General features: G+C 65.8%; 63 protein-coding genes and 1 pseudogene (1 of these 64 running past the window's edge). 13 read left to right on the forward strand and 51 right to left on the reverse strand.

The genetic code is table 11. The features are described 5' to 3' along the window. Positions 1–19, forward strand: partial view of a 1,4-dihydroxy-2-naphthoate polyprenyltransferase gene (locus QM615_RS21090; protein WP_121873440.1) — the final stretch only. 851 nt of this gene lie to the left of the window's left edge; only the last 19 of its 870 coding nucleotides appear in the window; its start codon lies off the left edge, out of view; the stop codon is at positions 17–19. On the opposite strand, the gene QM615_RS21095 is transcribed toward QM615_RS21090, so the two are convergent. From QM615_RS21095 to QM615_RS21115, 5 genes are all read right to left on the reverse strand, one after another. Further along, on the reverse strand, positions 16–396 hold the full coding sequence (locus QM615_RS21095) for a phage holin family protein (RefSeq protein ID WP_121873441.1): 381 nt from the start codon (positions 394–396) through the stop codon (positions 16–18). The genes QM615_RS21090 and QM615_RS21095 overlap by 4 nt on opposite strands. A gap of 32 nt (positions 397–428) precedes the next feature. Continuing rightward, on the reverse strand, positions 429–941 hold the full coding sequence (locus tag QM615_RS21100) for a Clp protease N-terminal domain-containing protein (RefSeq protein WP_149406675.1): 513 nt from the start codon (positions 939–941) through the stop codon (positions 429–431). 6 nt (positions 942–947) lie between these two features. After that, a complete protein-coding gene (locus tag QM615_RS21105; protein WP_121873443.1) occupies positions 948–1163 on the reverse strand; it encodes a helix-turn-helix domain-containing protein in 216 nt (71 codons plus the stop codon). A gap of 65 nt (positions 1164–1228) precedes the next feature. Next, the gene (locus tag QM615_RS21110; protein ID WP_262498464.1) at positions 1229–1654 is read right to left on the reverse strand and encodes a nitroreductase/quinone reductase family protein; all 426 of its coding nucleotides are present in this window, start codon (positions 1652–1654) and stop codon (positions 1229–1231) included. After that, positions 1638–2138, reverse strand: coding sequence for a MarR family winged helix-turn-helix transcriptional regulator (locus QM615_RS21115; RefSeq protein WP_149406674.1), 501 nt, complete (start codon positions 2136–2138; stop codon positions 1638–1640). Before QM615_RS21115 ends, QM615_RS21110 begins: the two co-directional genes overlap by 17 nt. Before the next feature lie 77 nt (positions 2139–2215). Between QM615_RS21115 and QM615_RS21120 the strand changes: the two genes are divergently transcribed. From QM615_RS21120 to QM615_RS21135, 4 genes are all read left to right on the forward strand, one after another. Further along, positions 2216–3124, forward strand: coding sequence for an NAD(P)/FAD-dependent oxidoreductase (locus tag QM615_RS21120; RefSeq protein WP_149406673.1), 909 nt, complete (start codon positions 2216–2218; stop codon positions 3122–3124). Positions 3125–3246: 122 nt separating this feature from the next. Next, positions 3247–4569, forward strand: a complete 1323-nt coding sequence (locus QM615_RS21125; RefSeq protein ID WP_149406672.1) for an HNH endonuclease signature motif containing protein — start codon at positions 3247–3249, stop codon at positions 4567–4569. A gap of 26 nt (positions 4570–4595) precedes the next feature. Further along, positions 4596–7055, forward strand: a complete 2460-nt coding sequence (gene pepN, locus QM615_RS21130; protein WP_149406671.1) for an aminopeptidase N — start codon at positions 4596–4598, stop codon at positions 7053–7055. Positions 7056–7060: 5 nt separating this feature from the next. Next, the gene (locus QM615_RS21135) at positions 7061–7372 is read left to right on the forward strand and encodes a hypothetical protein (RefSeq protein ID WP_149406670.1); all 312 of its coding nucleotides are present in this window, start codon (positions 7061–7063) and stop codon (positions 7370–7372) included. A 6-nt stretch (positions 7373–7378) separates the two neighbouring features. Here the strand turns inward: QM615_RS21135 and cds1 are convergent, their stop codons facing one another. Together cds1 and QM615_RS21145 are read right to left on the reverse strand one after the other, a co-directional pair. After that, positions 7379–8461 (reverse strand): L-cysteine desulfhydrase Cds1, encoded by a 1083-nt coding sequence (gene cds1 / locus QM615_RS21140; protein WP_121873447.1) that lies wholly within the window; start codon positions 8459–8461, stop codon positions 7379–7381. Next, a complete protein-coding gene (locus tag QM615_RS21145; RefSeq protein ID WP_121873448.1) occupies positions 8458–8811 on the reverse strand; it encodes a DUF4229 domain-containing protein in 354 nt (117 codons plus the stop codon). The genes cds1 and QM615_RS21145 overlap by 4 nt, the downstream gene beginning before the upstream one ends. A gap of 198 nt (positions 8812–9009) precedes the next feature. Here QM615_RS21145 and QM615_RS21150 point away from each other — a divergent pair, with 198 nt between their 5' ends. Together QM615_RS21150 and QM615_RS21155 are read left to right on the forward strand one after the other, a co-directional pair. Then, positions 9010–9225, forward strand: a complete 216-nt coding sequence (locus QM615_RS21150) for a BldC family transcriptional regulator (protein WP_121873449.1) — start codon at positions 9010–9012, stop codon at positions 9223–9225. A gap of 136 nt (positions 9226–9361) precedes the next feature. Then, positions 9362–9559 carry a hypothetical protein gene (locus QM615_RS21155; RefSeq protein ID WP_032393904.1) on the forward strand — a complete coding sequence of 66 codons (198 nt, stop codon included), beginning with the start codon at positions 9362–9364 and terminating at the stop codon, positions 9557–9559. A gap of 13 nt (positions 9560–9572) precedes the next feature. Here the strand turns inward: QM615_RS21155 and QM615_RS21160 are convergent, their stop codons facing one another. From QM615_RS21160 to QM615_RS21195, 8 genes are all read right to left on the reverse strand, one after another. After that, positions 9573–10907, reverse strand: coding sequence for a MinD/ParA family ATP-binding protein (locus QM615_RS21160; RefSeq protein WP_283347887.1), 1335 nt, complete (start codon positions 10905–10907; stop codon positions 9573–9575). Between the two features lie 565 nt (positions 10908–11472). After that, complete coding sequence (gene ccsB, locus QM615_RS21165; protein ID WP_149406669.1) at positions 11473–12438, reverse strand: c-type cytochrome biogenesis protein CcsB; 966 nt, start codon at positions 12436–12438, stop codon at positions 11473–11475. Positions 12439–12441: 3 nt separating this feature from the next. Continuing rightward, positions 12442–14055 (reverse strand): cytochrome c biogenesis protein ResB, encoded by a 1614-nt coding sequence (resB, locus tag QM615_RS21170; protein ID WP_149406668.1) that lies wholly within the window; start codon positions 14053–14055, stop codon positions 12442–12444. Then, positions 14052–14870, reverse strand: coding sequence for a cytochrome c biogenesis CcdA family protein (locus tag QM615_RS21175; protein ID WP_410482244.1), 819 nt, complete (start codon positions 14868–14870; stop codon positions 14052–14054). Before QM615_RS21175 ends, resB begins: the two co-directional genes overlap by 4 nt. Further along, entirely contained in the window at positions 14867–15463 is a 597-nt protein-coding gene (locus QM615_RS21180; RefSeq protein WP_149406667.1) for a TlpA disulfide reductase family protein, read from the reverse strand. The genes QM615_RS21175 and QM615_RS21180 overlap by 4 nt, the downstream gene beginning before the upstream one ends. After that, positions 15456–16118 carry a histidine phosphatase family protein gene (locus QM615_RS21185; RefSeq protein ID WP_149406666.1) on the reverse strand — a complete coding sequence of 221 codons (663 nt, stop codon included), beginning with the start codon at positions 16116–16118 and terminating at the stop codon, positions 15456–15458. The genes QM615_RS21180 and QM615_RS21185 overlap by 8 nt, the downstream gene beginning before the upstream one ends. A gap of 34 nt (positions 16119–16152) precedes the next feature. Next, the gene (hemL, locus tag QM615_RS21190) at positions 16153–17472 is read right to left on the reverse strand and encodes a glutamate-1-semialdehyde 2,1-aminomutase (protein ID WP_149406665.1); all 1320 of its coding nucleotides are present in this window, start codon (positions 17470–17472) and stop codon (positions 16153–16155) included. Positions 17473–17540: 68 nt separating this feature from the next. Further along, on the reverse strand, positions 17541–17975 hold the full coding sequence (locus tag QM615_RS21195; protein ID WP_149406664.1) for a DUF1707 SHOCT-like domain-containing protein: 435 nt from the start codon (positions 17973–17975) through the stop codon (positions 17541–17543). Between the two features lie 76 nt (positions 17976–18051). Between QM615_RS21195 and QM615_RS21200 the strand changes: the two genes are divergently transcribed. Then, positions 18052–18585, forward strand: a complete 534-nt coding sequence (locus tag QM615_RS21200) for a pyridoxamine 5'-phosphate oxidase family protein (RefSeq protein WP_149406663.1) — start codon at positions 18052–18054, stop codon at positions 18583–18585. A gap of 39 nt (positions 18586–18624) precedes the next feature. On the opposite strand, the gene QM615_RS21205 is transcribed toward QM615_RS21200, so the two are convergent. Genes QM615_RS21205 through QM615_RS21220 form a run of 4 tightly spaced genes read right to left on the reverse strand, consistent with a single transcriptional unit; the run spans position 18625 to position 22395 of the window. Next, positions 18625–19209 carry a cell envelope integrity protein TolA gene (locus tag QM615_RS21205; protein WP_149406662.1) on the reverse strand — a complete coding sequence of 195 codons (585 nt, stop codon included), beginning with the start codon at positions 19207–19209 and terminating at the stop codon, positions 18625–18627. 42 nt (positions 19210–19251) lie between these two features. Beyond that, on the reverse strand, positions 19252–19950 hold the full coding sequence (gene bioD / locus QM615_RS21210) for a dethiobiotin synthase (protein WP_149406661.1): 699 nt from the start codon (positions 19948–19950) through the stop codon (positions 19252–19254). Continuing rightward, positions 19947–21095: an 8-amino-7-oxononanoate synthase gene (locus QM615_RS21215; RefSeq protein WP_410482243.1), complete on the reverse strand. Its 1149-nt coding sequence runs from the start codon at positions 21093–21095 to the stop codon at positions 19947–19949. Before QM615_RS21215 ends, bioD begins: the two co-directional genes overlap by 4 nt. A gap of 25 nt (positions 21096–21120) precedes the next feature. Continuing rightward, positions 21121–22395 carry an adenosylmethionine--8-amino-7-oxononanoate transaminase gene (locus QM615_RS21220; protein WP_397485722.1) on the reverse strand — a complete coding sequence of 425 codons (1275 nt, stop codon included), beginning with the start codon at positions 22393–22395 and terminating at the stop codon, positions 21121–21123. 84 nt (positions 22396–22479) lie between these two features. Here QM615_RS21220 and QM615_RS21225 point away from each other — a divergent pair, with 84 nt between their 5' ends. The 3 genes from QM615_RS21225 to QM615_RS21235 are packed head-to-tail and all read left to right on the forward strand — an operon-like array spanning position 22480 to position 26087. Further along, positions 22480–23823, forward strand: a complete 1344-nt coding sequence (locus QM615_RS21225; protein WP_121873455.1) for a serine hydrolase — start codon at positions 22480–22482, stop codon at positions 23821–23823. 46 nt (positions 23824–23869) lie between these two features. Further along, on the forward strand, positions 23870–24076 hold the full coding sequence (locus QM615_RS21230; RefSeq protein WP_121873456.1) for an inositol 2-dehydrogenase: 207 nt from the start codon (positions 23870–23872) through the stop codon (positions 24074–24076). Positions 24077–24119: 43 nt separating this feature from the next. Beyond that, positions 24120–26087 carry an acyl-CoA dehydrogenase family protein gene (locus QM615_RS21235; RefSeq protein ID WP_149406659.1) on the forward strand — a complete coding sequence of 656 codons (1968 nt, stop codon included), beginning with the start codon at positions 24120–24122 and terminating at the stop codon, positions 26085–26087. A 13-nt stretch (positions 26088–26100) separates the two neighbouring features. Here the strand turns inward: QM615_RS21235 and QM615_RS21240 are convergent, their stop codons facing one another. From QM615_RS21240 to QM615_RS21320, 17 genes are all read right to left on the reverse strand, one after another. Continuing rightward, on the reverse strand, positions 26101–26898 hold the full coding sequence (locus tag QM615_RS21240; protein ID WP_149406658.1) for a cyclase family protein: 798 nt from the start codon (positions 26896–26898) through the stop codon (positions 26101–26103). After that, positions 26898–28073 (reverse strand): PQQ-dependent sugar dehydrogenase, encoded by a 1176-nt coding sequence (locus QM615_RS21245; RefSeq protein WP_149406657.1) that lies wholly within the window; start codon positions 28071–28073, stop codon positions 26898–26900. Before QM615_RS21245 ends, QM615_RS21240 begins: the two co-directional genes overlap by 1 nt. Before the next feature lie 111 nt (positions 28074–28184). Next, on the reverse strand, positions 28185–29402 hold the full coding sequence (locus tag QM615_RS21250) for a PQQ-dependent sugar dehydrogenase (protein WP_262498463.1): 1218 nt from the start codon (positions 29400–29402) through the stop codon (positions 28185–28187). Positions 29403–29490: 88 nt separating this feature from the next. Next, positions 29491–29694, reverse strand: a complete 204-nt coding sequence (locus QM615_RS21255) for a heavy-metal-associated domain-containing protein (RefSeq protein ID WP_149406656.1) — start codon at positions 29692–29694, stop codon at positions 29491–29493. A gap of 20 nt (positions 29695–29714) precedes the next feature. Next, positions 29715–29996: a metal-sensitive transcriptional regulator gene (locus tag QM615_RS21260; protein ID WP_032393890.1), complete on the reverse strand. Its 282-nt coding sequence runs from the start codon at positions 29994–29996 to the stop codon at positions 29715–29717. 16 nt (positions 29997–30012) lie between these two features. Then, positions 30013–30264: a hypothetical protein gene (locus QM615_RS21265; RefSeq protein ID WP_262498462.1), complete on the reverse strand. Its 252-nt coding sequence runs from the start codon at positions 30262–30264 to the stop codon at positions 30013–30015. Further along, positions 30261–30749: a transport-regulating membrane protein Mce1N gene (mce1N, locus tag QM615_RS21270; protein WP_149406654.1), complete on the reverse strand. Its 489-nt coding sequence runs from the start codon at positions 30747–30749 to the stop codon at positions 30261–30263. Before mce1N ends, QM615_RS21265 begins: the two co-directional genes overlap by 4 nt. Before the next feature lies 1 nt (position 30750). After that, positions 30751–31191: a hypothetical protein gene (locus QM615_RS21275; RefSeq protein ID WP_082323454.1), complete on the reverse strand. Its 441-nt coding sequence runs from the start codon at positions 31189–31191 to the stop codon at positions 30751–30753. A 69-nt stretch (positions 31192–31260) separates the two neighbouring features. Next, a complete protein-coding gene (locus QM615_RS21280) occupies positions 31261–31434 on the reverse strand; it encodes a hypothetical protein (protein ID WP_155290783.1) in 174 nt (57 codons plus the stop codon). 80 nt (positions 31435–31514) lie between these two features. After that, the gene (locus QM615_RS21285; RefSeq protein ID WP_149406653.1) at positions 31515–32153 is read right to left on the reverse strand and encodes a hypothetical protein; all 639 of its coding nucleotides are present in this window, start codon (positions 32151–32153) and stop codon (positions 31515–31517) included. Then, complete coding sequence (hemB, locus tag QM615_RS21290; RefSeq protein ID WP_121873464.1) at positions 32150–33124, reverse strand: porphobilinogen synthase; 975 nt, start codon at positions 33122–33124, stop codon at positions 32150–32152. The genes QM615_RS21285 and hemB overlap by 4 nt, the downstream gene beginning before the upstream one ends. Positions 33125–33173: 49 nt before the next feature. Next, positions 33174–34736: a bifunctional uroporphyrinogen-III C-methyltransferase/uroporphyrinogen-III synthase gene (locus tag QM615_RS21295; protein WP_068046447.1), complete on the reverse strand. Its 1563-nt coding sequence runs from the start codon at positions 34734–34736 to the stop codon at positions 33174–33176. Further along, positions 34733–34903, reverse strand: coding sequence for a hypothetical protein (locus tag QM615_RS21300; protein ID WP_156516050.1), 171 nt, complete (start codon positions 34901–34903; stop codon positions 34733–34735). The genes QM615_RS21295 and QM615_RS21300 overlap by 4 nt, the downstream gene beginning before the upstream one ends. Beyond that, positions 34896–35864, reverse strand: a complete 969-nt coding sequence (gene hemC / locus QM615_RS21305) for a hydroxymethylbilane synthase (protein ID WP_121873624.1) — start codon at positions 35862–35864, stop codon at positions 34896–34898. The genes QM615_RS21300 and hemC overlap by 8 nt, the downstream gene beginning before the upstream one ends. Positions 35865–35869: 5 nt before the next feature. Next, positions 35870–37282, reverse strand: coding sequence for a glutamyl-tRNA reductase (locus tag QM615_RS21310; RefSeq protein ID WP_149406652.1), 1413 nt, complete (start codon positions 37280–37282; stop codon positions 35870–35872). Beyond that, entirely contained in the window at positions 37279–38124 is an 846-nt protein-coding gene (locus QM615_RS21315) for a redox-sensing transcriptional repressor Rex (RefSeq protein WP_121873466.1), read from the reverse strand. The genes QM615_RS21310 and QM615_RS21315 overlap by 4 nt, the downstream gene beginning before the upstream one ends. Before the next feature lie 157 nt (positions 38125–38281). Further along, positions 38282–38563, reverse strand: a complete 282-nt coding sequence (locus QM615_RS21320; protein ID WP_283347888.1) for a glutaredoxin family protein — start codon at positions 38561–38563, stop codon at positions 38282–38284. A gap of 206 nt (positions 38564–38769) precedes the next feature. Between QM615_RS21320 and QM615_RS21325 the strand changes: the two genes are divergently transcribed. Further along, positions 38770–39705: an HAD family hydrolase gene (locus QM615_RS21325; protein WP_068046474.1), complete on the forward strand. Its 936-nt coding sequence runs from the start codon at positions 38770–38772 to the stop codon at positions 39703–39705. A 19-nt stretch (positions 39706–39724) separates the two neighbouring features. Here the strand turns inward: QM615_RS21325 and QM615_RS21330 are convergent, their stop codons facing one another. The 10 genes and pseudogenes from QM615_RS21330 to QM615_RS21375 form a co-directional block, all read right to left on the reverse strand. Next, entirely contained in the window at positions 39725–40246 is a 522-nt protein-coding gene (locus QM615_RS21330; RefSeq protein WP_283347889.1) for a GNAT family N-acetyltransferase, read from the reverse strand. 22 nt (positions 40247–40268) lie between these two features. Further along, the gene (locus QM615_RS21335; RefSeq protein ID WP_094670491.1) at positions 40269–41318 is read right to left on the reverse strand and encodes a lysophospholipid acyltransferase family protein; all 1050 of its coding nucleotides are present in this window, start codon (positions 41316–41318) and stop codon (positions 40269–40271) included. Continuing rightward, complete coding sequence (locus tag QM615_RS21340) at positions 41315–42442, reverse strand: NAD-dependent epimerase/dehydratase family protein (RefSeq protein ID WP_283347890.1); 1128 nt, start codon at positions 42440–42442, stop codon at positions 41315–41317. The genes QM615_RS21335 and QM615_RS21340 overlap by 4 nt, the downstream gene beginning before the upstream one ends. A gap of 144 nt (positions 42443–42586) precedes the next feature. Then, the gene (locus QM615_RS21345; RefSeq protein WP_003402602.1) at positions 42587–42688 is read right to left on the reverse strand and encodes a 30S ribosomal protein bS22; all 102 of its coding nucleotides are present in this window, start codon (positions 42686–42688) and stop codon (positions 42587–42589) included. Between the two features lie 219 nt (positions 42689–42907). Further along, positions 42908–43144, reverse strand: a complete 237-nt coding sequence (locus QM615_RS21350) for a helix-turn-helix domain-containing protein (RefSeq protein ID WP_008713658.1) — start codon at positions 43142–43144, stop codon at positions 42908–42910. Between the two features lie 127 nt (positions 43145–43271). Beyond that, entirely contained in the window at positions 43272–44087 is an 816-nt protein-coding gene (proC, locus tag QM615_RS21355) for a pyrroline-5-carboxylate reductase (protein WP_283347891.1), read from the reverse strand. A gap of 18 nt (positions 44088–44105) precedes the next feature. Next, entirely contained in the window at positions 44106–44963 is an 858-nt protein-coding gene (locus tag QM615_RS21360) for a thioesterase family protein (RefSeq protein WP_283347892.1), read from the reverse strand. 22 nt (positions 44964–44985) lie between these two features. After that, positions 44986–45828 carry a sugar phosphate isomerase/epimerase family protein gene (locus tag QM615_RS21365; RefSeq protein ID WP_283347893.1) on the reverse strand — a complete coding sequence of 281 codons (843 nt, stop codon included), beginning with the start codon at positions 45826–45828 and terminating at the stop codon, positions 44986–44988. A 12-nt stretch (positions 45829–45840) separates the two neighbouring features. Beyond that, positions 45841–47004, reverse strand: a complete 1164-nt coding sequence (locus tag QM615_RS21370) for an Rv0497 family membrane protein (RefSeq protein ID WP_283347894.1) — start codon at positions 47002–47004, stop codon at positions 45841–45843. Beyond that, positions 47001–47240: pseudogene (locus QM615_RS21375) on the reverse strand (Ppx/GppA phosphatase family protein); the annotation flags it as partial. The pseudogene QM615_RS21375 and the gene QM615_RS21370, both read right to left, overlap by 4 nt. Before the next feature lie 114 nt (positions 47241–47354). Here QM615_RS21375 and QM615_RS21380 point away from each other — a divergent pair. Beyond that, positions 47355–48107: a DUF3109 family protein gene (locus QM615_RS21380; protein ID WP_179276371.1), complete on the forward strand. Its 753-nt coding sequence runs from the start codon at positions 47355–47357 to the stop codon at positions 48105–48107. A gap of 68 nt (positions 48108–48175) precedes the next feature. Here QM615_RS21380 and QM615_RS21385 read toward each other — a convergent pair whose 3' ends face one another. From QM615_RS21385 to QM615_RS21405, 5 genes are all read right to left on the reverse strand, one after another. Next, complete coding sequence (locus QM615_RS21385) at positions 48176–48865, reverse strand: winged helix-turn-helix domain-containing protein (protein ID WP_032380369.1); 690 nt, start codon at positions 48863–48865, stop codon at positions 48176–48178. Further along, a complete protein-coding gene (locus QM615_RS21390; protein WP_283347895.1) occupies positions 48862–50034 on the reverse strand; it encodes a sensor histidine kinase in 1173 nt (390 codons plus the stop codon). The genes QM615_RS21385 and QM615_RS21390 overlap by 4 nt, the downstream gene beginning before the upstream one ends. A 137-nt stretch (positions 50035–50171) precedes the next feature. Then, positions 50172–50927, reverse strand: coding sequence for a phosphoglyceromutase (locus QM615_RS21395; protein ID WP_068046501.1), 756 nt, complete (start codon positions 50925–50927; stop codon positions 50172–50174). After that, the gene (locus QM615_RS21400; RefSeq protein WP_269595726.1) at positions 50924–51064 is read right to left on the reverse strand and encodes a hypothetical protein; all 141 of its coding nucleotides are present in this window, start codon (positions 51062–51064) and stop codon (positions 50924–50926) included. Before QM615_RS21400 ends, QM615_RS21395 begins: the two co-directional genes overlap by 4 nt. 188 nt (positions 51065–51252) lie before the next feature. Further along, positions 51253–51576, reverse strand: a complete 324-nt coding sequence (locus QM615_RS21405) for a hypothetical protein (protein ID WP_269595725.1) — start codon at positions 51574–51576, stop codon at positions 51253–51255. Positions 51577–52102 lie beyond the last annotated feature (526 nt).

Genomic DNA, 52102 nt, shown 5'->3' on the forward strand with positions numbered 1-52102 from the left:
TGCGTTGGCCTTCGCCTAACGCTTGTCGGGCACGAACGCGCCCAACAGGAAGTTCACGATCGAGATGATGATCGCGCCCCAGAACGCGGCGGCGAAACCGACGATCTCGAGACCGTAGCCGGTCTGCGACGACAGCCAGCCCGTCAACAACAGCATCAACGCGTTGATCACGAGAGTGAACAGCCCGAGAGTCAGAATCAGCAACGGCAGCGACATGAGCTGCACCAGCGGCTTGATGAACGCATTGACGATCGTCAACACGGCCGCGATACCCAGCAGCACCACGATGTCCCACCCGTCGCCGCGCCCCGAGCTGGTGACAGTGATGCCGTCCACGAATTCTTTGGCAACCCAGATGGCAACGGCGTTGATCACGAGCCGAATCAAGAAGTTCATGGCGCCATCGTAGAGTCGCAAACGGCCGAGAGCTACGCCGTCCGCACGAGCGAGACAACCGATCGCAACTGCTCGAGTGAGCATTGCTGCTGCACCAGTTCGGTGAACGACGGATCGGCACCACGAACCAAACCGAGAAGAATATGTTCGACGCCGATCTCGCGGTCCCGTCGTTCGACGGCTTCCTTCAGCGACAGCTTCAGCACTTCCTTGGCCGATGCGGCGAACGGGAGGTGATGCGGTACTGAAGTCTGCGCGCCCTCCAGTGCGCCCGGGCCGAGAGTGGAGTCGATCGTCGAGACGATGGCGTCCAGATCGATTCCGAGAGACTTCAGCGCACGCGCATCCTGAGACTGCGCGTCCGCGAGAACTCCGTCGACTGTGAATCCGGCTGCCCCCAGTGCCTTCTTCAGAGGTTCGTCGGCATGATCGAGGGCACCGAGAAACAGGTGTACGGGCTCGATCCGGTGCGAATGCAACGCCCGCGCGTGGCCCTGCGCGCCGACGACGACAGCTCTGGCCGACTTGGTGAATCGCTCGAACATGATTGTCTACCTTCCCTTTCCGCCGTGCTTCTTGTGGACGGCCTGCCTGCTGACTCCCAGCGAGTCGGCAATCGCCTGCCAGGCCCAGCCGTTGCGTCGTGCATTGGCGACCTGAACGGCCTCCAGGCGCTCGAGCAACCGCCGAAGAGCGGCTACCGCACGCAGCCCCTCCCCCGGATCGGAGCTGGCGGCTGCGGCAGCAAGTGCAGTGGCTTCGGTCATGATGTCAATATAAGTTGACAAGAGGTAGCTGTCAACTTCGGTTGACGCAATGACCTACGGCGCATTCAGCGATCCAGGTCGATGTCGACAGTCACCCGCCCACGGTCGTCACGAGTCGCCACGGCAAGGCCGGAGTGATGGACGCCGGCGAGGTCGACATCGACCCGACCGCCGTCGCTCTCGAAGTTTCGCCACCAGCTCTTCTTGTCCGGCACGGCCACCGCAACTTTCACGTGATTGCCCGTTCGCTTGTAGGCCACTGGCAGTGAGAACTCCTTGCCGGATTTCCGGCCGGTATAGGTCAGGATCCCCATCGACCGTCCGAGCACTCTGTCGAGCACCGGCGCCTTCATGACGACCACGAAAACCTTGTTGAACGCTGCTGCCGATTTCTGGAAGGTGTTCACTGTGCCGCCTCCGGGGTTGCCCTGCACGTGATGCCGAGCGTAGCGGCGTTGCCGCTCGACGGAGTCGTCACTGCGAGGACACACCGTCTTCCATCGACTCGGCCAATATGTTCAGGGCTTCGAGGACTCGCTCCCGTCGCGCACCCAATGCGTCGAACAATCGGCCGTGAGCCGCAAGCTCGCGCGGAAAGACCTCGTCCACAACATCTTTGCCCGCGTCGGTCAACGTGATCGACGCGGACCTCCGATCCTCGGCGTTCTGCACGCGTTCGAGGAATCCGCGGCGCTCGAGTTTCCCCAACGCCTTGCCGACTCCGGCGCGAGTCATACCGAGCAGTTCGGCCAACCGAACTGCCGTCACGGGTTCCGTGCCGTAGCGCAGCGGCACCATCAGTTCGACCTCGGCCACGGTGACGTCGGCGGCGTCGTAGATCGGTTCGACGGCCAACTCGAGGAGCGCGACGATGCGCTTGATCTGGGCAACCACCTGCATCGGCGAGGCGTCGAGGCCGGGGTTGGATTCGGCCCACCGTGTGCAGGTCAGTTCACGAAGCGATGCGTCGGTCATCGTCACCACCAATATTGTTAACCAGTTGACAGTCCTGCTACGTTCAGACTCTAGCCCATCGACTTCGAGGAGCCCTCTTGACGTACGACACCGTGGTGGTCGGCGGCGGACCCGCCGGGCTCAGTGCCGCAACACTGTTGGCCCGCGCTCGCCGGCGAGTGGTCCTGGTCGACGCCGGGCATCCACGCAATGCGCCTGCCGATCATGTTCACGGTTTCCTGTCGCGTGATGGCGCATCGCCGCACGAGCTACGCCAGGAGGGAATCCGGGAAGTGCTCCGCTACGGCGGGGAGCTAGTGCAGGACAATGTCACTCGCATCGACGACGGATTCACGGTTCACCTCGAGAGTGGCTCGGTTCTGGATTCTCGATCGATACTGGTGGCCACCGGTCTCCGCGACGAGCTGCCCGACATTCCGGGCGTACGGGAGCATTGGGGCTCAGGGGTCTTGCATTGTCCGTACTGCCACGGCTACGAGGTGCGAGATCAACCCATTGCCGTGATCGGCGGATCGAATCGACCGTTCACCGTCCATCAGGCCTCGCTGATTCGCCAATGGTCCTCGGACGTCATCTTCTTCACCAACGGGATCGAGCTGACCGAAGACGAACGGATCGGACTCGACGCCCGATCGGTCGGAATCGTGGACGTCCCCGTCTCTCGGCTCGTCACGGAAGACGGCATCGTCGCCGGCGTCGAACTCACCGACGGCAGCGTCGTTCCCAGAGCGGTCGTCTTCGTCGGCCCGACATTCGTCCCCAACGACGGTCTGCTGACCCGGATCGGTTGCGCGCGACTGGAGAACGGGTGGGTAGCAACCGACCCGACCGGCCGCACCAGCGTGGACGGACTGTGGGCCGCGGGCAACGTCTCGGATTCGCCTGCACAATTGATCAATTCGGCGGCAGCAGGCTCTCGGGCAGCGATCGACATCAATCACTACCTGCTGGCTCTCGATGTCGCCTTGGCCGTTCGCTCGCGCTGAGCGCCTCGACCAGGGCGGCAGAACTTGTCGGTGGTCGGTTCTACACTTCTCGGCAACGGGTCGAATACGTGTTCGGCCCTTCGTCGCTGGGGGGTGACATGGGGCTACGCGAGTCGACATGGATGGCTGACGATCACTCTGCACTCGCCGACGTTCTCGGTGCGCGCAGAACGATCAACGCTGCTGCCGCATCGGAACTGGCGCTCATGGACGACTACGTTCGCGGCCGAACCGCATTCGCCTCGCCGTGGGACACAGGAGTGACCGAAAAGGATCTCTACAGCTCGGCGATCTGCGAGCTGGCGGCGGCACTGTCGTCCACCTTCGCGTCGGTCAACAACAAGGTGCAGATGTGGCGCCGATTGCAGCCATCGGTGAAACGTCGATTCGTCGACGGTTCACTCGACATGGAGCGGGTCAGGACGATTCACGATCACTTGCTCCACGCTCGACCGAACACGGTGGTCGACATCGAAGCCGAGGTCCTCAAGGCCGCCAGAGAGATGGCACCGGGCGCTCTGGGGCGCGAGATCGATCGACTGCTCACCGAAGCCGATCCGGATTGGGACCGCGAAGTGCGCAAGCGTGCTGCGCGCACGGAGAAGCGAATCCGGTTGCGGAGACGAGCACGAGGAATGTCCAGCCTCACCACGGTGATGACCGATGGCGAAGCCGACGAACAGATTTCACGGATCGACGGCGAGATCGCGCGCCTGCACCCGGAGGATCCTCGATCCCCCGATCAACGACGAGGCGAAGCACACAATGCGTTGATGCGTGGCGAGGCACTTATGTGCCAGTGCGCATCGTGCCTGACCTCCCGCGGTGACGTCGCGATTCCCGAGGCCGACGAGCCGCAGCCAGCTGGCGCGACCGACGCTTCGACCAGCGACACAGCCGGATCCGACGAGACATCCACTGCGAGTTCGGAATCCGCGCCACAGGGGCCGGTGCGGCCGATCAGGCAACCGCCACCGGCCACAGCGCCACCCGGGGACACAGCACCACCCGACAAGGCACAGCGATCGCGACCAGGAGGAGGGACGCTGATCGAGCGTTGGCGGGCCGTCGTCGAGAGCAATCCCCTCGGCGTGCACGCGTTGTACCCCGACGGTCACGGAGGCATGACGGTTCCGCCACCGGGGGCACTGTCCTACAAGCCGAGCAGGGCACTCGCGGCGCGAGTTCGCGCCGACCATCCGTACTGCCTGCATCCTGGATGCGACGTGCCTTCGGACCGGTGCGACCTCGACCACGTCGTCGAGTTCGATCGGCAGAATCCGGAGCGAGGGGGGTGGACGATCTCGACGAACATCGGCCCGCGCTGTCGACTCCACCACAACCTGAAAACGCGCAAACTCTGGCACACGGAACTACTACCGGAAGGGGTGCTGCACATCGTCGACCCACTCGGACGCCACTACTTCACTGCGCCGACCCTGTGAAGATTCGATCACCTAGGGTTGGTTCGGTGAGCACCGCGAATCTGACTCGGACCGAAACTCGCAGGCGATCGCGCCACATCGGCGGGGTGAACTATCGCGTTCACCTGGATCTTCTGCGCGCAGAGGACGCAGACCTCGACACCTTCGAGACAGTGACGACGATCGAATTCGACGCGACCACAGCGGCGACATGGGTCGATTTCATCGGTGCCTCGGTCGACGAGGTCACTGTCAACGGCATCGACGCGGCGGTCGATTACGACGGTTCACGGATTCAACTGGTGGGGCTCGCCGAGCACAACATCGTCCGGATTCGCGCGCGCGGACGGTACAGCCGGTCGGGTGAAGGACTGCATCGGTTCGTCGATCCTGTCGACGACAACGTCTATCTCTACACGCAGTACGAACCTGCCGATGCACGCCGGGTGTTCGCGAACTTCGAGCAACCGGACCTCAAAGCGCCCTTCACTCTGACGGTGACGGCTCCACCGACGTGGACCGTGCTGTCGAACCGTGAGGGAGTCACTGCCGACACTGTCACCACCTTCGCTCCCACCCTGCCGATATCGACCTACATCACCGCGATTGCGGCCGGTCCGTATCACCGCGTCCAATCGTCCTGGACAAGAGGTGAACTCACCGTCCCTCTCGGCGCGTATTGCCGGGCGTCGCTCGCCGAATACTTCGATGCCGAGGACATCTTCGACATCACGAAGCAGGGCCTGGACTTCTTTCACGACAAGTTCGACTACCCGTACCCGTTCGGAAAGTACGACCAGATCTTCGTCCCCGAATACAACCTCGGCGCGATGGAGAACCCAGGCCTCGTCACGTTCACCGAATCGTATGTATTCCGTTCTGCGGCAACCGAAGCCCAGTACGAGGCCCGAGCAAACACGATTCTGCACGAGATGGCGCACATGTGGTTCGGTGACCTCGTCACGATGCAGTGGTGGGACGACCTGTGGCTCAAGGAATCCTTCGCGGACTTCATGGGTGCGTACGCGTCGGCCGAGGCGACCCGATTCACCGATGCCTGGGTCAGCTTCGCCAACCGACGAAAAGCGTGGGCATACCTGCAGGACCAGCTCCCGACCACTCACCCGATCGTCGCCGACATCACCGACCTCGAGGCCGCGAAGCTCAACTTCGACGGCATCACCTACGCCAAGGGGGCGAGCGTCCTCAAACAACTCGGGGCGTTCGTGGGTGCAGATGCCTTCTTCGCCGCGTCCCGCAACTACTTTCGCACCCATGCTTTCGGTAACACCACACTGACGGATCTGCTGAGCGAGATGTCCGCAGCGAGCGGACGCGACCTCGACACCTGGGCTGCAGCATGGCTGCAGACCACCGGCGTCTCCACGCTCAGCTACACCGGCGATGCCGTCGAGCAGACAGATCCGCGGCCTCACCGAATCGCCGTCGGGCTCTACGATCTCGACGACGCGGGGAATCTGACGAGAACCCACCGCCGAGAACTCGACATCACCGATGCACGAACGCCGGTCGACTTTCCCGATGCCGCACTGGTGCTGCTCAACGACGACGACCTGACGTATGCCAAGATCCGATTCGACGAGCGCTCGACTACCACCGTGCGGAACCACCTCGATCGCATCGTCGATCCCCTCGCCCGAGGCCTGGTGTGGTCAGCGCTGTGGAACTCCACCCGCGATGCCGAGATGTCTGCGCTCGAGTACATCGACATCGCAACCGAATTCGCGCCAAACGAGCCCAAGATCGGCCTGCTGTCGGCGGTCACGGCCAACGTGGCGTACGCCCTCGAGCATTACCTCCCGGAGGACCGACGGGGCGAACCCACCCGGCAGTGGCTCGAGGCGTCGTGGACGCAACTGCATGCGAGCGAGCCAGGGAGCGATAGCCAGTTGGTGTGGGCGCGAGCCACTGCGGCCGCGGCCCAACTCGACGGTTCCCGCGCGCCCGACCTGCGCGCACTTCTCGACGGCGCGGCGACGGTGCCAGGACTGCGTCTCGATCCCGATCAGCGCTGGTCGTTCTGGCTGGCCCTGGCCGCAACCGGGAACGCGACCTCGGCCGAGCTCGACGCCGAGCTGGCCTCCGACGACACCTCGTCGGGGCGCACCTCACACACCGCGGCGTCGACGGCGATACCCGATGCCGAGGTCAAGGCGCGGGCGTGGACTGCCATCACCGAGCGCGACGATGCGTCCAACGATGTTCTCGACGCCTTCATCACCGGCTTCGGGGCCGGGCACCGACCGGACCTGACGCAGGAGTATCACGACCGGTACTTCGAGGCCATCTCGTCGTTGTGGACCTCGCGCAGCATCGAGATCGCGAGGCGAATCGTCGTCCGCCTGTTCCCGCAGCAGTCGTCGACGGAGGCCGCGGACAGCTGGCTCGCCGAGCACGAGTGGGCACCGGCTGCCCTGCGGCGCTTGGTGATCGAGCAACGAGACCACCTTGCGAGGAGCCTGCGGGTGCAGGCGCGGCTAGGGTGATAATCATGCCCACCAACGCCACTCGCCGCTCGCTCGCCACGTCCGCGCTCGCTGCCGGCGGTCTGCTCGGCGGCTTCGCCGTTGCCCGGCAGTCACACAATCGTCAGCTCGGCGGAGCGGTGCTCGCAGCCGTCGGCGTGGCATGCACGACCCGCTGGCAGAAATCCTCGGGCTCGGCCCGTGCCGGTGCCTTGCTCGGGACCTATCTCGTCGCGTTCGGTGCCTCGCACCCGCTGGCCAAGAAGATCGGTGCCTGGCCGGCGGTCGCCGCGGTGTCCGCTGCAACTGCAGCGGCATCGATGGCGGTGGGCAAGTAGGTCGCCTCAGAGCACTCCGGTACGAATGAACTGTTCGAGCACTGCGGTCGGTTCATCGAGATCCATTCCCTGGTTCGAAACCCAGGCGTCGTCGAAATAGGTCTGCGAATACCGATCTCCGCCGTCGCACAGCAGTGTCACTACGCTCCCGCTGCGGCCTGCGGCAATCATTTCCGCGATCAATCCGAAGGCACCCCAGATGTTGGTGCCCGTCGATCCGCCCACTCGTTTGCCGAGTGCGTCCGAGGTGAATCGTGCGGCGGCCACGGAGGCGGCGTCGGGCACTGCAATCATTCGATCGATCACCTGGCCGACGAACGAGGGTTCGACGCGCGGTCGGCCGATGCCCTCGATGCGGGAGGACAGCCCTGTCTCGTAGCCCGCGTCTCCGGACTCGTAACCGCCGATGAACGCCGAATTCTCGGGGTCCACCACTGCCAATTGCGTTGCGTGCCTGCGATATCGGATGTAGCGGCCGATGGTGGCGCTGGTTCCACCGGTCCCTGCACCGACGACCACCCAGTCGGGAATGGGACATTCCTCGAGCCGCAGCTGGTCGAAGATGGACTCGGCGATGTTGTTGTTTCCGCGCCAGTCGGTGGCTCGTTCGGCGTGCGTGAACTGGTCCATGTAATGACTGTCGGGCTCGGCCGCGAGTCGATGCGCTTCGGTGTACATCTCGCCGGGTTGATCGACGAAGTGACATCTCCCGCCGTGGGACTCGATGAGAGCAATCTTGGCCGGGCTGGTGCTCCGTGGCATCACGGCGACGAATTTCAATCCGAGCAATCCGGCGAAATACGCTTCACTGACGGCAGTGGAGCCCGACGAGGCCTCGATCACCGTGGTGCGTTCGGTGACCCAGCCGTTGCAGATTGCGTACAAGAAGAGCGACCGAGCCAGCCGGTGCTTCAGGCTGCCGGTGATGTGCGTCGACTCGTCTTTGAGGTACAGCGAGATTCCCCAGGCAGCGGGGAGCGGGTATCGCAGCAAGTGCGTGTCGGCGCTGCGTTGGGAATCGGCCTCGATCAACCGGACCGCATTGTCGACCCATGCCCGGGATCCCGAGTGATCGACCGACCTGGTCATTTCTTGCCGTCTTCACCGCGCAGCTTCGACTGCAGGTCCGCGCGCGCGGCGCGCCTGTCCTCGTCGACAGCTGCGATGGACTCGTTGACGCGAATACGCATGTTCTTGAACAGGAGCAGCGACAGCGGTAGCGAGATCAGCACCGAGAAAATCGCGGCCACGAGTACCGGGACCTCGACACCGAAGAGTAAACCGACGCCGACGATGACGGCCGCGATCACGACGACGAGCGCCAATCGCGCGAAGGTGTAGACACCGAGGTTGACGGCGAGGGACTTCTTCGCCGACCTACCTGGCGCGGCGTTTTCGCTGGTGGGATCGTTGCTCTCTGCATTCGTCGCGTCGCTCACGGGTCCCAATCTACCGGGCTCGGCGGGCACTTCGACCCACCCCCAGCATGACCGATTTGTCCATTACCTCCCCTTTACCAACCTTGTATCAGTCGAGTACCTAGGGGTTCGAGTGCAACCATGGGGATCGAACGCAGTAGACCGATATCTCCGGTTCGACGCACATGCGCCCAACCGCATCGTAGGAGGACACGACAGATGAGCGCACCCACATTCCACAAGGCTCAGGACTCACTTCTCACACCGGGTCAGGTAGCCGCGCTTTTTCACGTCGACCCCAAGACAGTGACACGCTGGGCACACGCCGGCCGCCTCGGATCGCTCCGCACTCCGGGCGGGCACCGTCGATTCCGCGAGACCGAGGTCATGCAACTGCTGACCTCTCTGACGACGGAAGCCGGCGCACACCGCTGATTCGCGAGTCCCCGAGAGCAATCCATCCGCAGTATCCGCACCCGTACGAACTCATCGAACATTCTCAGGAATCTTCGTCGCTCGACGGGTGCGGAGGCGGTTGCATCACGGCTACCCTCGTAGTAGGAGGTGCGTCGTGATCTATCTATTGGCGTTGATCGGCTTGGTGGCAGTCATCGTGCTGTTCTGGAAGGCATTCGGACCCAGCACGCAGGCTCCACCCACCCGCACTGTCGGACCCGATGACGATCCCGATTTTCTGTGGCGAATCAACCGTGAAGCTCGCCGCGGAGGGAAAGACGGGACCGAGGCCGGTACCGAACCCAGCGAATAGGGTCCGGTAGTTCTCAGTTGCGGTGGGCAGCGGTGGGTGCGTCAGGGAATCCTGCCGCTACCGCCGCCGCGACTTCCAACAGTGCCTTTCGCGTGCGCCCACGAAGACGATCGAGTTCGATTTCCGCCCCCTCCTCGAGATGCGGGTCGAACGGGATGGTCCGAACACGGGCGCACCGTTGCTCGAAGTGTTCGACAACTTTCTGCAGGTCGACCTTTCCGGCTCGGGGCCGAACCCCGTTGACCACCGCAACCGATGTGGCGACCAGCTCGCGGTAGCCGTGTGCATCGAGCCAATCCAAGGTTGCCGACGCGCTCCGCACGCCGTCCACCGACCCCGAACTGACTACCACCAGCGTGTCGGCTCCCTCGAGAATGCTCTCCATGGCCGAGTGCATCAGACCGGTGCCGCAGTCCGTGATGACGATGCTGTAGAACTTCTCCAACAGCGATACCGCGCGATCGTAATCCTCACCGCTGAATGCCTCCGACGCCGCCGGATCCGAATCGGATGCCAACACCTCCAGTCGATGCGCGTTCTGCGACGTGTAGGCCCTGACGTCGCTGTAGCGGTCCAGAGACTCTATGTCGCGCAACAAATTACGAACGGTGGCAGTCGTCTCGGGCGGCACCTTCTGCCCCAGCGTTCCGCGATCGGGGTTGGCATCGATCGCGATCACCCGATCACCTCGAATCTCGGCGAACGTCGAGCCGAGGGTGGCCGTCGTCGTGGTCTTGCCGACGCCCCCCTTCAGCGACAGCACTGCGACGCGATGGCACCCGACGAGAGGACGGTCCACCTGCGCGGTCAAAACCAGGCGGCGCTGCTGGGCGGCACTGTTACCGACATCCACACGACCGCCCGACATCAGATACAGCGCCCGACGCCACCCTGCCACCGGCGGCACATTCCCTGATCGGACGAGCAACGAACTGCCGAGATCGAGCGACGACACCGGCTGCTCCCCCGACCGACTCGGGTCAATGGCCGGTACCGCTCCCGGCGCGACAACCAACGCGTCCACAGCGCCTTGCCTGAGCTGCTGGGGCTGACTGGGATGCGGCAGATTCTGATGCGGCTGAGTCTGATGCTGCGGCTGGGGCCATTGGCCGGGCTGAGGCCCCCACTGATTCTGGGCGTTACACTGATTCTGGGGATTCCATTGGCCCTCCGGCGCCAACTGCCCATGCGGGCCGCCTTGATTCTGCGGAGCCCAATAGTTCTGCTGCCCAGCCTGATTCTGCGGCCCACCGAAATTCTGCGGAGCCCAGTGGTTCTGCGGGGCCCAGTCGTTCTGCGGGGCCCAGTTCTGAGGCACCGGATTCTGAGGCACCGGATTCTGAGGCACTTGGTTCCGAGGCGGGGGCGGTCCCGATGCGACGGGCGGCGTGTGTGAAGGAGTTGGCTTCACGGTCGACGCCACAGGAGGCTTCGGCGGTTCGACGGGTTTCGCCGTTGCGGTCTTGTCCACCGCGGCCGGGGTCGCGGCGACCACGGCATTTCCACCTTCTACCGGTCCAGACCCGTCCTTCGGTTGGGTAGGGCGCGGCGCAGAAACCGGTGGCGGTGTGGGCGCGGCCTCGGGCTGCGTCACGGGCGCGTCCGAGATGCTTTCGGGCGGCATGGTGATGGGGGTCGATCGAAAGGGCTCCCGCGGCGGTGCGGGTGTGGCCTCGGTCGCCGCTGCGACAACGACCGGCCCGGATTCAGTGGGCGGCGCTACGTGTTCTTCCGGCACGTCGTCGTCCAGTGGCCGGACGGGTTGCCAGTTGTTCTCGTGCCGATCGGCCATGACCGATTCCCCCCAGTTTGCGTCCCACATCGAAGATCCGAGCTCGGATGTGTCCCCCATCGAGCCGGATCGGACGCTACCAGCTGGACGTCCAGCGTGGAGCTTGTGGAACGACCGACGGTCAGTTCAGTCCCGCGTAGCTGTGCAGTCCCGAGACCACCATGTTGATGATGAAGAGGTTGAAGAGCATGGCGGTGAATCCGGCGATGTTGATCCAGGCGGCGCGGGTGTTGCGCCATCCGGAGGTGGCGCGGGCGTGCAGGTAGGCGGCGTAGATGATCCAGGTGATGAACGACATCGTCTCTTTGGGGTCCCAGCCCCAGAAACGTCCCCAGGCGGCTTCGGCCCAGATTGCGCCGAGGATGACGCCGGCTCCGAAGAGCGGGAAGGCGACGATGGTCGTCTTGTAGGCGAGTCGGTCGAGGGCCTGGGCGTCGGGCAGCTTGGAGGCGAATTTGCCCCAGAAACCGACGCTTTCCTCTCCCAGGGGCTGCTTGATGCGCAGCAGGAACAGCAGGGACGCGACACCGGAGACCAGCAGGATGCCGCTGCCGACACTGACGATGGTGACGTGGATGGGCAGCCAGTACGAGCGCAGCGCGGGGACGACCGGTGCGGCGTCGGCGTAGAGCTTGGTGGCGGCGAAGAACATCAGCACGATGATCGGCGCGAGGACGAACACGAGCATCGGGCGCATCGTCTTCTTGCGCAGCACGATCACCGAGGTGAGGGCTGCGGCTGCGGTGGCCATGGTGACGAACTCGTACATGTTGCCGAGCGGGAATCGGTGGGTGGCGAAGCCGCGGAGCACCACCGAGGCGACGTGCAGTGCGAGAGCCGGGGCGAGCAACGCGAAGCCCATGCCTGCGAGTCGATCGGAGAGCGGTCGCTTCGGCGTTTCGGCGACGCGACCCGGTCGGCTGTCGGCAACGGGGGCACCGGCACCGACGAGTTCCTTGGCCTGGACGGCCGTCGCCTTGGCGGAGGCGTACTGGGCGATGAGCAGGACGAATGCGAGCACGTAGATGGTGAACGCTGATTCGAAGGACCAGTCGCTGTACTGCGAGAGGGTCTCGTTGATCGGCATCGGTCAGTTCTCCTGTTTCGAGGTATCGCCGAGCAGGCGGGTGCACAGGCGGTCGAACTCTTCGCCCCACCCCGCCTGATCGGTGCGTGCAAGTCCGCCGAGGTCTACTACAGTACGTCGTGACTGCGCGTCTGCGGTGAGCCGGACCCAGATTCTGCGACGCTTGATCACCAGTGAGACGAGCAGTCCGCCCATCATCGTCAGTGCGAAGACGAGCACCCAGGTCTGAGCCGGGTCGTGCGAGACCTGAAGGTTGACGAATTCTTCCGCTCCGTCGAACTTGACGACCGTTCCGTCGCTGAGCGTCGCGGACTCTCCCGGCATCAGGTTGACGCGGTCCTGTTTGACCAACCTGCCCTGGGCGATCATTTCCTGATCGAGCGAGAAGATCGACTGCGGCAGTCCGGTGTCGAGTCCGGTGTCGCCCTTGTAGATGTCGATGGCGACGGCGGGGTCGTTCATGGCCGGGAAGCTCGACGACAGCAGGCTGCCGTGGAACGACGCCGTCGGCGCGAACAGTCCCTCGATGGCGATCTGGTTCTTCCGCCGATCCAGGGGGTCGGGATACAGGCCGCCGGGCGGGTCGACGCGTAGCACTCCGCTGGAGAGGAAGGTCGTGGCGTCCGTCGGCTGCCATTGGATGGTGTCGGTGCGGGTTTCCCCGTTCGGGAACGTCACGGTGAAGGTGGGTGCGTAGCCGTGGCCCTGCAGGTAGACGCGATCTCCTGCGACGCGCAACGGGTGGTTGACCTGCAGTTGGTCGTCGCGCCAGACGTTGCTCGCGAGGTCCTGGCCTGCCTGGTACTCGATGTTGGAGGTGAACATCTCGGCCTGGCCGGTGTCGAGGTAGTCGGCTGTGAAGTCCTTGACGCGCACGCACAGTGGTTCGAGGTCGGTGCCGTCGACGAGGTTGCCTGCACGGAACGAGTCGTAGTTGGCCGGGGTCGAGGTGCAGAACCCTGGGCCGTCGTCGGCGATCACGATGCGATTGCCCTCGTAGCCGAGCAGCTTGCCCATGGCGATGGCGGCGAGCAGCCCGACGAGCGAGAGGTGGAAGACGAGGTTGCCGAGTTCGCGAACGTAGCCCTTCTCCGCCGACAGCGTCACTGCTCCGCCGTCCTCGGTTCGCTGGGCGACGCGCCAGCCACGCAACTGGGTGCGCACCTGCGCCGCCATCTCCTCCGGCGTTCCGTCGACCTCGTAGCGGCTGTGGTGCGGCAAGCGGGAGAGGTTGCGGGGCGCGCGAACGGGCTTGGTGCGCAACTGCTTCGCGTGCTCGATGCAGCGCGGCAGGATGCAGCCGATCAGCGAGACGAACAGCAGCGCGTAGATCGCGGTGAACCAGAAGCTGCCGAAGACGTCGAACAGTTCGAGCCTGTCCATGATCGGGCCGAGGGTCGGGCGGTTGGCGATGTACTCGTCGACTTTGCCCGCGTTGAGGCTGCGCTGCGGCACCAGGGCACCGGGCACAGCGGCGAAGGCCAGCAGGAACAGCAGCACCAGCGCGGTTCGCATGCTGGTCAGGCCGCGCCAGGTGTTGCGGACCAGGGCCGCTGCCCGGCCGAGCGGAGACTGCTTGCGAGGAGCCCCGGTGCGCTCTTCGAGGTCGGCGGTCATATCGGCAACACCACATCGGAGACGAAGGCGTCGCGCACCCAACCGACGAACTGATCCCAGGCACCGGTGACCAGTGCGATTCCTACTGCTATCAACATGATTCCGCCGAACACCTGTATCTGTCGTGCATGTGTACGTAGCCAGCCGACGCCGCGCAGCGCGCTGACCGAACCGAACGCGAGGATCACGAACGGTAAGCCGAGACCGAGGCAGTACGCCACGATGAGGACGACGCCGCGCGCTGCCGTCGTACCGTCGGTACCTGCGGCCAAAGAGATGACGCCTGCGAGCGTCGGCCCAAGGCACGGAGTCCATCCGAGTGCGAAGACGCCGCCGAGCAGCGGAGCTCCGGCCAGTGAACCGATCTGCCTCGGCTCGAAGCGCACATCGCGCTGCAGGGCCGGGATCAGTCCGACGAACACCAGGCCCATGGCGATGGTGACGACGCCGCCGATCCGCATGAGCAGTTCGCGGTTGATCGCCAGCACGGAGATCGCTCCGAACACCGATGCGGTGGCGAGAACGAACACGACGGTGAATCCGAGGACGAACAGTCCCGCCGCTCCGGCCACGCGCAACCGGCCGCTGCGCACCTTCGTCTTCACAGCCGCTTCGTCGGCGCTGACGGCCGGGGCGTCGGCCCCGACGACTCCGGCGAGGTACGAGAGGTATCCGGGCACCAGGGGCACCACGCACGGCGACGCGAAGGAGACGAGCCCGGCCAGCAAGCAGGCTCCGAGGGCCAGGATCAGTGGCCCGGAGGCCGCGGCCTCCTGGAAACTCGCGCCGATCCCGGCCAGGTGGGTCACGTTCACTGCTGCACTGGCTCCTCGGCTGCCACGCGTTCGACGACGGGCTGCAGGTCCTCGGCGAGCAGCTCACGCAAGAACACTGCCGCGACGCGATGCTGCCTGTCGAGCACGACGGTCGTCGGAATGACGGAGGTGGGGACGCCGCCGAGCGCGTTCAGGGTGCGCATCGGTGGGTCGTAGATCGAGGCGTAGCTCACGTTGTTGCTGACGACGAAGTCCTGTGCGGCGGTCTGCGACTCGTCGCGCACGTTGATGCCGAGGAACTCGACGCCGAGGGACTTGGTGGCCTCGTAGACGTCTTCCAGGTCGTCGGCCTCACCGCGGCACGGACCGCACCACTGACCCCAGACGTTGAGAACGACGACGTCACCGTCGTAGTCGGACAACGAGGTCGTCTTGCCCTCGGTCATCAGATCCGGCCCGGACAGTTCGCCGATGGTGCCGCGCTCGCTGGGCTCGTAGAAGATGTCGGTCTTGCCGCCGGGTGAGACGAACTGAAAGGTGCCACCCTGCGCCACTGCGTCGGTGCCGGTCGAGCAGCCTGCGACAAGAGCGATCGCAGACGCTGCACAGACGGCGAAGAAGAATCTACGCACCGGAGATCCTCGGATCGGATGCTCCTGCGGGCTCGGAGTAGACGAGGTCCACGAGCTGATCCCCCTCGTAGACGAGCGAGGTCAGCGACGCGAGTCCGCATTGACGATTCCGCGGGTCGTGCCAGAGCCGGTCGCCCTGCAGGAATCGGCGCAGTGTCCACACCGGGAGCTGGTGGCTGACGCAGACGGCCTCGTGCCCGACGGCTTCGACGCGGGCCGCGTTGACGGCGGCGAGCATGCGGTGTGCGATCTGCAGATACGGCTCGCCCCACGACGGGGTGAAGGGATCGCGCAGCTTCCACCAGTGCCTAGGTCGGCGCAGGGCACCGTCGCCGACGGCCACGCGCAGTCCCTCGAACTCGTTGCCTGCTTCGATGAGGTTCTCGTCCTCGGCGATCGTCAGGCCGTGGGCCGCTGCGATCGGCGCCGCGGTCTCCTGCGCACGCAACAACGGCGATGCCACGACGTGGGTGATGTCGTGGCCGGCGAGCGCGTCGGCCACTGCCTTGGCCTGCGACTGACCGGTCACCGAGAGCTTGAAGCCCGGCAACCGCCCGTAGAGGATGCCCTTGGGGTTGTGCACCTCGCCGTGCCGGAGGACGTGCACGATGGTGCGCGTCGTCGAGTGCGGATGTGTTGCGGGGGCCTCGGTCACGTCGGGGTCCTGTTTCTCGCTAGTGGGGAGGAAATCAGTTCGGGGCTGCTGCTGTGGCGGCGGCCTTGGCGGCAGCCGGAGCCGCGTCGGCAATGATCTCGAAGGCTCGGTCGTCGAGGGCAGCGGAGACGAACCAGGCCTCGAATGCGCTCGGCGGCGGGTACACGCCGCGAGAGAGGAAGGCGTGGAAGAACGCCGGGTATCGCCACGTCTGCGCGGCCTTGGCCTGCGCGTAGTCGGTGACGGGTCCATCGGCGAAGAACACACTCACCATAGTGCCCGCGAACTGCACGTGATGGGTGACGCCTTCGGCGGTGAGGGCATCGCCGAGCAGTGTTCCGAGTCGCTGAGAGTTGGTCTGCAGCTTCTCGTAGACGGCTGCGTCGGCCAGTTGCAGGCTCGTCAGTCCGGCAGCGACGGCGACGGGGTTACCGCTGAGCGTCCCCGCCTGGTACACCGGTCCGGCGGGCGCGAGGTAGGCCATCACGTCCGCTCGACCGCCGAATGCGGCGGCCGGCAATCCGCCGGACATGACCTTGCCGAAGGTGTAGAGGTCTCCTGCGATTCCGTCGATGCCGTACCAACCGGAGGCACTGACACGGAATCCGGTCATCACCTCGTCCATGATCAGCAGTGCGCCGTGCTCGGTCGCGAGGCGGCGCAGTCCCTCGTTGAAGCCGGTGACCGGCGGAATCGCTCCCATGTTGCCTGCGGCTGCCTCGGTGATGATGCACGCGATCTGGCCCGGGTTGGCCTCGAAGGCCGCGGTGACGGCGGCGAGGTCGTTGTAGGGAACGACGATGGTGTCCGACGCCTGTGCGCCGGTGACGCCGGGGGAGGTCGGCAGTCCGAGAGTGGCGAGCCCGGAGCCCGCGTCGGCCAGTAGGGCGTCGACGTGGCCGTGGTAGCAACCGGAGAACTTGACGATCTTGGTGCGGCCGGTGAAGCCGCGGGCCAGGCGCACCGCGCTCATGGTGGCCTCTGTGCCCGAATTCACAAGACGAACCTGGTCGACGGGGCCGACGCGACGCACGATTTCCTCGGCGAGTTCGATTTCGCGGAGCGTGGGTGCACCGAACGACAGCCCGGTCGAGGCTGCCTTCTGGACGGCCTCGACGATGGCCGGGTGGGCGTGTCCGTGGATCATCGGGCCCCAGGACGAGATGAGGTCGACGTACGACTTTCCGTCGGCGTCGGTCATCGTGTATCCGCTGGCCTGCGTGATGAAGCGGGGCGTTCCGCCGACCGACGCGAATGCACGTACCGGCGAGTTGACGCCGCCGGGAATGACCGCGCTCGCGCGGGCAAAGAGTTGGGCCGATACGGGGGCGTCGTTGCCGGGGGAAACAGTCACGTCTTCCAGTGTCCCAGGTTCGGCGAAATCACCAACTACAGGGCGTAATAATGCGGTCGACGCCGGCCTCAGTCGTCGTCGGTTTTCTTGTCCTCGGGCATGAACACCATCGCGACCAGGATGATGCCCCAGATGCCGAGGGGCCACAGAGGCCAGTAGGAGGTCGGCTCGCCGTCGGAGATCCATTGAACGGCCCAGATTCCGTTCATGACGATGGCACCACCGAACCACCAGCGCCACTCGTCCAGATACTCACGCCACTCGCTCGTCGTACGATCGACATCCGTTGCCGTCGATTCATCGGGGGCCGGCAAGTCGCGCACGACCTCGGCCAAGTCACTGCGAGTCGTCGACGCCCACACCGCGTCGAGCCTTTGTTCGTACTCGACCAACGTCAAGCGGCCCTCGCTCATCGCCAGGCCGAGTGTGGTCACGACGGCCTCACGTTCGTCGTTGCTCACGCGCAGGTCGGGCTGATTGTTCTTGTCGAGGTTCTTTCCCATGCGCAGCCTCCCGGTACCCGTGTCCGTTTTGTCACCTTAACGGTTGAGCGAGCTACACACCGGGTAGTTGGTTTCGATGACGAACACCGATAGAACGAACACCGACAGCCCCGGGGACGGCGTCACCAAAGTCGCCGAACTGATGTCCCAAGCCGGACTCTGCATGTTCACCACAGTCGGCCGAGACGGCCACCTCATCTCGCGCCCGATGGCATTGCAGGAAGCCGAGTTCGACGGCGACCTGTGGTTCTTCGCCGCCCAGGACTCCCGCAAGGTGCGCGACATCGCCGCGAACCCGACGGTCAACGTCTCGTTCCAGTCCGGTGAGGGCTGGGTGTCGCTGTCCGGTACGGCCGCCGTGGTCGAGAACACCACCAAGGCCGAGGAACTGTGGAACACCCGGGCGGCCGCGTGGTTCGAGAAGAACCCCGATTCGCGCGAGGTCGCCTTGATCCACGTGGCCGCCGAGGGAGCCGAGTTCTGGTCCACCCCCGGGTCGAAGGTGTCGAACCTGTTGGCCTACGCCAAAGCGAAGATCACCAACGAGCGACCGGACCTCGGCGAGCACGAGGTCGTCGAACTGGAGCTACCGCACAATTCGACCGACTAGTTCTGCTGGAGCCGGGCCGCCGGCAGCAGCTTCTCGTTGTCAGTTCGTGCGGTGGTGTCCGTTGTCCCTGCGTGGGTCGACAGTGTCGCGAACCTTTTCCCCGGTGCTACGCGGGTCGGTGCTCGTGTGTGCGGCGGCATCATGAGCAGCGGCGTTTCGTGTCCCGGAGTTGTGCTGGCCCGGGTAGGTCTCGTCGATGTCTGCCCCGCTGTGGTGCGCCTGCTCGTGATCGTCGAGCCGGCCGTTGTTGTCCGTGTGTGCGGCCTTGGCACCCGACCGATGATCGACGTCCGGATCGAGTTCGTTCGCGCGAGCGAACTCGGCGTCCAGCTCATCGCGTGACTGCGCCGCAACACCCTGATGAGAGTGAGCCTGCTGCGCAAGCTTGTCGGCCTCGGCCGCTTTGACATCTGCTTCGGCCTGGGCCCGGCGCGCCTTGGCCTCGCTCTCCCTGGCCAGCAGTTCGCGCTCTTCGACGATTGCGGCCTCGTCGGCCGCCTTTTCGCGAATCTCGTTCGCTTCCAGCCTCTTGCGTTCCTTGCCCTTACGCGCCACGACGACGGCGAGGGCAACAACCACGAGTACGACGACTACTGCAACGATGATCCATACGGTGGTGCTCATTGGCGGACTCCCATGTTCTCTACTACCGGACCGGCAGTAGATCTATGCCGGGTACCCGAGTAAAGAGTCGACAAACTCACCGAAGGCACCGACGGCCAGGGCTTCGAAGTCACGTGATTCGAGCAAGCCCGCTCCTTCCGGGATGCACGCGGTCAGCCCGATCCCCGTCACGAGTGGCAACTCGTTGCGGTTGACCCGAGCGGCCAGGCTCGGTGCGGCGGGCCACGACCCGATCACCAGACCTGCGCAGTCGACGCCGGCCACCCGCGCTGCCGCAATGGTCAGGACGCTGTGGTTGAGCGTTCCCAGCTCCGCACCGGCCACGACCACGATCGGCGCAGACACGGCCCCGGCGATGTCGAGCACGGTGAACCCTTCTGCGCCCAGACGCACCGCGACGCCGCCAGCACCTTCGACCAGCACGAGGTCGTGGGCCGCGTCGAGCGCGCGCACAGCGTCGACCACAGCGTCGAGTTCGAGCATCGGCCTGCCAGATCGGCGGGCCGCGACGTCCGGGGCCAGCGGCTCGGGGTACCGAGCCAGCTCCACTCCCCGGACACCCGAAAGTCGTTGCACCACATCGACATCGGCTTCGTCCGGGTAGTCGCCTCCGACGCCGGTCTGCGCCGGCTTGCACACTGCGACGGACCGCCCGCCTGCCCGTGCTGCCGCCGCGAGTGCGGCGGTGATCACGGTCTTACCGACGCCGGTCGACGTTCCGGTCACGAGCAGAACCGTCACCACAGAACCGCCGCATTCAACACCGCGCTATTCAACACCGCCGCGAGGACCGACGCGGCCCGGTCGACATCGGCGTCGGTGAGATCGGCGCGCGCGGTCAGTCGGAGTCGAGATCCGTCGGCCGGAACCGACGGTGGCCGGAAGCATCCGACGCGAACACCGAGCTCGAGGCAGTCCCCCGCCGCGCGCACTGCCCGCTGTGCGTCGCCCAGGACCACCGGAACCACCGCCGATTCGGTCGGTTCGACGCCCGCTGCGGCGGCCAGTTGTGTTGCTCGCACGCCGATGGAATGCACCCGGTCGGGTTCGGCGCGCAGGACGGTCAGCGCGGCCGATGCCGCGCCGACGGAGGCAGGAGCGAGGCCGGTGTCGAACACGAACGTGCGCGCACCGTGCAGCACCTGCGTGCGAACCGCTGCCGGCCCGAGCACCACTCCACCCTGTGATCCGAGGGCCTTGGACAGCGTTGCGGTGATCACCAGGTCGGGCGCTCCGGCGAGGCCTGCTTCGTGGACGGCTCCGCGGCCGCCGTGCCCGCGTACGCCCAGTCCGTGCGCTTCGTCGACCACGAGCACCGCGTTCCGTCTCCGGCACACCGCGTACAGCTCGGTCAGTGGCGCGAGATCGCCGTCGGCGCTGAACACCGAGTCGGTCACCACGAGGGCCCGCTGTTCGGCACGCTCCCGCAACAGCTCGTCGACGTGGTCGGTGTCGCAATGCCGAGCGACGGCCACCCGTGCCCGCGACAGGCGGCAGGCATCGATGAGCGAGGCGTGCGACGCGGCGTCGGAGATCACCAGCGCGTCTCGGCCCGCCAGCGCCGTCACGATTCCGAGGTTGGCGGTGTAGCCGGAGGAGAACACCAGTCCGGCCTCTGCTCCGACGAACTCCGCGAGTTCGTCCTCGAGGCGCTCGTGTGCCGTCGTCGTGCCGGTGACCAGCCGCGATCCCGTGGATCCGCCACCCCACCGGCGCGCAGCAGCGCAGGCTCCGTCGATGACGGCCGGATGCCTGGACAGGCCGAGGTAGTCGTTCGACGCCAGATCGAGGATCGCGTCCTCGGCGGTGCGGGCGATCACGTTGCGCTCGAGGCCGGCCGCGCGTCGAGCGTGCGCGGTGGCGTCGAGCCAATCCAGAGCGGTCATGGCAGCGACCATACTTGAACGCCGTTCAAGTATGGTCGCGCGCCACCGCCACCATGGCGTCGGCGATGGCCGTCACCTCCGCATCGGTGCAGATGAACGGCGGCATCGCGTACACCAGACGGCCGAACGGCCGCAGCCACACTCCCGCGTCGACGGCCGCTGCCGTGGCCCGGGCCATGTCCACCGGACGGTGCATCTCGACCACGCCGATGCCGCCGAGAACGCGAACGTCGGCGACTCCGGGCAGGGACCGGGCCGGCGCGAGGCCGTCGGCCAACCCCGCTGCCAGGGCGGCGACCTCGGTGCGCCAGTCACGCGAGAGCAACAGTTCCACCGAGGCCACCGCGATCGCGCAGGCCAGTGGATTCCCCATGAACGTCGGCCCGTGCATCAGACCTCCGGCCTCGCCGCCCGAGACCGTTTCGGCCACCTCGGTGGTGCACAGCGTGGCCGCCAGGGTCACATATCCGCCGGTCAATGCCTTGCCGATACACATGATGTCGGGCGCGACACCTGCGTGATCGGCTGCGAACAACTCCCCGGTTCGACCGAAGCCGGTTGCGATCTCGTCGAAGATCAGCAGGACGCCGTACTCGTCGGCCAAGCGGCGTAGTTCCAGCAGGTAGCGCGCGTCGTGGAACCGCATCCCGCCGGCGCCCTGCACGATCGGCTCGACGATGATCGCCGCCAGTTCGCTCGCGTGTTCGCTCAGTACCCGCTCGAATTCGGCCACGTAGCCGGCTTCGAACTCCGCGGGCGGAGCCGGAGCGAACACCTGCTTCGCCAGCACATCGGTCCACAGCGTGTGCATCCCGCCATCCGGGTCGCACACGCTCATCGGAGCGAACGTGTCTCCGTGGTATCCGCCGCGCCAGGTCAACAGCCGAGTGCGACCGTTCTCGCCGCGCCCACGCCAGTACTGCAGCGCCATCTTCACCGCGACCTCCACCGAGACCGATCCGGAATCGGCGAGGAACACCTTGTCGAGCCCCGCGGGGGTGATGTCGACCAACAACTCGGCCAACCTGGCCGCCGGAGCGTGCGTCAGTCCACCGAACATGACGTGGCTCATCCGGCCCAGCTGATCGTGCGCGGCGGCGTCGAGCACCGGGTGGCGGTAGCCGTGCACCGCCGCCCACCACGAGCTCATGCCGTCGATGAGTTGCCTGCCGTCGGCCAACGTCAGCCGCACTCCCGACGCACTGTCGACCACCAGTGTCGTCGTAGTCGCCGGAAACCGGCTGTACGGGTGCCAGAGGTGATCGGAGTCGATTCGACGAACGTCTTCGGAAGTCAGCACGCCAGAGCACACTGCCACAGCGCCCGACCAGCCGTCCCGAGACTGGAGGGGTGGCGAAATGTCCGAATCCATTAGCATCGCAGCATGACGACGCGCACCGTGACGAGACTCGTAGGGGTGGTCGTGGCCGCAACTCTGACCCTTACCGCCTGCGGGGGCACGTCCGCAGCGCCCGCGCCCACCACGACCGCTCCGGACTTCGCCGTCGACACCTCCACTCCCGTCGGCGCACTCAACGACCGCATCCTGCGGTGGATCAACGCCGAGGAGGCGCCCGACCCCGCCGAGGTCGACGCCGTCACCGGCCCCGAGCTGGCCGAGGCCGTCGCACCGCTGGGTGGGCTCGCCGGACCACTCGAGCAGTTGCGCGCCGGTGCGCCGAACGTCGCCACGGGCTTCGAGCCCGGACCGAACTCCGGCGTCCTGCGCTTCACCACCGCGGGCATCCCGGCCACGATCACGACGTCGATCGGTGCGGACGGCAAGCTCGACGGCTTCCTGGCCCGGCCGGACACCCCTACGATCTCGTCGTTCGACGATCTCGACGAGGCACTGTCGAAGGTGGCTCCGAACTATTCCTACAGCGCGTCACGGCTCAACGGCGATGACTGCGAGTCGATCTACTCCGCCAATGCGGACTCGGTGCTTCCCCTCGGATCGGTGTTCAAGCTGTACGTCCTCGGCGCGCTCACCGACGAGATCGAGGCAGGCACCGTCCGCTGGGACGAGCAGCTCACCGTTCGTGATGCCACCAAGAGCGCGCCGTCCGGCGAACTGCAGAATCTGCCCGACGGCACGACAGTGTCGGTCCGCGACGCGGCCGAGAAGATGATCTCGTTGTCCGACAACACCGCAACGGATCTGTTGATGGATCACCTCGGCCGCGAGCGGGTCGAACGCCAGCTCTCCATCATGGGCCACCACGATCCGTCGGTGATGACACCGATGATGGACACTCGGCAGTTCTTCGTCATCGGATTCGGGGATCCCGACATGCGTGCCGAGTGGGCCGAGGCCGACCCCGATACCCGGGCCGAGCTGCTCGAGCAGGCGGACGCGAGGCCGCTCGAGATCGACTTCGAAAACTTCCTGGACAACCCGGCGTCGGCCGACGGGGTCGAGTGGTTCGCCAACGCGCAGGACGTCTGTGCCGCGATGGGTTACCTGGCGACGAGCGATTCGGCCGAGGAGAACCGTCGCATCCTGGCGATCACCCCGGGTGTGCAGCTCGACCCGGCACTGTGGCCGTACTCGGGGTTCAAGGGCGGCAGCGCGCCCGGCGATCTGGCGGGCGCGTTCCTGGCCACCGATGCCTCCGGTCAGGACTGGATCGTGACCGAGCAGTTCCGGGCCGACGGCGCGATCGATCTGATCCCGTCCAGCTACGCGTTTCTCGTTGCCCAGCAGGCTTTCGCGCTGATGAAGTGAGTGGGATTTGTAACATCGGTGTTACTGCTGCATTACACTCGCGGTCGTGGAGGCACAACACGAACCAGCCCGGTACGCGTGGCCGGAGGGCTTCAAGGAGTTCCTGGTCGGTGAGTTCACCGACTTCAGTCCCCTGGTGAACAGGGCTCTCGAGGACAACTGTGCGGCTCTGTTCCACGACGGTCCGTACGCGAAATCGGGCTTCTGGCGGACCTGCCGGGCAGTGTTCCGAGAATTCGTCTGGCCGGTCTGACTTTCCGGCCTTCACGGGCCGCCACAAAAGGTTACCGTCGAGTATGGCAACCACAACGGATCACCTTCGGAACACTCTGGACGGCCGCTGGCGAGATGTGAAGAACCAGGCGCGTCAGCAACTTGCACGCGACGAGTTCCGTCCGCACTACACCCCGAACACCGTCATCGCCCGCACCAAGGCAATGGAGCAGCTCAAGTTGCTCGCCGCGGCCGGTGCAGCCGACAACGGCTTCAAGAAGGAACACGGCGGCACCGGCGACGTCGGCGCAGCGGTGACGATGATCGAGATGCTCGCGATGAGTGATCTCTCGCTGATGGTCAAGGCCGGCGTCCAGTGGGGGCTGTTCGGCGGTGCCATCGAGAATCTCGGCACCGAACGCCACCACGAGGCGTACGTCCCCAAGATCATCGGTCTCGATCTGCTCGGCTGCTTCGCCATGACCGAGACCGGACACGGCAGCGACGTGCAGTCGCTCGAGACCACGGCCACGTACGACCCGAAGACGGACGAGTTCGTCATCAACTCTCCGACGCCGTCCTCGCGTAAGGACTACATCGGCGGTGCCGCCGAAACCGCGACCGTCGCCGCCGTGTTCGCCCAGCTCATCACCGCAGGTCCGGGCGAGGAGCCCGAAGGCCACGGCGTGCACTGCTTCTTCGTTCCGCTCCGCGACGAGAACGGTGACGATCTGCCCGGCGTCACCACCTCGGACTGTCAGTACAAGGGTGGCCTCCCCGGAGTCGACAACGGCCGCCTCATGTTCGATCACGTCCGCATCCCACGAGACAACTTGCTCAACAAGTACGCCGACGTGTCCGACGACGGTACGTACTCCTCCCCCATCGAGAACAAGTCTCGACGGTTCTTCACGATGCTCGGCACGTTGATCCGCGGTCGCGTCACGGTCGGCGGCAGTGCCGCTGCGGCGGCCCGCGTCGCTCTCGACATCGCCACGCGATACGCATTGCAGCGCAGGCAGTTCGCCGCGCCCGATTCCGATCAGGAGGTCCTGATCATGGACTACCTGGTGCATCAGCGTCGACTGTTCCCGCTCATCGCGAAGTCCTACGCCCTGCAGTTCGCGCAGAACGAGCTCGTGTCGAAGATGCACGAGCTGCAGACCGCGGACAACCCGGACGCCGAGGAGCAGCGCGAGCTCGAGTCCAGGGCCGCGGGCCTCAAGGCCGCGAACACCTGGCATGCGACCGCCGCGATCCAGGAGGCCCGCGAAGCATGTGGCGGCGCAGGGTATCTCGCCGAGAACCGGCTGATCTCGCTCAAAGCCGACACGGATGTGTTCACCACGTTCGAGGGCGACAACCATGTGCTGACACAGCTGGTCGCCAAGGAGCTGCTCACCGCGTACGCCGACGACGTCAAGTCCATGAGCCCGGTCGAGTGGGTCAAGTTCGCCGCCGACATGGTGGGCGACCGCGTCGTCAAACGCACTGCGGCCCAAGCGATCATGCAGACCATCCTCGATCGGCGCCAGGACAACGAGGAGGAGGGCTCGCTGTTCAACCGCGGCACCCAGGTCAAGATGTTCGAAGATCGTGAGGAGTACCTGCTCTCCACCGTCGCCCGCCGGCTGCAGTCCAAGTCCAAGGAGACAAGCCCGTTCGAGGCGTTCAACGCGGTGCAGGATCACGTTCTGCATGCCGCGAGCGCACACATCGATCGGATCATCTTCGAGGCATTCATCGCCGGCATCGAATCCTGCGAGGACCCCACCACCAAGGATCTGCTCGACGAGGTCTGCGACCTCTACGCGCTGTCGGTGATCGAGGCGGACAAGGCGTGGTACATCGAGCACCGCTACCTGTCCACCGAGCGATCCAAGGCGGTCACCCGTGCCATCAACGAGCGGTGCCGCACACTGCGTCCGCACGCCGAACTGCTCGTCGACGGCTTCGGAATACCCGACGAGTTGGTCGGTGCCGCGATGCTCGGTGAGCCGGGTGCGGGAACCGAGGAAGAGCCGGCCGCGAACCCCAGCCACGCGCACTGACGCGTAGCGGGGTTCAGCCGGGAACTATCGCGAAAACCCGGCAGGGACCGCCGGTCGCGCCCGCGTGCTTCGGTGCGCCGACGACGACCGTCGCCCCTGCCGGGGGCACCGCATCCAGATTCGCCAGTGCCTCGACTCCGTATCGACCTGCCCCGAGAACTGCTGTGTGCGCCGGGTATTCGCGGTCGTTCATCCGGTCGAGGCTCAGTGTGTCGACCCCGATTCCGACGATGTTGCGCTCGCGCACCAGCATCTGCGCCGCGTCACCGCCGAAGCCGGGTGCCGCTCGCTCGGCCAGCCTGTTCTGCCACCGGCTGTGCATCACCACCAAGGCGCGGTCGGGTATTCGGCCGTGCTCGCGCTCCCACTGCGCGATGTCCTCGGTCCTCACCACGGCCTCGGGGTCCGACGCGGCCCGTGCCGAGATGTCCACCACGACCAGCGGGGCGATCAAATCCTCCAGGGGCAGGATGTCGGCCGTCGCGCCGCCGCGAATGCGGTGCGCCGGGGCATCGATGTGAGTGCCCGTGTGCTCCCAGTACGAGAGCTTGTTCACCAGGAAGCCGCCCAACTCGTAGGCGGCGACCGGCCGCATCGCAAACGGTTCGCTGCCCGGCCACACCGGGAACGTCGGGCTCAGGGTGTGGGTCAGGTCGATCAGTCGCCCCGCCGGAAGCGCCGACGCCACGACAGGTTCGGCGCGCACCGCTCCGGCCGTCGCAACGGTCAACGCAGCGGCCCCCAACGACCCGAACAGTGCCCTACGTCCGATTCTGCGGTGAACCGTCTCGATGACCTCGGGGCCGCACATCAGTCGGCAGCGGGGGTGACGAGCAGAACCTTGTCGTCCGATCCGTTGTCGGTGGTCAGCAGGAATGCGCCGTCGTCGCCGAAGCTGGTGAGCGAGCGCAGTCGACCGTACGTACCCACCAGGGCGTCGGCCTCGTCGACGTACTCCGTGCCGTCCTCGGAGAGCTTGAGAAACAGGAGCTTCTCGTCCTGTTGACTCGAGATCACCGCGGCCCCGTTCCAGGAACCCCATCCCGGTCCGTTCGCAAAGGTCAGACCGGGCGTCGCGATGGCGGGGCTACCCGAGCTCCACACTGCAGCGAGTGCTCCGGGCACGCGGGTGGGATCGGTCATCGGTACCGATTCGTCGTAGATGAACGGGAGTCGATCGGGACGGTATCCGTAGTTGCCGCCGGGCACCAGCATGTTCAGCTCGTCGTCTCGGGAGGTGCCCTGCTCCACCTCGTAGATCTGACCGGTGCCGGGCCGAATCGCCAACCCCTGTACGTTCCGATGCCCCAGGGTGAAGATGCGATCCGGTGAACCCGCCGCGGCGGAACCGTCGGCGTTGATGTGCAGAACCTTGCCGCCCAACGAGTTCCGATCCTGCGGAACCGTCGGCGACGCCGTGTCTCCGGTGCCGACGTACAGGGTGCCGTCGGGGTGAGCCAGAATTCGGCAGCCACCGTGGCGACCGCCGTCGGCGACGGGAATATCGTCGACGAGGGTGCCGGTGCGCGTCAGAGCCGTCCACCCCGGGTCCACGGTCCACGAGAGCACGGCGATGTGGTTGTCGCTGCCACCGCCCGCACTTCCGGTTCCGGCGCTACCGGTGCCGCCACCGCCGCCCTGAACGCCCTGGCACGTGTAGATCGTTCTGGAGGCGGCGAAATCCGTCGCGAGAGCGATGCCCATGAGGCCCGTCTCGCCGGACGCGTACAGGTCGTCGAGGTCCGCGGCGAGCTCGCGGGTGGCACCGCCGACGTCGCGGATCACGAACCGCCCCGAGCGCTCTCCCGTCAGAACCGTTCCGTCCGGCGCGACGACTGCATCCCACGGCTTCGCGAGTCCGTCGAGCACGGTGGTGACCGTCAGATCGGGGAGCGGATCGGCCTGCGCCGTCGCGGTAGTCGTACCGGCAAGCGTCAGGAAGACGCTGGCAGCTATTACTCCGGAACTGGACACCAGCTTGTTCATCCACACTCCTGACGACGATCCGCGACCGGCCCGATATGACCGGTATCACATGATCTTAAACACACTCTTCAGGCGGCTCGCCGACTCACGACGCAATTCGTTGCCCGGGGTTCAGCCGACCTCGGGCGTGACGAGCAGTACCTGATCGTCGGATCCGTTGTCGGTGGTGAGCAGGAAGCCGCCGTCGCTTCCGAAGGGGGTGAGCGAACGCAGCCTGCCGTAGGTGCCTTCCAGCGCCTCCGCTTCCGCGACGTACTCGGTTCCGTCCTCCGACAAAGCCAGGAAGACGAGCTTCTCGCCCTGCTGACTCGAGATCACCGCGGCACCGTTCCAGGACCCCCACTGCTCCCCGTCGGCGAACGTGACGTCGGGGGTGGCGATGGTCGGATCACCCGAACTCCACACTGCGGGCAGGGCACCGGGAACCCGATCGGGGTCGGTCATGGGAACCGACTCGTCGTAGACCGACGACCGTCGATCGGGGCGATAGCCGTAGTTGCCGCCCGGCACCAACAGGTTCAGCTCGTCGTCGCGGCTCGTCCCCTGCTCGACCTCGAAGATCTGATCGGTTCCGGGACGGATCGCCAGTCCCTGCACATTGCGATGACCGAGAGTGAAGATGCGATCCGGTGCATCAGCTGCGGCGGTGCCGTCTGCGTTGACGTGTAACACCTTGCCGCCCAGCGAGTTTCGATCCTGAGGAACACTGGGGCTGGCAGTGTCCCCGGTGCCGATGTACAGCGTGCCGTCGGGATGAGCCAGGATGCGGCAGCCACCGTGACGCCCGCCGTCTGCGACGGGAATGTCGTCGACGAGGGTTCCGGTGCGCGTCAGAGCCGTCCACTCCGGGTCCACGGTCCACGACATCACGCCGATGTTGTTACCTGCGTCGCCGCGCACACCCTGACAGGTGTAGATCGTTCGCGACGCGGCGAAATCGGTAGCCAGTGCGATTCCCATGAGTCCGGTCTCACCGGCGGCGTAGAGGTCGTCGAGGTCCGCGTTCAGTTCGCGCTGGACTCCCGCGGAGTCGCGGATGACGAACCGGCCGGAGCGCTCTCCGGTCAGCACCGTGCCATCGGGAGCGACCACCACGTCCCACGGTTTGTCGAGGCCGTCGAGCACGGTGGTGACCGACAGGTTCGGCAGCGGTTCGGTAGGTGCGGCCGAGGAGGGAGCAGAGTCGGAAACAGAGCCCTGCGACGACGAGGTCGCGGACGACTCGGTGGGCTCTGCGCCCCCGCCCTCTTCGGTGGCGTCCGCCGAACAGGCCGCTACCAGGGCGACGCTCATGGCGATGACCGCTGCGCCGGTGACCGGTTTCTTCACGAGCGCTCCTGACGAATTTCGGTGAGTCCCATTTTTCCGTTATTACCGTTTTCGCGACTTCCGAACCACCGACCGAGCGGGGTCGTGTTCAGGACACCAGTCGATACCCGGCTTCGGCGACAGCGGCGTCCACCGTCGCGGTATCGAGCGCCGAATCACTGCTCACCACGACCGCACCGGAATCCACATCGACGTCGACGCCGGTGACTCCCGAGATCTCCGATACTTCTTCTCGCACCGACGCTGCGCAATGCCCGCACGTCATGCCCTCGACCGAATATGTCGTCTGCATCTGGCTTTTCTCCTCTTCCGTCAGGAACGAACCAGGCGCGCGATGGCCTCGGAGGCCTCTTTCACTTTCGCGTCCGCCTCGGGTCCGCCGTGTTTCGCGGCCTCCACGACGCATCCCGCGAGGTGGGCGTCGAGCAGCTTCAACGAGACCGACTGCAGCGCCTTGGTCACCGCGGACACCTGGGTGAGGACGTCGATGCAATAGCGGTCGTCTGCGACCATTCTCGATATCCCGGCCACTTGACCCTCGATACGGCGCAATCGCTTCAGCAGATCGTCCTGCTCGGCACTGTAGCTGCTCATAACGCCCAGCATACCCCTACCCGGTAGGGGGTGCACCTCTCGACAGGAGTCGACGCACGCCGTCGACCACGAGCAGTGCGGCCACGGTGACGATCAGGGCGGCGAGCGCGATCCAGGACCCCGAGTAGAACGTTCCCGAATACGCCGGGGACACATCGGGAACCGCGGGAAACTCGGTGGTGCGCACCCCTGCGTTCCAGCACGCCACAGCTCCGATCACCGCGAGCAGAGCCAACACCAGCTCCGCCCACCCGAGGGACTTCCTCACAGGTACTCCCGCTTCGCCGTTTCCAGCGCCGCACGCAACCCGTCGTCGTCCTTCGCCCACGCCTGCACCAGTCCGCCGCCCACCAGACGCAGGCCGATGCCGTGTCGCTTGCGCGGGACACCCGACAGCTCCCCGAGTACCCGCGCGGTCTCCCACCTCTTCGGCTCGTAGTCACCGTCGGCGTACTCGGCCGGGGGCAGTATGTCGTCTATCTCGACCAGGTCGACGGTCTCGGTTCCCTGACGCAGCCGTCGCGTGGTGAGTTCGACGCTGACGTGCATCCGCGCGGCGCGGAGCTGGACGTACGTGAGACCGACGAGGATCAGCGAGAACAGCGCGAGGGCGAACCAGTGGATCACCGGTCCGGATGCGAGTTCGACCGCGAGCACCACCAGGCAGAACACCGGTCCCCACGCCAGCATGCGCCATCGCCCACCGGGCTCGTGGAAGAGCACGGGGTCGTCGGTGGGGGTCTCGCCACTCATCTCACTGCTCACGGACGAACCACTCCCGCGCCGACGGCCGGTAGACCAGAACTGCTGCGACCACCAACGCGACGGTGATCACCAGCAGCACGAACGGAAACACCAGCGCGGCGAACGTCAGCAGCAGCGCAACGGCTCCGGACAGCGCTACCAGGGCGCGTCGGAACCTGCGGTCGCCGCCGCGGACCGGGCCCGACATCAGACCGACGGCCAGCCCGACCACGCCGAAGATCACGCCGAGGCCACGAAAGACCGTCAGGAAGGAATCGATCTGCTCGTCCGTCGCACCGCCGGTGGTGAACGATGCGCGGATCTGGTCGGCGGGAAGCGTCAGGGCGATCATGCACACGACGATGAGCAGCACCGCCGAGGCCAACCACAGCCAGTAGGCGGCGGAAACCACTCGGGGCCGGGCGATCGGTGCGTCGGTGTCTGCGCTCACGCCAGACATCCTGCCACCGCGGGCGAGCTGCGCGTTCGGCCGGCAGAGATTCTTTCGCCGACGCGGCACTCAGCCTGCAGAAATTCCCAGCGCCATGATCGCGATGGCGGCCGAGACGGCGAGCAGCAACCCGAGCAGGGCCCAGCCGGGGCGACCGCTCTCGGCGGGACAGGGCTCGCGATCGACGGCCGGTGCTGCGGTCGGCTGCGTGATACTCGCTGCTGCAGGGGTGTGCTCTGCCATGTCGGTTCCGATCACTCGAGAAGATATCGAGAGTGATGCTAGTCACACAGCTGGTGCCGCAGCCTCGAACACGCCCGAAACTAGCGTTTTCCCGAAGCGACGAAGTATTCGTTGGATTCCCGACGGTGCATCAGGTAGATCGCCCCGGCGGCCAACACTCCCTGGCCGATGCCGAGCACACTCATCACGATGTTCATCGCGCCTGCGCTCGACGCAATGGCGAACAGTTCGAGGATCATGGTGAACACGGTGAACGATCCGATGATGGTGAGCAGCATGCGCGCCCACATCTTGCCCGCGCGCATCCGCTTGACCCAGAACAGGAACAACGCTCCGAAACCGAGTACGACGAACACCGTGACGACGAGCATCACCGTCACCATCGACTGCGTGGACTCCACCGTCATGTCGGCGGCCGCGTCCTGCGCTGCGAGGTCGTCGAGCAGGGACTGCGCGAATTCCTCGCGCGCCCCGAACAGCGTCCACACCGAGAACAGCGCCGAGAGCGCCCCGATCAGCGCCACTCCCCACCACAGGTGGCGTGCGGTCTCGACGTCGACGGGGGCCGGACGTGGGGTCGGCGGGGGTTCCGGTCCTGACTGCGGGAACCCGTGCTCGAGCTCCCAGCGCTGCCAATCCGGCTGCGGCGGTGGGTTGCCCGGCGTGTTGCTGTCGGGGTTGTTGCCGTCCGGGTTGTTGTTCGGAGGAAATTCGTTCACAACCAGCCCGCCACTTCGGTAGCCCAATAGGTCAGTACGACATCGGCACCGGCGCGCCGGATACCGACGAGCGATTCCAGTACTGCTGCGTCGCGGTCGATCCACCCGTTCTGAGCGGCGGCGGTGATCATGGCATATTCCCCGGAGATCTGATACGCCGCAACCGGAACCGGTGACATCTCGGCGACGTCGCGAAGAATATCGAGATACGACATCGCCGGCTTGACCATCACCATGTCGGCACCCTCGGCGAGATCGAGCTCCACCTCGTGGGTGGCCTCGCGGCGGTTCGCTGCGTCCTGCTGGTACGTCCGGCGATCACCCTGCAACGAGGACCCCACTGCTTCGCGGAACGGGCCGTAGAAGGCCGACGCGTATTTTGCCGAGTACGCCAGCTGACCGACCTCGACGTGGCCGGCAGCGTCGAGTCCGGCGCGGATGGCTCCGACCTGACCGTCCATCATTCCGCTCGGTCCGAGCAGGTGCGCACCCGACTCCGCCTGCGCGACGGCCATGTCCACGTAGCGCAGCAGGGTGGCGTCGTTGTCGATGGAACCGTTCTCCCCCAGGACTCCGCAGTGCCCGTGCGAGGTGAACTCGTCCAGGCAGGTATCGGCCATGATGACCGTCGAATCCCCGAGGTCGCCCTTCAGCCGCGCCAGCCCCCGATTGAGAATTCCGTCCGGGTCGGTTGCACCCGAGCCGGTCTCGTCCTTGTCCTCGGGCCTCGGTACTCCGAACAGCATGACGCCGCCGACGCCTGCCGTAACGGCCTCGGCGGCCGCAGCGCTCAGCGAATCCAACGTGTGTTGGTACACCCCGGGCATCGAGCTGATCGCCCGAGGCTCGGTGATGCCGTCGGCCACGAACATCGGCAGCACCAGATGCCGTGCCTCGAGCGATGTCTCGGCCACGAGCCGACGCAGTGCCGGGGTACGGCGCAGGCGTCGGGGACGGTCGGTGGGGAACAAGCGAACTCCTTACGGACCGGGTGTGCCGATCGTGAGATCCGCAGCCGAGTTACCGGCGGCGCGACTTCTTGCGCGGTGGTGGCAGTGCGCCCTCGGCCCGCAGGCGAGCCGCGTGCTCGGCGAGAGCCTCGACCAGCGGTCCGACCTGTGCCGATTCGGGCTGCACGTCCACGCGCAGACCGAACTCGACGGCCGTCTCGGCGGTCTTGGGGCCGATGCACGCCACCAGTGTGCGCGCGTGCGGCTTTCCGGCGATGCCGACCAGGTTCCGGACGGTGGAACTCGACGTGAAGCACACTGCGTCGAACCCGCCGGTCTTGATCATCTCGCGGGTCTCGGCGGGGGGCGGTGCTGCCCGGACGGTGCGGTACGCGGTGACGTCGTCGATCTCCCAGCCCCGCTCGCGCAGGCCCTCGGCGAGAGTCTCGGTGGCGATGTCGGCGCGCGGCAGAAGAACTCGGTTGACCGGATCGAAGACCTCGTCGTACGGCGGGAAGTCCTCGAGCAGTCCGAGCGAGCTCTGCTCACCCGACGGCACCAGTTCGGGGTTGATGCCGAACGAACGCACCTTCGCCGCGGTTGCCTCGCCGACACAGGCGATCTTGACGCCGGAGAACGCACGAGCGTCCAGACCGAACTCCTCGAACTTCTCCCACACGGCGCGAACGGCGTTGGTGGAGGTGAAGACGACCCACTGGTAGCGGCCGTCGACCAGGCCCTTGACGGACCGTTCCATCTGGGCCGGGCTGCGCGGGGGCTCGACGGCAATGGTCGGGACCTCGATGGGGATGGCTCCGTGGGTGACGAGTCGATCGCTCATCTCCCCTGCCTGATCCTTGGTGCGCGGCACCAGCACGGTCCAGCCGTACAGTGCGCGAGATTCCCACCAGGACATCTTGTTTCGGCCCGAGACGACCTTGCCGACGGTGACGACGAGCGATCCGACGAGCTCGGATCCGGCGTCGTTGAGGGTGGCGAGGGTGGCCTCGACGGTGCGCTGCTGACGGGTGGTGCCGCGGACGGTGATGGCCGCGGGCGTCTGCGGTGCCAGGCCGTGTTCGACGAGGGCACTGGCGGTTTCGGCCAGGTGGCCCGAAGTTGCGTGCAGTACCAGCGGGCCCGGAGCAGCAGCGAGTGCTGCCCAGTCGACCTCGCCCCGGACGTCGGCCTCGGTGTGACCCGAGCCGAGTGCCATGCCGGCGTAGCTGGGGACGGCCGATCCCGACGGCAGGCCGGGGAGCACCTCGAACGGCACGTGCGTGCGAGCGACGGCGCTGACCTCGGCGATCACCGAGTCGGTCGTGAGCGGATCACCGGAGACAAGGCGAACCACGTCGTGGCCGTTCTTGGCTTCGGCCAGAAGGGTTTTGGCGACCTCGGCCGGTTCGCCGAGTGCCGGACGAACCTCGACACCGTTCTCGCCCGTCTCCGGGTCACGCGGAACGTCGGCACCGACCAGGGCGGTGACTCCCTTGTCGACGTCGGGATCGGTGAATGCGAGCTCGGCCGCTCCGAGCACTTCCCGTGCCCGGACCGTGAGCAGAGCCGGGTCACCCGGCCCGGATCCCACGAACAGGATCCGTCCGTTGGTGTTCTTGCGGACTGGGCTCATCGGTTGTTCTCCAGTGCTGTCTTGTGTGGGTACTGCAGTTCTATCGGGGTTGCGGTGCCCCGTTTCGGAATCAGTCGAGCGGTGGCGATCGACTCTCTTCGCACCACCGGACGGGTCGCCTTGCGTTTGGCGCGTCCGCGGACGGGTGCCGTTATGGCCCTAGACATGAGATCCACCCTGTACCTGAGAACCGGCCTGTGCTGGTTCGGTGACTGAAACGAGTTCGCGCGCACCGAGATCGAGCAGTTCGCGGGCCAATTCCCGGCCCAGCTCCTCGGCTCGGTCGGGTGATCCGACGATCGACGCGCGGATGGTGTCACTGCCGTCGATGGCGGCGACGCAGCCCCGCAAGGACAGTTCGTCGAAGATGCGGCCGTCCTCGTCGATGGATTCGACGACCTCTGCGATCGCGCCGACCGGAGCGGTGCAGCCGGCTTCGAGTTCTGCGAGCAGCCCGCGTTCGGCTGCCACCGCGGCGCGTGAGTGGGCGTCGTCGAGGGTGGCGATGGCGGTCGCGAGATCGGTGTCCTCGACGCGACATTCGACTGCGAGCGCACCCTGGGCGGGTGCCGGGAGCAACTGAACCGGGTCGAGTGCTTCGGTGACGACGTCGAGTCGGCCGATGCGGGACAGTCCGGCGCGGGCGACGATGACGGCGTCGAGCTCTCCCGACGCGACCTTTCCGATCCGCGTGTCGAGGTTGCCGCGCAGCGGACGGACGTCCAGTCCCTGTCCGAGAGCTCGCAATTGAGCGATACGGCGCGGGGCGGACGTGCCGACCTTCGCGTCGGCAGGCAACTCACCGAGTACCAGTCCGTCACGGGCGACCAGGGCGTCGCGCGGGTCCTCGCGAGCCGGGATGGCGGCGATGGTGAACCGCTCGTCGGCCGCCGTCGGCAGATCCTTGTACGAGTGCACGGCGATGTCGACGGTGCCGTCGGCCAGCGCCTCACGCAGCGCCGCGGTGAAGACACCGACGCCGATTGTCTGTACGGGAGCAGCAGACAGGTCGCCGGCAGTCTTGACGATGACCAGTTCCGCTTCGATTCCGGCTGCCGCGAGGGCCACCCGAACGGTGTCGGCCTGGGTGGTCGCCAGAAGGCTTCCGCGAGTACCGATCTTGACGATGCCGGTCATTCGGCACGCTCCTGACCGGTGGTTCCGCCGGGGTAGGAGTCCGAGCGCAGATCGGTGCGGCTGGCGGTGAAATCGTCCACCAGTTCCAGCGAGCCGATCTCCATCGGCGTGGCAACGGCGTCGACCGAGCCGGGGCTCAGCTCGAACAACTCGCGCAGCGCAGCGGCGTAGGAATCCCCGCCCGGTGTGCTGGCGAGCTGCTTGACGCGCACGGTGGGCGAATGCAGCAGCTTGTCCACGACGCGGCGCACGGTGCGCGCCACCTCGTCGCGCTGCGGCGAGTCGAGTCCGGGCAGCCGCGATTCGAGACGCAGCAGCTCTCCCTCGACCACCTCTGCAGCACGCTGGCGCAGTGCCGTGACAGTGGGGGTGACCTCGGCAAGCCGTTGTCCGGCAAGGTATCCCGAAAGTTCACTGGAGACGATCTCGCGGGCCGCGGACGCGTCGTTCGCCGCGGCACCGGCGGCGGGATCGCGCTGCAGGGACTCCATGTCGAAGACGGTGATGCCCGGCAGACCCGACACCGCGGGTTCGACGTCGCGCGGCAGACCGAGGTCGCAGATGACCAACGGTCGATCGGAGCCGCGGCGGGCGAGCGCGAGGTGGGCGTCGGCGATGGAGACCACGGCCCCCACCGCTCCGGTACAGGTGAGGAGGATGTCCGCCTCGGCGACTGCGTCGGCCAGGTCCTCGAGAGCGACCGAGGTTGCCGTGATGCCGTTGGAGACGGCGTTCTCGGCCAGGTGGTCGGCTCGCTCGCGGGTGCGGTTGACGACGGTCAGCTCGGCTATGCCTGCGCGGCCGAGGTGGGCGACGGCGAGGCCGCCCATCGCTCCGGCACCGAGGACGACGGCTTTGCGGCCGGCGAGGGAACCGTCGAACAATTCGGCGGCGCGGTCGAGGGCGACCGAGACCACCGAGGCTCCGGCGGCGTCGATTCCGGTTTCACTGTGTACACGCTTGCCCACGCGCAGGGCCTGCTGAGCCAGTTCGTGCATGACGCGGCCCGAGGCCTGCTGCCCGTCCGAGGCGGCGTAGGCCGAACGGATCTGGCCGAGAATCTGCTGCTCGCCGATGACCATCGAGTCCAGGCCACTGGCCACGGCGAAGAGGTGCTCGACGGCGGCCTCGCTGTAGCGGACGTAGGCGTGCTTGGTCAGGTCCGCGATCTCGAGCCCGGAGTGTTCACCGAGAACTTCGCCGACGGCGGTCAGCGCGCCGTGGAAGGCGTCGACGACGGCGTAGATCTCGACGCGATTGCACGTGGATACCACCATGACCTCGGAAATGCTTCCGCTGGCCATCAGCTTGTCGGTCAGTTTCGGGCGATCGGTGTCCGTGATGGCGACACGCTCGAGGACTGCGACGGGAGCGCTACGGTGCGAAATCCCGACGAGAAGGACACTCACGGTGCAATCACCGATCCGTTTCTTGTCGAACTGTTGACTGGGCTTGGATTGCCGGCGATGCGCGGGCCGTGACTGCGGCCGAGGCGTGCCGTGGACGTGAGCGGTGACGATGCGAGAGGGGGCGGCGATACCGGCTGCGGCCGGGGCGCGGCGACGATGGCCGGATCGGCGATATCGCTCGATCCGGAGACGTTGCGAGAGCTGTTGAAGGAGAGCACCTGCATCTCCACCGCCAGGTCCACGCGCCGCACCTCGACGTGTTCGGGTACGTCGAGGACCATCGGCGAGAAGCTCAGGATGCATTCGACGCCACCGGCGACGAGCTTCTCGGCGACGCTGTGCACGGCCTCGTCGGGGGTGGCGATGACGCCGATGGTGACCTCGAGCTCACGGCAGGCGACGACGAGTTCGTCGACGTGCCGGACGGTGAGGCCGTCGATGTCGGTGCCGACCCGCTTCGGGTCGCTGTCGAACAGTCCGACCATCGTGAACCCGCGTCGAGCGAATCCACCGTATCCGGCCAGCGCCTGCCCGAGGTTGCCGACTCCCGCGAGGACGACGCGGTGGCCGCGATCGAGTCCGAGTGCGCTGTCGATCTTGGCGCGGAGGCGGGCCACGTCGTAGCCGACTCCGCGTACGCCGTTGGGGCCGAGAAAGGAGAGATCCTTGCGCAGTTTGGCCGATCCGACGCCTGCTGCGGTGGCCAGTTCTTCACTGGAGACGATGAGAACGCCCTCGTCTGCGAGGATCGAGAGGACCCGCAGGTACGTCGCCAGACGAGTGACCGTAGCCTGAGGGATGACCCGCTCTACGCCGCTGGGCGACGGGCGCTCTTCGGTCACGTCTGGGGCTCCTCGTCCGAACGGCGTCGACGGCCGATCTTCACGCTGATCCTGCGTTCGTGTCTATTTCACGGACGCTGTTCACACCACGGTAACTGCTTGTGAACGAATGAACAAAGTTGCGCACACCGGCCCTCACCTGCACACGCGAGAGCAATCACACGTTCTTAGGGTGCCCTGCCCGGGTCAGATCGGCCCGCAACCGCGGCACGTCTACCTCCCAGTAACTGTGTTCGATGCCGTCGAGCAGCACCACGGGCACTCGATCCCCGTACTCCGCACGCAGGTCAGGCGATTCCGCTGCCGCCTCGTCGACGTCGACGACGGTGACTGCCACGCCGAATTCGCGGCACACCTCGTTCAACACCTCGAGGGCGTGAGTGCAGGAATGGCAGCCTGCACGGGTGAGAAGAGCCACGCCGGTGGGGGTCGTCTGCATACCTCCACTGTGACACGGCCGTAACGGAGACGAAGGTCACAGTCCCCGGTCCGACGTGGGGCCGAACGACAGGGGTCGAGTGCTGCCCTTCGCCTGTCGTCCGGACGACCCCGACTAGGCTTGCGGCGAGCGACTCGACTGGGAGGTGGACCGAAGTGAGTGACGGGGGAACAGACCTGCCGATCGAGAACACGCCCGATATCGACATGGTCGATACGAACGATCCGCGCGAGGACAAGCAGTTCAAGCGCCGCATCCGCAGAATCCGCAATCCGTTCGGTCCGAGCGACGCCGAGGTTCGCGCCAACGTTGCAGGCCAGGCCAGTGCCGATGCCGCTCTGGCGTTGCAGATCGAGTCCGAGGGTGCCGTTCCGCGGGATCTGACTGCTGCGGCCTTCTTCGACGTGGACAACACGATGGTGCAGGGCGCCTCCATCATTCACTTCGCTCGCGGGTTGGCCGCCCGCAAGTACTTCACCAGCGGCGATCTGGCCCAATTCGCTTGGCAGCAGGTCAAATTCAGGGTCAGCGGCAAGGAGAACAGCGAGGATGTGGCCAGCGGACGAGAGAAGGCGCTCTCGTTCATCACCGGCCGTCCCACCTCCGAGCTGACCAGGCTCGGCGAGGAGATCTACGACGAGATGATCGCCGACAAGATCTGGGCCGGCACCCGGGCTCTGGCCCAAATGCACCTCGACGCCGGTCAGCAGGTCTGGCTGGTGACGGCCACTCCCCTCGAACTGGCCCAGATCATCGCCAAGCGTCTCGGCCTGACCGGGGCCCTCGGAACCGTCGCCGAGAGCAAGGACGGGGTGTTCACCGGCCGTCTCGTCGGCGACATCCTGCACGGCATCGGCAAGGCGCACGCGGTGCGCTCGCTGGCGGTGCGTGAAGGTCTCAATCTCAAGCGCTGCACCGCGTACTCGGACAGCCACAACGACGTGCCGATGCTCTCGCTGGTCGGCACCGCCGTGGCGATCAACCCCGATACCGATCTGCGTGAGCTGGCCAAGAACCGGGGTTGGGAGATCCGCGACTACCGCACCGGACGCAAGGCCGCCAAGATCGGTGTGCCCACGGCATTGGCGTTGGGCGCGGTGGGCGGCGGGCTCGCTGCGGTGATCGGCCGTCGCAAGGCCTGATTCATCCGACCGCGGGCGGTCAGAGAGTGAGCTGCATCAGCGTCAGGTCCAGCCACCGACCGAACTTGACGCCCACCTGCGGCATCTGTCCGACGGTGGCGAACCCGAACTTCTCGTGCAGAGCGATCGACGTGGTGTTCTCGGACTCGATGAATCCCACCAACACGTGAATGTCGCTCGCTTTCGCTCGCTCGATCAACTCGCTCAGTAGCGCACTGGCCAGCCCGCGACGGTAGAAGTCTCGATGGATGTACACCGAGTGTTCCACCGAGTGTCGGTAGCCGCTCTTGACCCGCCACTGCCCGTACGACGCGTATCCGGCCACCCGTCCGTCGACCTCTGCGGTGAGTACCGGGTATCCCGCGGCGATCCTGCCCTCGAACCAGGCTGTGCGATCGGCGAGGTCGACCTGTTCTTCGTCCCAGATGGCGGTGGTGTTGGCGACCGCGTCGTTGTGGATGTCGAGAATCTCGGGTAGATCGGCAGCGGAAGTGTCGCGAAGGCAGGAGTGGAGCCCGCAGAAACGACCATGGATATGCACTGCCACACGATAACCCGAGCGTCTAACCCAGGAAGACGTTGCGCCTCTTGGCAAGCAGTCGATAGAGCGTGTGCTGAATGGTTTCGCGCACGTGGTCGGTCAACTCGAACAGCACCATCGGATCCTCGAACGCGGTGGAGTCGTACCCGTCGGTGGGGATCGGCTTGCCGAATTCGATGTACCACTTGGACGGCAACGGGATCAGACCCAGCGGGCCGAGGTGCGGGAAGAACGGCGTGACCGGAAAGTACGGCACGCCCATCAATCGGGCCAGTGGTGCGATGTCGCCGATCTTGGGGTAGATCTCTTCCGAGCCGACGATGGAGCACGGGATGATCGGCACACCCGTCCGAAGAGCAGCCGAGACGAATCCGCCGCGACCGAATCGCTGCAACTTGTAGCGCTCGCTGAACGGTTTGCCGATGCCCTTGAACCCCTCCGGGAACACGGCAGCGACCTCGCCGGTGCGCAGCAGGCGTTCGGCGTCGGGGTTGCATGCGAGTGTGTGCCCGGCCTTGCGCGCGATCGTGCCGACGCCGGGCATCTCGAATGCCATGTCGGCGGCCAACATTCGCAGAGGGCGGTGCGCCGGGTGGTGATCTCGCACGGCGACCGACGCCATCAGCGCATCGACGGGCACGACGCCCGCATGGTTGGCGACGACGAGCGCGCCGCCGTCGGACGGAATGTTCTCGATGCCCTTGACCTCGACGCGGAACCACTTGTCGAACAACGGCCGCAGCAACGGAAGCCAGACCGCGTCGGCGAAGTGCGGGTCGTAGCCGAACTCGTCGACACTGTAGTCACCGGCCAGCCGCCTGCGAACGAACTCGGCGACCGAGGAGATCTGGTCGACGATCGTAGACTTGGTGTCGTCGATCATCGACAGCAACGGAGTGGGGAGCGAGGGCGTCACTGCCGACGCGTCGGCAGGAGCCGGGGCCGACAACGGCGTCGGCTCGCGAGGATCGGCGTAGGCGGAGGGGTGCCGTTCACGCGAGCCCGCAGCCGCTCGCGCCGAGCGGCCGGACGTGCCGCCGTGCAATGGAATCACTTTGGCCACTTCGCTCACCTGTCCCCTCCCGAACTACGCACCGCTCCCGAACTACGCAGTGCCGCCAGTGCCCGCGCCGTGGACGCGCCTGTCTCGACGGCCGAGACCAGTCGATCTTCGACGCTGTCCACCCATTCGGTTCTGATGACCGGCCGCAGCGCTGCGCCTCGGACGAAGTCGTCGAATGCCTGAACCGTAGTCCACCGCGGCTCGAAGCCAAGGACGGACCGCATGCGGGTGGTGTCCAGTCCGCAGCCGAAGTGGAAGTAGTCGAGTTGCTCGGTGGTGAACTCGCGCATCATGCCGCCCATCAGTGCGCGGCCGACGCTCTTGAACAGCGGAAACGGTACCGGCACCTGAACGCGGCCGGCTCGACGAATCGCCTGGGAGAGCATGATCGTGCCGTCGGCTCCGATGTTGAACGTGCCGGCCGACCCACCGAGAGTCGCGCGCTCGAGCGCAGCCAGGGCGTCTTCCTCGTGCAGCAACTGCATGCGTGCGTCGCGACCGACGATGCTGGGAATCAGCGGCGAGGTCATGTAGCGCGAGATGGTGCCGTTCAGTCGCGGACCGATCAGCGGTGCCATGCGCAGGATCGACACCGCGATGTCCGGTCGTCGACGCCCGAGACCGCGCACGTATCCCTCGATGTCGATCGAGTCCCGCGCGTACCCACCGCTCGGGGGGCGTCGAGCACTCATCTCCTCGGTGAATTTCACCGGATCCTTCGCGCTGCAGCCGTACACCGCGGACGACGAACGCAGTACCACCCTCTCGACGGTCGGTGACTTCTGGCAGACCGCGAACAGCTGCATCGCGCCGATGACGTTGAGGTCTTTCATCGTCGCGCGGCCACCGAACTTCGGGGGCTTGGCGACGGTGGCGGCGTGCACGACGGTGTCGACGCCGGCATTGCGAATCACTTTGCCGATCAGCGGATTACGAATGTCGGCGCGGACGAATTCCGCGCGTCCCATGCGGCGCAACAGATCCTTGCTCGGCGAGACCGCATCGACGGCGATGACGCGCTCGATGTTGGGATTCTGGGCCAGTCTGGTGACGAGGTAGCCGCCGAGGAATCGGCTCGCCCCGGTCACGAGGACCACTCGGGGCGCAGACGATCCACGATCGCTCGGACTCACTGCGCACCCCCAACGTCGGTTCCGCTGCAAAGCCTACTGGATCGACCGGGCTCGGCGCGGGTGAGAAGCAAAGCCCGTTCTTCGAACGGAAGAAGCCCGCCACCGATGGTGACGGGCTTCCCCATGAAGCAGATGACGGCAGGCTTATTTGCCGAGTTTCCTGCGCTGCACGCGGGTACGACGAAGCAACTTGCGGTGCTTCTTCTTCGACATGCGCTTGCGACGCTTCTTGATCACTGAACCCATGCGGGTGTCCTCACGTTCTTCTCTAGCGTTTTCGCGCACGCCGTTTGCGTACGCCTACCTGACAACCAAGCCCTGAGGGCTTCGAGCCAAAAGCCTTGGTCACCGAGCTGGCGCTGGGGCCACGTACTCGCCCACGGCTGCACACCGGCTGGCTGGCACGACGAGCGCCAATCCTACCGGTGTGAACCAGGACTTACGAAACCGGCCCCACGTGCACTACTAGCCTGCGTCGAAGTACGAGGTCTCGAGATAGTCGTGGACCGCCTTGGCGTGCACACGAAAAGATCGACCCACTCGTACAGCGGGCAATTCTCCGCCGTGCACCAGCCGGTACACGGTCATTTTCGAAACCCTCATCAGCGTCGCCACTTCGGCGACCGTGAGGAACTGCGTTCCGGCCAGGGCCGGTTGACCGTCCGGGGACGAACCCTTGGACGGCTTGTTTATAGACGCCATCAATCCACATACCTCCGGCACGTCTCATGCGGCAGGCTTCCCCTCCTGCCGAACAGACACGCACGTGCTGCCCCCGAGCCTATAGGGACAGATGGGGTTACTGCGACGGGTGTGGGGAAAAGATTTTTTATTCTGCTGTGATGCCCATCTCAATCGATCGGGCATTTGCGGCACCGAGGGCATCGAAAAACGCTGCTCGGACGCCCTTTCTCTCCAATTCACGCACTGCTGCGGCTGTCGTTCCGCCGGGAGAAGTCACGGCGTACCGGAGCTCGCTCGCGCTCTCGTCGGAGCGATCGAGCATCGCTCCGGACCCCACCATCGTCTGAACCACGAGCGCCGACGCCACGTCGCGGCTCAATCCCAGGCCCACTCCGGCGTCGATCATGGCCTCGGCCACGAGGAAGAAGTAGGCCGGACCGGAGCCGGACACGGCCGTCACGGCGTCGAGTTGGTTCTCCTTGACCACGACCACCTTGCCGACGGCCGAGAGGATCGAGCGCACGAGTTCGAGGTGCTCGGCGCGGGCGTACTTGCCCGGTGCCAACACGCTGACGCCCTCCCCCACCAGCATCGGGGTGTTGGGCATGACTCGAACGACCGGGAAGCCGGCGGGGAGCTTGGGCTCGAACTTGGCGGTGGGGACTCCTGCGGCCAGCGAGACGATGAGTTGTTCGCGATCGCCGTCGAGTTCGATTTTCGTGATCTCGGTCAGTGCCGCTTCGACGTCGGCCGGCTTGACCGCCAGCACGATCACATCGGCTCCCTCGGATGCGTCGCCGACGGTGGTGGTCAGTACTCCGAATTCCTTGGCGATCTCCTTGGCGCGGGTCTCGGACTTCTCGGCGACCACCAGATCGCGCACTGCGTGGCCGGACTCGAGGAGTCCCGCAATCAACGCCTCACCGATCCGTCCGCCGCCGATCACTGCAATTCTCGTCATACGACCAAGCCTGCCATGTCAGTTCGAGCGCGGCACCATCGCCAACTGTCTGCTCTGCACCACGACGGCACCGGTCGAATCCAGCACCACGTGGTCCTCCTCGAACCAGGTGCTGCCGATGACGGTGCTGGTCGCCGCCACCCGCAGCCACCCCGGTGCCGGACGGCGTCGCAGGTAGGTCGTCAACTGCACGGTCGGAGCCCAACCGAACATTCCGCGGTTCATGGTCACCGGAGCCGAGATGTCTCCGGTCATCAGTGCGAACAGCACTGCGGTGTCGAGGTCGGCCTCGTCGCCCGCGAAGGGACGCACCCACAGTCGAATCTCCGCCTCGCCCTGCTGGCCGGTCAGGAACGACGCCGACGACGCGTCGATCCGCATCTCGCAGCCCTTGGCGACGTGCACGATCGACGCCATCGGATGATCGCCCGCCACCGCGAGGGTCTCGGCCGGCGGCTCGGCTGCCATCGACGCCAACGACGTCGGCGTCTCGTGGTGGGGTTCCTCGGAATCGGGACGACCGAGGGTCACCACCGCCCGCACGGCAACGCGTCCGGCCTGGGTGAGTTCGACGTCGACGTGCGAGACCTGACGGCCGCGCTTGCGTACCACCGTCGTCAGCGCGACCTCGCCGGGATCGGGAGCGGCCAGGTAGCTGACGCTCACCGCGAGCGGCTGGATCTCGGCCTGGTCCGGGTCGGTCGTGACGATGTGCTTGCGCGCTGCTGCCGCGCAGACGGCGAGCATCACACCGCCGTGCACCTTCGGACCGATGGTCCAGGTGGAGTCGATCGCGCCCGCGAACGACGCGGTGTCGGCGGCGACCTCGAGCGCGGTCAGGGTGGTGGCGGCGGTGAAGGGGCTGGCGGAACTCATTTCCGACAACTTACCGGCGGCCTCAGGACAGGTGTGCGCGGGCGAACTGCAGTGCTTGCCCGAGCATCGAGGAACGCTCGGGGACCGTCCGCGCGTTCTGTGTGTTGATCTCGATGACCGCCTGCCCTTCGAAGCCGCGGCGCACCAGTTCGGTGCACACCTCAACGCACGGTTGGCTGCCGTGGCCGGGGATCAGGTGCTCGTCCACCGATGCGCCCCGGCCGTCGGCCAGATGCAGGTGCGCGATGCCCTCGCCCATCCGGTCGAGCATCTCGAGCGCGTCGGAGCCTGCGGTGGCCGTGTGCGAGAGGTCGAGGGTGTAGTGCCCGTGGCCGACGTCGGTCGGGTCGTAGGACGGCGAGAACGCCGACAGTGCCGCGCCCGGACCACCGCGTCGTTCGAGTCGCTGTGCGGATTTCTCCTTGCGACCGAAGAATCGGTCGGCGCGCATGGGGAACATGTTCTCCACGGCGACCACCACGTGCGAGTTCGATTCGAGTTCGGCGACCTGATCGGCGAAGCCGTCGCTGTACTTGCGTTGCCACCGGAACGGTGGGTGCACCACGACCGTCGCCGAGTCCAGCTTCTCGGCCGCCTCGACCGAGCGTGCGAGTTTGGTGACCGGATCGGATCCCCACACTCGCTGCGAGATGAGCAGGCACGGCGCGTGGATGGCCTGCACCGGCATCGAGTACTCCCGCGAGAGCGCGGCCACCGCGTCGACGTCCTGGCTGACGGACTCGGCCCACACCATCAGTTCGATGCCGTCGTACCCGAGCTCTGCCGCGTATCGGAACGCCGCCTCGGTGTTCTGCGGGTAGACCGAGGCCGTGGACAGTCCTACCTGAATTCGCTTCGCGCCCATGGGTGTGCCGACTCAGCCGGTACTGAGCTGGAAGGCGAGCGGACCGAGCGTGACGAAGACACCGACGGCGATCGCGATGACGATCGAGATCAGGTCGTCGGTGCGTCGCAGAATCCTCACGACCGCGACGAGTCCGACGATGACCAGCACCGACAGCACCAGAGCGACCCACGGCAACACGTCCCACAGTTGCTCGAAGCCCTTGAACAGCAGCGCGCCGACGGCGATCGACACCACGGCCTGACCGATCAGCACCAGCCATTGCCGGACGGCACCGCCCTTGCCCTTGACGGCCGCTGCCCGGCGGTCGGTTCGCGAGGCCGCAGTGGCGCTGTCGGCCTCCGCGTCCGGTGCGTCTTCGGTGTCGGTGTCGGCCTCGGCGTCGGTCGCGGTCTTCGGTTCGTCGTCGATCTCCGGCTTCACGAGATCGACGACCTCGGTGGCGGCGGACGTATCGACCGCCGACTCGTCGGCCGACTCGGCCGTCGTGTCGTCGGCGCGCGCAATGCGCGGAGACACCGCGGTCTTGGCCAGGTCGTCGACGTCGATGACTGCTGCACGCGGAGCGACGTCGGTGTTCGGCTCGACCACCTCGACCTGCCGCGAGGCTCGGAATCCCACAGGCTTGCGGGTCCGGCCCTGCTCGGCCGCGGTGGATCCGTACGGAAGCCGATCGGGCGCCGACGCCGTGGACACAGCCGGGCGCTTGGACCGTTCGGTGTCGTCGTGCGAGCGGTTCAGCAGGTCACCGGCAACCGTGGTGGAGCCGGACAGCAGTTCCGGCTCGGGCTGCTGCTTCTCGCGCTTGCCTGCCGGTTGGAACGGAGTGGGTCGCGTGCTCTGCGGCTTGGCCGGTTGCGGCCGGGAAGAGACGGCGGCGGGTGCATCGTCCTCGGCCGCATCGCTGCTCTGCGGCGCTGCCGCGGCGACGTCGGGTGTCTCGGGCGTCTCGGGCTCGGACGCGTCGGGAGCCGGGGACTCGACCACCGGGGCGCTGCGGTTACCGGGCTCGTCGCGTACGACGGGGATCTCACCGGTCAGCTCGGCGACGGAGATGCCGCCCTTGACGCCGCGGCGACGGCGACCGCCTGCGCTCAGGTTCGTCTTCTGACCGTTTCGAGCCAGCAGCTCGGCAACCGAGATCTGTCCGGTGTCCTCCGGGTTGGTGTCGCTCATCTAGAGCTCACCACCGGATCGCCGTCGGTTTCGGGGTCCAGCTTCCTCAACATCAAACCTTCCTTCAGCGCCCACGGGCATATCTCGGGTGACTCCGCTGTCGATGCCCGCATGCTCGCCTCCGCTACCAGAGCCCCGGCCACCAGTGGTGGCGACCTGTCGGCGCTGACACATTCCAATTCTGCACGGTCGGCCACGACGATCCGCGTTACGAACGCTACGAGTCGCCTCGAGCCGCGTCCATACCGGCGTCGAGCACCCCCTATTCGCACATGCCCACGGTACTGGGTCTACCGTCGACGTTTGTGACAGCAGGTCGTGAGCAGCAGTCGTTCGCTGCAGAGGTCGAGATGGATTTCCCGCGAGAATGGGTCGAGTTTCCCGACCCCGACAATTCGGAACACCTCATCGCTGCGGATCTGACGTGGTTGTTGTCCAACTGGACCTGCGTGTTCGGAACTCCGGCCTGTCAGGGAACGGTCGAGGGCCGCCCCGACGACGGTTGTTGCTCCCACGGCGCGTTCCTGTCCGACGAGGACGACAAACGCAAGCTCGACGAGTCCGTGAAGTTGCTCACTCCGCAGGACTGGCAGCTCATGGACAAGGGTCTGGGCAAGAAGGGATACGTCGAATACGACGATCTCGACGACGAGCAGTCGCTGCGGACGCGGCGCTACAAGGGTGCCTGCATCTTCCAGAACCGTCCCGGGTTCGAGGGCGGAATCGGGTGCGCGCTGCACTCGATGGCGCTCCGCAAGGGCATCGAGCCGCTCGAGGTCAAGCCCGACGTGTGCTGGCAGCTGCCGATCCGACGTACCCAGGACTGGGTGACGCGGCCGGACGGCTCCGAAATCCTCAAGACCACGATCGGCGAGTACGACCGACGCGGCTGGGGCGAAGGCGGTCTCGATCTGCACTGGTATTGCTCGGGCTCGCCTGATGCGCACGTCGGATCGAAGCAGGTGTTCGAGTCCTACAAACCGGAATTGACCGAACTACTCGGCAAGGCGGCCTACGACGAACTGGCATCGCTGTGCAAGCGTCGCCGCGGTCTGGGTCTGATCGCAGTGCATCCGGCCACTCGTGAGGCGCAGCGTCGATAGAGCGGCTGCGCCGCACGTGAGCGAAACCTCGTAGCCCACTACGAGTTTCCGCTCACATGCCGCAGGCTTTATCCCTCGAGTTTGTAGCCCAGTCCGCGCACGGTGACGAGGTGTTCCGGCTTGGCCGGGTCCGCTTCGATCTTCGAGCGCAGTCGCTTGACGTGCACGTCGAGGGTCTTGGTGTCGCCCACGTAGTCGGCTCCCCACACGCGGTCGATCAACTGTCCGCGGGTCAGCACTCGACCGGAGTTGCGCAGCAAGTACTCGAGCAGATCGAATTCCTTGAGCGGCAACGTGATCTGCTCGGATCCGACCATCACCACGTGGCGTTCGACGTCCATGCGCACCGGTCCGGCTTCGAGCACTCCGGTATCGACTCCGCCGTCGACCTCGGCGTCGGAGCCGCGCCGCAGAACTGCGCGGATGCGGGCGATGAGTTCGCGTGCCGAGTACGGCTTGGTTACGTAGTCGTCGGCACCGAGTTCGAGGCCGACGACCTTGTCGATCTCACTGTCACGTGCGGTCACCATGATCACGGGAACGCCTGAGCGCGAACGCAATTGCTTGCACACGTCGGTTCCGCTCATGCCGGGGAGCATGAGGTCGAGCAACACGATGTCTGCTCCTGCGCGATCGAATTCCGCGAGCGCCGACGGTCCGTCTCCGACGACCGTGGCCTCGAAACCTTCCTTGCGGAGCAGGAAGGCCAATGGATCGGCCAACGACTCTTCGTCTTCCACGATCAGAACGTTGGTCACTGATTCTCTCTTTCTGTAACCGAAGCGTCGTCTTCTTCTTCGAAGTACGCAGGGATCTGGAGGGTGAAGGTGGATCCGGTGCCCAGCTTGCTCCACAGCGAGATGCTGCCGTTGTGGTTGGCTGCGACGTGTTTGGCGATGGCCAGGCCCAGGCCTGTGCCACCGGTTGCCCGCGACCGAGCTTTGTCGACGCGGAAGAATCTCTCGAAGACGCGTTCCTGGTCTTCCTTGGCGATGCCGATGCCGCGGTCGGTGACGGCGAACGCGACGTTGTCTCCGCGTAGGGCGCGGCTCACCGAGACCGGCGCGCCGTCGGAGGAGTAGGCGATGGCGTTCTGGATGAGGTTGGCCAGGGCCGTCACCAGCAGCGCTTGATCGCCGAGAACTTCGAGGCCGCTCGGGTGGTCGGTGGTGACGGAGATGCCGGCGTTCTCGGCGGCGAGCTTGGATCGATCCATCGCCTCGTTGACGACGGTGTCGACGTCGACGACCTCGAGGTCGGGTAGCTTCTCGGCACCTTGCAGGCGGGACAGTGCGATCAGTTCGGTCACCATGTTGCCGAGCCGTTTGGATTCGGCGACGACCTTGCCGCCGAAGTGCCTCACCGAGTCGGGGTCGTCTGCGGACTCGAGCAGCGCCTCCGCCAGGAGGCTCATCGCGCCGACGGGTGTCTTGAGTTCGTGGCTGACGTTGGCCACGAAGTCCCGACGCGTCGCCTCCATCCGGACCTGCTCGGAATCGTCGTCGGCGAACAGCACCACGAACCGCTTGTCTTCCTTGCTGAGCAGCCGGGCGACGCAGCGGACGGCGATCTTGTCGCGGCCGGTTCTGGGGTTCTTCGAGCTGAGGTCCACTTCGACGGGGTTGCCGTCGGCGAGGACCTTGAGGACGGCGTCCCATGCCCGATCGTCGATCAGCCGGTTACGCACCAGCCCCAACTCCTCGGCGCGCGGGTTGAACAGCACGACGTCGTGAAATTGGTCGACGACGGCGATGCCGCTCTCCGATGCGAGGACGATCAGGTCCAGTACCTGGGACATCGTGAGCCCGGACGTGGCTCGGCGGCGCTCCGAGTGTCGAGTGTTGAGGTACGGGATCAGAACACCGCCGACGAGGTATCCCACGAAGGCCGTGGCGATAGCCAGTAGTACGGCCGATGCAACACTCACACCGGAATCGTACGTTCGATGGACAGCTCACATACGCAGGGTGCAGGCATTTCCCTGGTCGTCATAGTCCCCGTCGGCAGTGTTCTTCGATCGTTCACCTGCAGTTACGACAAAACGTCGGTTTGGGCGTGGTGGAGCTACTTACCGCCCTGGTTTGCCACGGCAGCTGCACCTGCGGCCGCTGCTTCGGGGTCGAGGTAGGTGCCGCCCGGGTTGGTGGGCTTGAGCTTGCCGTCGACCTCGGTGAGGTCGTACTTCAGCGGAATGCCGGTGGGGATGTTGAGCTCGGCGATATCGGCGTCGGAGATCTCGTCGAGGTACTTCACGAGAGCGCGCAGCGAGTTGCCGTGCGCGGCGACGAGCACGTTCTTGCCGGCCTTCAGATCGGCGACGATCGTCTCCTCGAAGTACGGAATCAGGCGCTCGACGACGTCTGCGAGGCACTCGGTCAGCGGAACGCTGTCCAGATCTGCGTAGCGCGGATCGGCGTCCTGGCTGTGCTCGCTGCCGATCTCGATGGGCGGCGGCGGGGTGTCGTAGCTACGACGCCACAGCATGAACTGCTCGTTGCCGTACTTGTCCTTGGTTTCGGCCTTGTTCAGCCCCTGCAGCGCGCCGTAGTGCCGTTCGTTCAGACGCCAGTCGCGGACGACGGGAATCCAGTGCCGATCGGCGGCGTCGAGTGCGAGGTTGGCGGTGCTGATCGCGCGACGCAGCAGCGAGGTGTACAGCAGGTCGGGCAGTATGCCCGCCTCGGCGAGGAGCTGACCGGCACGCTTGCCCTCGGCCTCACCCTTCTCGGTCAGTCGCACGTCCACCCAACCGGTGAACTGGTTGGACGCATTCCATTCGCTCTCGCCGTGACGAAGCAGAATCAAGGTTCCGATACTCATGTGGTCAGTTTCTCATGTTCCACTCGTGGTGGCCCGCGTGCGACCAGGACCGCGACGACGACGATCATCACGACGGCGGTGAGGGTGATCGGGATGGGGATGACGGGGTCGAACAACACGATCGCAGACCAGGTCACCCGATTCGCGAATGTTGCCTCGATTGTATTGTGAGAGTTCCTATTACGGACATTTCAGACAATGTTCGACGCTTCGCTGCGGGGGTCGCGCGGGGTCGCGGGACCTCACACCCTTTTTGCCGACCGAGCGCCGGGGTTCACGTCATGCCAGGGGTGTGAGGTTTTCAGAAAGGGTGTGACGTTGCGGGCTATCCGCCCAGACCCGACCCGATATCGCCGATCCGAGCTCCCACACTCCGATCGACCTCTTCGGTCTCGACGAAATAGCGTCGAAACACCGATCGCATCAATTGAATGACCTCGATGTGCTGCCTGATCGCCACAGCCGCCGACCTTTCTTCCCCATCGGCAAGTCGTTTGAACTTGCGACCCAGCTGTTGGGCTGACGGAAGCGTGCCGAAGGCTTCGAGATCCACGAGAAATTTGGTCTTCCCCAGCATTTCAGCAAGATGGTCGATGTATTCGGCGCAGACCTGATCACACTGGGCAGCAACGTTCTCCGGGATCTCCATCAACCCTGCCTCTGCACGTTCCGAGAGGTTCTTCCAATACTGCATCGACTCGAATAGATCGCCGTTTCCAGATGCCATCGAACCTCTACCTTTCGATCTACCGTGCCCGCGCCGGCAGGTTGGTCTGCAAAGCTTCCGTGACTCGACCGATCTCCGAACACGGTTCGCTCCGAGGCTCGCGCCCGGCCCTACCGTCGAGAATGAAGTACACGATTCCCCCAACCACCTCGTACGCGACACCACAGCTGACCTCGTCGTAACTCGCAGTTCGCCGAAACTGCACAGCACCAGCACTATTGGGTGCCGAGAAGTCACCGAACTGCTCGTTCGCCTGCAGATAAGCGAGGTCGTGGTGAGAGGAGAACACTCCCAGGAAATACCACGACCCGGGGTCAGGGTCCGTCCAGATGCAGGTCATCCATTCGGTGGACAGCGGCGCGTCTCCGAACAGATTCGTACTCTTGCTCTCCATGAATCACCCTAGGTTTGATGCCGCTTCCTTCTGAGTCAGGAAGGATGAGCACAT

This window comes from Rhodococcus sp. IEGM 1341 (assembly GCF_030056895.1).
GTDB lineage: Bacteria > Actinomycetota > Actinomycetes > Mycobacteriales > Mycobacteriaceae > Rhodococcoides.

Excerpts from the sequence above, each read along its gene's own strand:
- QM615_RS21245 (WP_149406657.1), bottom strand. The coding sequence starts at position 28,073 with ATGAACAAGCTGGTGTCCAGTTCCGGAGTAATAGCTGCCAGCGTCTTC.
- QM615_RS21100 (WP_149406675.1), bottom strand. The coding sequence starts at position 941 with ATGTTCGAGCGATTCACCAAGTCGGCCAGAGCTGTCGTCGTCGGCGCG.
- QM615_RS21135 (WP_149406670.1), top strand. The coding sequence starts at position 7,061 with ATGCCCACCAACGCCACTCGCCGCTCGCTCGCCACGTCCGCGCTCGCT.
- QM615_RS21370 (WP_283347894.1), bottom strand. The coding sequence starts at position 47,004 with ATGAGCGACACCAACCCGGAGGACACCGGACAGATCTCGGTTGCCGAG.
- QM615_RS21350 (WP_008713658.1), bottom strand. The coding sequence starts at position 43,144 with ATGGCGTCTATAAACAAGCCGTCCAAGGGTTCGTCCCCGGACGGTCAA.
- QM615_RS21300 (WP_156516050.1), bottom strand. The coding sequence starts at position 34,903 with ATGTCTAGGGCCATAACGGCACCCGTCCGCGGACGCGCCAAACGCAAG.
- QM615_RS21295 (WP_068046447.1), bottom strand. The coding sequence starts at position 34,736 with ATGAGCCCAGTCCGCAAGAACACCAACGGACGGATCCTGTTCGTGGGA.
- QM615_RS21095 (WP_121873441.1), bottom strand. The coding sequence starts at position 396 with ATGAACTTCTTGATTCGGCTCGTGATCAACGCCGTTGCCATCTGGGTT.
- QM615_RS21280 (WP_155290783.1), bottom strand. The coding sequence starts at position 31,434 with ATGGCAGAGCACACCCCTGCAGCAGCGAGTATCACGCAGCCGACCGCA.
- QM615_RS21320 (WP_283347888.1), bottom strand. The coding sequence starts at position 38,563 with ATGCAGACGACCCCCACCGGCGTGGCTCTTCTCACCCGTGCAGGCTGC.
- QM615_RS21205 (WP_149406662.1), bottom strand. The coding sequence starts at position 19,209 with ATGAGCACCACCGTATGGATCATCGTTGCAGTAGTCGTCGTACTCGTG.
- QM615_RS21125 (WP_149406672.1), top strand. The coding sequence starts at position 3,247 with ATGGCTGACGATCACTCTGCACTCGCCGACGTTCTCGGTGCGCGCAGA.
- QM615_RS21325 (WP_068046474.1), top strand. The coding sequence starts at position 38,770 with ATGGTCGATACGAACGATCCGCGCGAGGACAAGCAGTTCAAGCGCCGC.
- resB (WP_149406668.1), bottom strand. The coding sequence starts at position 14,055 with ATGACCGCCGACCTCGAAGAGCGCACCGGGGCTCCTCGCAAGCAGTCT.
- QM615_RS21115 (WP_149406674.1), bottom strand. The coding sequence starts at position 2,138 with ATGACCGACGCATCGCTTCGTGAACTGACCTGCACACGGTGGGCCGAA.
- QM615_RS21150 (WP_121873449.1), top strand. The coding sequence starts at position 9,010 with ATGAGCGCACCCACATTCCACAAGGCTCAGGACTCACTTCTCACACCG.
- QM615_RS21405 (WP_269595725.1), bottom strand. The coding sequence starts at position 51,576 with ATGGAGATCCCGGAGAACGTTGCTGCCCAGTGTGATCAGGTCTGCGCC.
- QM615_RS21395 (WP_068046501.1), bottom strand. The coding sequence starts at position 50,927 with ATGAGTATCGGAACCTTGATTCTGCTTCGTCACGGCGAGAGCGAATGG.
- QM615_RS21360 (WP_283347892.1), bottom strand. The coding sequence starts at position 44,963 with ATGAGTTCCGCCAGCCCCTTCACCGCCGCCACCACCCTGACCGCGCTC.
- ccsB (WP_149406669.1), bottom strand. The coding sequence starts at position 12,438 with ATGCCGATCAACGAGACCCTCTCGCAGTACAGCGACTGGTCCTTCGAA.
- proC (WP_283347891.1), bottom strand. The coding sequence starts at position 44,087 with ATGACGAGAATTGCAGTGATCGGCGGCGGACGGATCGGTGAGGCGTTG.
- QM615_RS21200 (WP_149406663.1), top strand. The coding sequence starts at position 18,052 with ATGACGAACACCGATAGAACGAACACCGACAGCCCCGGGGACGGCGTC.
- QM615_RS21255 (WP_149406656.1), bottom strand. The coding sequence starts at position 29,694 with ATGCAGACGACATATTCGGTCGAGGGCATGACGTGCGGGCATTGCGCA.
- QM615_RS21215 (WP_410482243.1), bottom strand. The coding sequence starts at position 21,095 with ATGACCGCTCTGGATTGGCTCGACGCCACCGCGCACGCTCGACGCGCG.
- QM615_RS21225 (WP_121873455.1), top strand. The coding sequence starts at position 22,480 with ATGACGACGCGCACCGTGACGAGACTCGTAGGGGTGGTCGTGGCCGCA.
- QM615_RS21235 (WP_149406659.1), top strand. The coding sequence starts at position 24,120 with ATGGCAACCACAACGGATCACCTTCGGAACACTCTGGACGGCCGCTGG.
- cds1 (WP_121873447.1), bottom strand. The coding sequence starts at position 8,461 with ATGACCAGGTCGGTCGATCACTCGGGATCCCGGGCATGGGTCGACAAT.
- QM615_RS21240 (WP_149406658.1), bottom strand. The coding sequence starts at position 26,898 with ATGTGCGGCCCCGAGGTCATCGAGACGGTTCACCGCAGAATCGGACGT.
- QM615_RS21105 (WP_121873443.1), bottom strand. The coding sequence starts at position 1,163 with ATGACCGAAGCCACTGCACTTGCTGCCGCAGCCGCCAGCTCCGATCCG.
- QM615_RS21345 (WP_003402602.1), bottom strand. The coding sequence starts at position 42,688 with ATGGGTTCAGTGATCAAGAAGCGTCGCAAGCGCATGTCGAAGAAGAAG.
- QM615_RS21260 (WP_032393890.1), bottom strand. The coding sequence starts at position 29,996 with ATGAGCAGCTACAGTGCCGAGCAGGACGATCTGCTGAAGCGATTGCGC.
- QM615_RS21365 (WP_283347893.1), bottom strand. The coding sequence starts at position 45,828 with ATGGGCGCGAAGCGAATTCAGGTAGGACTGTCCACGGCCTCGGTCTAC.
- mce1N (WP_149406654.1), bottom strand. The coding sequence starts at position 30,749 with ATGAGTGGCGAGACCCCCACCGACGACCCCGTGCTCTTCCACGAGCCC.
- QM615_RS21195 (WP_149406664.1), bottom strand. The coding sequence starts at position 17,975 with ATGGGAAAGAACCTCGACAAGAACAATCAGCCCGACCTGCGCGTGAGC.
- QM615_RS21380 (WP_179276371.1), top strand. The coding sequence starts at position 47,355 with ATGGATTTCCCGCGAGAATGGGTCGAGTTTCCCGACCCCGACAATTCG.